Origin of the sequence: Enterobacter sp. RHBSTW-00901 (genome assembly GCF_014103115.1) — a bacterium.
Taxonomy (GTDB): Bacteria; Pseudomonadota; Gammaproteobacteria; order Enterobacterales; family Enterobacteriaceae; genus Enterobacter; species Enterobacter cloacae_P.
The window spans coordinates 1,087,792-1,145,462 of the sequence record NZ_JABXPB010000001.1 but is presented as its reverse complement, the minus strand read 5'-3'; the positions used below and the strand labels follow the sequence as shown (position 1 = coordinate 1,145,462).

At 51.8% G+C, this 57,671-nt stretch carries 54 protein-coding genes, 2 tRNA genes and 1 pseudogene (2 of these 57 only partly in view); 29 read left to right on the top strand and 28 right to left on the bottom strand.

Annotated features, from left to right (window positions below):
* From HV318_RS05640 to shiA, 3 genes are all read right to left on the bottom strand, one after another.
* Positions 1-241, bottom strand: partial view of an aminopeptidase P family protein gene (locus tag HV318_RS05640; RefSeq protein WP_182271935.1) — the 5' portion only. The gene continues 1,532 nt to the left of window position 1, outside the view; 241 of the gene's 1,773 nt are visible here — the first part of the coding sequence; the start codon lies at positions 239-241; its stop codon lies beyond the left edge, outside the window.
* A gap of 17 nt (positions 242-258) precedes the next feature.
* Positions 259-1,713, bottom strand: coding sequence for an AMP nucleosidase (locus tag HV318_RS05635; protein ID WP_182271934.1), 1,455 nt, complete (start codon positions 1,711-1,713; stop codon positions 259-261).
* Between the two features lie 76 nt (positions 1,714-1,789).
* Positions 1,790-3,103, bottom strand: a complete 1,314-nt coding sequence (gene shiA, locus HV318_RS05630; RefSeq protein WP_182271933.1) for a shikimate transporter — start codon at positions 3,101-3,103, stop codon at positions 1,790-1,792.
* Between the two features lie 714 nt (positions 3,104-3,817).
* On the opposite strand from shiA, the gene HV318_RS05625 reads away from it, so the two are divergent.
* The 6 genes from HV318_RS05625 to HV318_RS05600 are packed head-to-tail and all read left to right on the top strand — an operon-like array spanning position 3,818 to position 10,410.
* Positions 3,818-5,038: a multidrug effflux MFS transporter gene (locus HV318_RS05625; protein ID WP_230857805.1), complete on the top strand. Its 1,221-nt coding sequence runs from the start codon at positions 3,818-3,820 to the stop codon at positions 5,036-5,038.
* Positions 5,031-5,972 carry a hydroxymethylglutaryl-CoA lyase-like TIM-barrel protein gene (locus HV318_RS05620; RefSeq protein ID WP_182271932.1) on the top strand — a complete coding sequence of 314 codons (942 nt, stop codon included), beginning with the start codon at positions 5,031-5,033 and terminating at the stop codon, positions 5,970-5,972. Before HV318_RS05625 ends, HV318_RS05620 begins: the two co-directional genes overlap by 8 nt.
* Positions 5,969-6,685, top strand: a complete 717-nt coding sequence (locus tag HV318_RS05615) for an alpha/beta fold hydrolase (RefSeq protein WP_182271931.1) — start codon at positions 5,969-5,971, stop codon at positions 6,683-6,685. Before HV318_RS05620 ends, HV318_RS05615 begins: the two co-directional genes overlap by 4 nt.
* Entirely contained in the window at positions 6,682-8,844 is a 2,163-nt protein-coding gene (locus HV318_RS05610; protein ID WP_182271930.1) for an isocitrate/isopropylmalate dehydrogenase family protein, read from the top strand. Before HV318_RS05615 ends, HV318_RS05610 begins: the two co-directional genes overlap by 4 nt.
* A gap of 7 nt (positions 8,845-8,851) precedes the next feature.
* Entirely contained in the window at positions 8,852-9,520 is a 669-nt protein-coding gene (locus HV318_RS05605) for an RraA family protein (protein ID WP_182271929.1), read from the top strand.
* Positions 9,517-10,410, top strand: a complete 894-nt coding sequence (locus HV318_RS05600) for a DUF6282 family protein (RefSeq protein WP_182271928.1) — start codon at positions 9,517-9,519, stop codon at positions 10,408-10,410. Before HV318_RS05605 ends, HV318_RS05600 begins: the two co-directional genes overlap by 4 nt.
* On the opposite strand, the gene HV318_RS05595 is transcribed toward HV318_RS05600, so the two are convergent.
* On the bottom strand, positions 10,376-11,269 hold the full coding sequence (locus HV318_RS05595) for a LysR family transcriptional regulator (RefSeq protein WP_182271927.1): 894 nt from the start codon (positions 11,267-11,269) through the stop codon (positions 10,376-10,378). The genes HV318_RS05600 and HV318_RS05595 overlap by 35 nt on opposite strands.
* Positions 11,270-11,480: 211 nt before the next feature.
* Between HV318_RS05595 and ldtA the strand changes: the two genes are divergently transcribed.
* The 6 genes from ldtA (at position 11,481) to HV318_RS05565 (ending at position 16,749) form a co-directional block, all read left to right on the top strand.
* Positions 11,481-12,377 carry a L,D-transpeptidase LdtA gene (gene ldtA, locus HV318_RS05590; RefSeq protein ID WP_182271926.1) on the top strand — a complete coding sequence of 299 codons (897 nt, stop codon included), beginning with the start codon at positions 11,481-11,483 and terminating at the stop codon, positions 12,375-12,377.
* A gap of 327 nt (positions 12,378-12,704) precedes the next feature.
* Complete coding sequence (locus tag HV318_RS05585; protein ID WP_182271925.1) at positions 12,705-13,487, top strand: alpha/beta fold hydrolase; 783 nt, start codon at positions 12,705-12,707, stop codon at positions 13,485-13,487.
* 94 nt (positions 13,488-13,581) lie between these two features.
* Positions 13,582-14,130, top strand: coding sequence for a peptidylprolyl isomerase (locus HV318_RS05580; protein WP_182271924.1), 549 nt, complete (start codon positions 13,582-13,584; stop codon positions 14,128-14,130).
* Between the two features lie 53 nt (positions 14,131-14,183).
* A complete protein-coding gene (locus tag HV318_RS05575; protein WP_182271923.1) occupies positions 14,184-14,510 on the top strand; it encodes a hypothetical protein in 327 nt (108 codons plus the stop codon).
* A 10-nt stretch (positions 14,511-14,520) separates the two neighbouring features.
* Positions 14,521-15,354 (top strand): MBL fold metallo-hydrolase, encoded by an 834-nt coding sequence (locus tag HV318_RS05570; protein ID WP_182271922.1) that lies wholly within the window; start codon positions 14,521-14,523, stop codon positions 15,352-15,354.
* A gap of 180 nt (positions 15,355-15,534) precedes the next feature.
* Positions 15,535-16,749 (top strand): acyltransferase family protein, encoded by a 1,215-nt coding sequence (locus tag HV318_RS05565; RefSeq protein ID WP_182271921.1) that lies wholly within the window; start codon positions 15,535-15,537, stop codon positions 16,747-16,749.
* 235 nt (positions 16,750-16,984) lie between these two features.
* On the opposite strand, the gene HV318_RS05560 is transcribed toward HV318_RS05565, so the two are convergent.
* Positions 16,985-17,872 (bottom strand): LysR family transcriptional regulator, encoded by an 888-nt coding sequence (locus tag HV318_RS05560; RefSeq protein ID WP_182271920.1) that lies wholly within the window; start codon positions 17,870-17,872, stop codon positions 16,985-16,987.
* Between the two features lie 568 nt (positions 17,873-18,440).
* On the opposite strand from HV318_RS05560, the gene HV318_RS05555 reads away from it, so the two are divergent.
* The 4 genes from HV318_RS05555 to HV318_RS05540 are packed head-to-tail and all read left to right on the top strand — an operon-like array spanning position 18,441 to position 23,450.
* The gene (locus HV318_RS05555; RefSeq protein ID WP_182271919.1) at positions 18,441-19,868 is read left to right on the top strand and encodes a bifunctional 2-methylcitrate dehydratase/aconitate hydratase; all 1,428 of its coding nucleotides are present in this window, start codon (positions 18,441-18,443) and stop codon (positions 19,866-19,868) included.
* Positions 19,869-19,917: 49 nt separating this feature from the next.
* A complete protein-coding gene (locus tag HV318_RS05550; protein WP_182271918.1) occupies positions 19,918-21,060 on the top strand; it encodes a hypothetical protein in 1,143 nt (380 codons plus the stop codon).
* A complete protein-coding gene (locus HV318_RS05545; RefSeq protein ID WP_182271917.1) occupies positions 21,057-22,037 on the top strand; it encodes an aminoglycoside phosphotransferase family protein in 981 nt (326 codons plus the stop codon). The genes HV318_RS05550 and HV318_RS05545 overlap by 4 nt, the downstream gene beginning before the upstream one ends.
* A gap of 27 nt (positions 22,038-22,064) precedes the next feature.
* Entirely contained in the window at positions 22,065-23,450 is a 1,386-nt protein-coding gene (locus HV318_RS05540) for a DHA2 family efflux MFS transporter permease subunit (RefSeq protein ID WP_182271916.1), read from the top strand.
* 162 nt (positions 23,451-23,612) lie between these two features.
* On the opposite strand, the gene HV318_RS05535 is transcribed toward HV318_RS05540, so the two are convergent.
* Positions 23,613-23,688: transfer RNA gene (locus tag HV318_RS05535), tRNA-Asn, on the bottom strand.
* 319 nt (positions 23,689-24,007) lie between these two features.
* Between HV318_RS05535 and nac the strand changes: the two genes are divergently transcribed.
* Positions 24,008-24,925 (top strand): nitrogen assimilation transcriptional regulator NAC, encoded by a 918-nt coding sequence (gene nac / locus HV318_RS05530; RefSeq protein ID WP_182271915.1) that lies wholly within the window; start codon positions 24,008-24,010, stop codon positions 24,923-24,925.
* A 96-nt stretch (positions 24,926-25,021) separates the two neighbouring features.
* Positions 25,022-25,972, top strand: coding sequence for an HTH-type transcriptional regulator Cbl (cbl, locus tag HV318_RS05525; RefSeq protein WP_182271914.1), 951 nt, complete (start codon positions 25,022-25,024; stop codon positions 25,970-25,972).
* 106 nt (positions 25,973-26,078) lie between these two features.
* Here cbl and HV318_RS05520 read toward each other — a convergent pair.
* The 4 genes and pseudogenes from HV318_RS05520 to HV318_RS05505 all read right to left on the bottom strand — a co-directional run bounded on the left by HV318_RS05520 (position 26,079) and on the right by HV318_RS05505 (position 30,624).
* Positions 26,079-26,154 (bottom strand) — tRNA-Asn (locus HV318_RS05520).
* Positions 26,155-26,254: 100 nt separating this feature from the next.
* On the bottom strand, positions 26,255-27,052 hold the full coding sequence (gene mtfA / locus HV318_RS05515) for a DgsA anti-repressor MtfA (RefSeq protein WP_182271913.1): 798 nt from the start codon (positions 27,050-27,052) through the stop codon (positions 26,255-26,257).
* A 359-nt stretch (positions 27,053-27,411) separates the two neighbouring features.
* Positions 27,412-29,060 (bottom strand): annotated as a pseudogene (gene fumA / locus HV318_RS05510) (class I fumarate hydratase FumA).
* A 55-nt stretch (positions 29,061-29,115) separates the two neighbouring features.
* A complete protein-coding gene (locus HV318_RS05505) occupies positions 29,116-30,624 on the bottom strand; it encodes an anion permease (protein WP_196390179.1) in 1,509 nt (502 codons plus the stop codon).
* 628 nt (positions 30,625-31,252) lie between these two features.
* Here HV318_RS05505 and HV318_RS05500 point away from each other — a divergent pair.
* Both HV318_RS05500 and HV318_RS05495 read left to right on the top strand, forming a co-directional pair.
* Positions 31,253-34,033 (top strand): NADH-dependent fumarate reductase, encoded by a 2,781-nt coding sequence (locus tag HV318_RS05500; RefSeq protein ID WP_182271912.1) that lies wholly within the window; start codon positions 31,253-31,255, stop codon positions 34,031-34,033.
* 93 nt (positions 34,034-34,126) lie between these two features.
* Positions 34,127-35,089 (top strand): FAD:protein FMN transferase, encoded by a 963-nt coding sequence (locus HV318_RS05495; protein ID WP_182271911.1) that lies wholly within the window; start codon positions 34,127-34,129, stop codon positions 35,087-35,089.
* On the opposite strand, the gene dcuR is transcribed toward HV318_RS05495, so the two are convergent.
* Together dcuR and HV318_RS05485 are read right to left on the bottom strand one after the other, a co-directional pair.
* Positions 35,070-35,789 (bottom strand): two-component system response regulator DcuR, encoded by a 720-nt coding sequence (gene dcuR / locus HV318_RS05490; protein WP_182271910.1) that lies wholly within the window; start codon positions 35,787-35,789, stop codon positions 35,070-35,072. The two genes, HV318_RS05495 and dcuR, sit on opposite strands and share 20 nt — an antisense overlap.
* Positions 35,786-37,402, bottom strand: a complete 1,617-nt coding sequence (locus HV318_RS05485; RefSeq protein ID WP_182271909.1) for a sensor histidine kinase — start codon at positions 37,400-37,402, stop codon at positions 35,786-35,788. The genes dcuR and HV318_RS05485 overlap by 4 nt, the downstream gene beginning before the upstream one ends.
* Positions 37,403-37,565: 163 nt before the next feature.
* On the opposite strand from HV318_RS05485, the gene HV318_RS05480 reads away from it, so the two are divergent.
* Positions 37,566-38,429: an N-acetylmuramic acid 6-phosphate etherase gene (locus tag HV318_RS05480; protein ID WP_182271908.1), complete on the top strand. Its 864-nt coding sequence runs from the start codon at positions 37,566-37,568 to the stop codon at positions 38,427-38,429.
* Positions 38,430-38,487: 58 nt separating this feature from the next.
* Here HV318_RS05480 and HV318_RS05475 read toward each other — a convergent pair whose 3' ends face one another.
* A complete protein-coding gene (locus HV318_RS05475; protein ID WP_182271907.1) occupies positions 38,488-39,594 on the bottom strand; it encodes a porin OmpC in 1,107 nt (368 codons plus the stop codon).
* A 469-nt stretch (positions 39,595-40,063) separates the two neighbouring features.
* On the opposite strand from HV318_RS05475, the gene drpB reads away from it, so the two are divergent.
* The 4 genes from drpB to HV318_RS05455 all read left to right on the top strand — a co-directional run bounded on the left by drpB (position 40,064) and on the right by HV318_RS05455 (position 43,047).
* Positions 40,064-40,333 (top strand): cell division protein DrpB, encoded by a 270-nt coding sequence (gene drpB / locus HV318_RS05470; protein WP_182271906.1) that lies wholly within the window; start codon positions 40,064-40,066, stop codon positions 40,331-40,333.
* A 51-nt stretch (positions 40,334-40,384) separates the two neighbouring features.
* Entirely contained in the window at positions 40,385-41,086 is a 702-nt protein-coding gene (locus HV318_RS05465; protein ID WP_182274537.1) for a phosphohydrolase, read from the top strand.
* A gap of 61 nt (positions 41,087-41,147) precedes the next feature.
* Entirely contained in the window at positions 41,148-42,563 is a 1,416-nt protein-coding gene (gene dcm, locus HV318_RS05460) for a DNA cytosine methyltransferase (protein ID WP_182271905.1), read from the top strand.
* Positions 42,544-43,047: a very short patch repair endonuclease gene (locus tag HV318_RS05455; RefSeq protein WP_182271904.1), complete on the top strand. Its 504-nt coding sequence runs from the start codon at positions 42,544-42,546 to the stop codon at positions 43,045-43,047. The genes dcm and HV318_RS05455 overlap by 20 nt, the downstream gene beginning before the upstream one ends.
* Here HV318_RS05455 and yedA read toward each other — a convergent pair.
* The gene (gene yedA / locus HV318_RS05450) at positions 43,007-43,921 is read right to left on the bottom strand and encodes a drug/metabolite exporter YedA (RefSeq protein ID WP_182271903.1); all 915 of its coding nucleotides are present in this window, start codon (positions 43,919-43,921) and stop codon (positions 43,007-43,009) included. The two genes, HV318_RS05455 and yedA, sit on opposite strands and share 41 nt — an antisense overlap.
* A gap of 178 nt (positions 43,922-44,099) precedes the next feature.
* Between yedA and HV318_RS05445 the strand changes: the two genes are divergently transcribed.
* The 3 genes from HV318_RS05445 (at position 44,100) to dgcQ (ending at position 47,057) form a co-directional block, all read left to right on the top strand.
* A complete protein-coding gene (locus HV318_RS05445) occupies positions 44,100-45,011 on the top strand; it encodes a DUF808 domain-containing protein (RefSeq protein WP_182271902.1) in 912 nt (303 codons plus the stop codon).
* A 79-nt stretch (positions 45,012-45,090) separates the two neighbouring features.
* On the top strand, positions 45,091-45,273 hold the full coding sequence (locus tag HV318_RS05440; RefSeq protein WP_182271901.1) for a YodC family protein: 183 nt from the start codon (positions 45,091-45,093) through the stop codon (positions 45,271-45,273).
* An 80-nt stretch (positions 45,274-45,353) separates the two neighbouring features.
* The gene (dgcQ, locus tag HV318_RS05435; RefSeq protein WP_182271900.1) at positions 45,354-47,057 is read left to right on the top strand and encodes a cellulose biosynthesis regulator diguanylate cyclase DgcQ; all 1,704 of its coding nucleotides are present in this window, start codon (positions 45,354-45,356) and stop codon (positions 47,055-47,057) included.
* Positions 47,058-47,264: 207 nt separating this feature from the next.
* Here the strand turns inward: dgcQ and yodD are convergent, their stop codons facing one another.
* A complete protein-coding gene (gene yodD, locus HV318_RS05430; RefSeq protein ID WP_182271899.1) occupies positions 47,265-47,486 on the bottom strand; it encodes a YodD family peroxide/acid resistance protein in 222 nt (73 codons plus the stop codon).
* A gap of 128 nt (positions 47,487-47,614) precedes the next feature.
* On the opposite strand from yodD, the gene dsrB reads away from it, so the two are divergent.
* The gene (gene dsrB, locus HV318_RS05425) at positions 47,615-47,803 is read left to right on the top strand and encodes a protein DsrB (RefSeq protein ID WP_182271898.1); all 189 of its coding nucleotides are present in this window, start codon (positions 47,615-47,617) and stop codon (positions 47,801-47,803) included.
* Positions 47,804-47,905: 102 nt separating this feature from the next.
* Here the strand turns inward: dsrB and rcsA are convergent, their stop codons facing one another.
* The 13 genes from rcsA to fliG form a co-directional block, all read right to left on the bottom strand.
* Positions 47,906-48,529: a transcriptional regulator RcsA gene (gene rcsA, locus HV318_RS05420; RefSeq protein ID WP_182271897.1), complete on the bottom strand. Its 624-nt coding sequence runs from the start codon at positions 48,527-48,529 to the stop codon at positions 47,906-47,908.
* A 296-nt stretch (positions 48,530-48,825) separates the two neighbouring features.
* Positions 48,826-49,611, bottom strand: coding sequence for a flagellar biosynthetic protein FliR (fliR, locus tag HV318_RS05415; protein WP_182271896.1), 786 nt, complete (start codon positions 49,609-49,611; stop codon positions 48,826-48,828).
* Positions 49,612-49,618: 7 nt separating this feature from the next.
* A complete protein-coding gene (fliQ, locus tag HV318_RS05410) occupies positions 49,619-49,888 on the bottom strand; it encodes a flagellar biosynthesis protein FliQ (protein ID WP_003859587.1) in 270 nt (89 codons plus the stop codon).
* Positions 49,889-49,898: 10 nt separating this feature from the next.
* Positions 49,899-50,636 (bottom strand): flagellar type III secretion system pore protein FliP, encoded by a 738-nt coding sequence (gene fliP, locus HV318_RS05405; protein WP_182271895.1) that lies wholly within the window; start codon positions 50,634-50,636, stop codon positions 49,899-49,901.
* Positions 50,636-51,010, bottom strand: a complete 375-nt coding sequence (gene fliO / locus HV318_RS05400; protein WP_182271894.1) for a flagellar biosynthetic protein FliO — start codon at positions 51,008-51,010, stop codon at positions 50,636-50,638. Before fliO ends, fliP begins: the two co-directional genes overlap by 1 nt.
* A 2-nt stretch (positions 51,011-51,012) precedes the next feature.
* On the bottom strand, positions 51,013-51,426 hold the full coding sequence (fliN, locus tag HV318_RS05395; RefSeq protein WP_014170738.1) for a flagellar motor switch protein FliN: 414 nt from the start codon (positions 51,424-51,426) through the stop codon (positions 51,013-51,015).
* Complete coding sequence (fliM, locus tag HV318_RS05390; RefSeq protein WP_182271893.1) at positions 51,423-52,427, bottom strand: flagellar motor switch protein FliM; 1,005 nt, start codon at positions 52,425-52,427, stop codon at positions 51,423-51,425. The genes fliN and fliM overlap by 4 nt, the downstream gene beginning before the upstream one ends.
* Positions 52,428-52,431: 4 nt before the next feature.
* Positions 52,432-52,902: a flagellar basal body-associated protein FliL gene (gene fliL, locus HV318_RS05385; protein ID WP_182271892.1), complete on the bottom strand. Its 471-nt coding sequence runs from the start codon at positions 52,900-52,902 to the stop codon at positions 52,432-52,434.
* A 106-nt stretch (positions 52,903-53,008) separates the two neighbouring features.
* Positions 53,009-54,250 carry a flagellar hook length control protein FliK gene (fliK, locus tag HV318_RS05380; protein ID WP_182271891.1) on the bottom strand — a complete coding sequence of 414 codons (1,242 nt, stop codon included), beginning with the start codon at positions 54,248-54,250 and terminating at the stop codon, positions 53,009-53,011.
* Complete coding sequence (fliJ, locus tag HV318_RS05375; protein WP_182271890.1) at positions 54,247-54,690, bottom strand: flagellar export protein FliJ; 444 nt, start codon at positions 54,688-54,690, stop codon at positions 54,247-54,249. Before fliJ ends, fliK begins: the two co-directional genes overlap by 4 nt.
* 21 nt (positions 54,691-54,711) lie before the next feature.
* Positions 54,712-56,082 carry a flagellar protein export ATPase FliI gene (gene fliI / locus HV318_RS05370; RefSeq protein WP_182271889.1) on the bottom strand — a complete coding sequence of 457 codons (1,371 nt, stop codon included), beginning with the start codon at positions 56,080-56,082 and terminating at the stop codon, positions 54,712-54,714.
* A complete protein-coding gene (gene fliH, locus HV318_RS05365) occupies positions 56,082-56,789 on the bottom strand; it encodes a flagellar assembly protein FliH (RefSeq protein ID WP_182271888.1) in 708 nt (235 codons plus the stop codon). The genes fliI and fliH overlap by 1 nt, the downstream gene beginning before the upstream one ends.
* Positions 56,782-57,671, bottom strand: the 3' portion of a protein-coding gene (fliG, locus tag HV318_RS05360; RefSeq protein ID WP_182271887.1) for a flagellar motor switch protein FliG. Its footprint extends 109 nt past the window's final position; 890 of the gene's 999 nt are visible here — the last part of the coding sequence; its start codon lies beyond the right edge, outside the window — the gene reads right to left on this strand; it ends in the stop codon at positions 56,782-56,784. The genes fliH and fliG overlap by 8 nt, the downstream gene beginning before the upstream one ends.

The window sequence follows — 57,671 nt, the reverse complement described above, 5'->3', positions numbered from 1 at the left end:
CCAGATTGACCTGAGCGCGCGCCTGAACCTGGTAGCGGCCATCGACAAAAAGCAGGGTTTTGTCTTTCAACACCAGCGCCAGGCCGGCGGAACCGTCAAAGCCCGTCAGCCAGGCCAGTTTTTCGTCGTACGGTGCACAGTACTCGCTCTGCCAGGCATCTGCGCGCGGGACGATCATCCCGTCAAGATGGTTTGATTCCAGCCACTGACGCAGGGCGGACAACGGTGATGTGGTGTGCATTATTTTTCCTTTTATTATTAGCGGAATGGCGGCTCGTTGAAGGTACGCAACTTACGGGAGTGCAGCTTATCTCCCTCCGCCCGGAGTAAATCAATGGCACGAATACCAATTTGCAGATGCTCGGAGATAGCGCCTTCGTAGAAACGATTGGCCTGACCCGGTAGCTTAATTTCGCCATGCAGCGGTTTATCCGAAACGCACAGCAACGTACCGTAAGGCACGCGGAAGCGATAACCCTGCGCGGCGATAGTGGCGCTTTCCATATCGATGGCGACCGCGCGGCTCAGGTTGAAACGCAGCGCAGAGGCGGAGTAGCGCAGTTCCCAGTTACGGTCATCGGTGGTGACGACGGTTCCGGTACGCAGACGCTGTTTGACCTCTACACCCTGCATGCCGCTTACCTCTTTAGTGGCGTCGTACAGCGCACGCTGCACTTCCGCAATGCTTGGGATTGGGATATCTGGCGGAAGTACCGCATCCAGTACGTGGTCGTCGCGCAGATAGGCGTGGGCCAGCACGTAATCGCCAATCAGCTGGCTTTCACGCAGGCCGCCACAGTGACCAATCATCAGCCAGACGTCCGGGCGCAGTACCGCCAGATGGTCGCAGATGGTTTTGGCGTTTGACGGGCCAACGCCGATGTTAATCAGCGTGATCCCCTGGCCATCGGCAGTGAGCAGATGCCAGGCGGGCATCTGGTGTTTCTTCCACGCGAGGTCGGAAATGGCCTGCTCGGGGGCTTCCGTTTCCGCAGTGATCCAGATCCCGCCTGCGCAGGAGAGGGCAATATAAGGACTGTCCGGATCAAGGATTTGGCTACAGCCCCAGCTGACAAATTCGTCAACATAGCGGGTGTAGTTGGTGAACAGCACGAATGGCTGGAAATGTTCGGCTGGCGTGCCTGTGTAGTGACGTAAACGTGCCAGGGAGAAATCCACACGGCGGGCATCGAAATGCGACAACGGGGAGAATTCTGCCGGGTGATAAACCCCGTCAGCCGTCTCATCACCAATCTGCGAAAGCTCGGTGGTCGGGAAGTGGCGCGTCAGTCCCGCGCTCATGGAGCGGTCGAGCGTCAGTGCTGAACCGTCAATCACGTACGGATACGGGATCTCATGCTGTGACGGTTCAACGGAAATGTGCGCGCCGTAATCCTGGTACAGCAGCGTGAGCTGTTCTTCGAGATAAGGACGAAACAGTGCAGGGCGGGTCACCGTAGTGCTGTAGCAGCCGGAGTGGGTAAAGCGCGCATAGGCACGGGTTTTCGGCGTGTTGCTGGCGCTGCCGTCCCAGGTCACAGAGAGTGAAGGGTAAACAAAAAGGCCACGGTTTCTGGCCTTATCGTCGGGGAGTTTTCCGGTTTCGATATACTCGCTGATAGCACAGCGTAATGCGTTGACGGACTGTTCATACAGCGCATTAAGTTTTTCCAGTGCCTGAGCAGGGGTCAGGCTGGAGCCCTTATTATTCATGTCTGTCTCCTTGTTCCACAGGTGTGCGGCTATACCCGATAGTATGTCACACGCCTGTGAAACAAAAGTGAGGAGATCAGGAGTGAGTTGTCTCTTTCATCCAGAGCGCGGTGGTGGCAGACAGCAGGCAGCCTGCGAGCAGATACAGCGCCACGCTGTGCCAGTTTCCGCCCGAGAACGTGACCAGCGCGGCGGCAATAAACGGCGTAAACCCACCGCCGACCACGCTTGCCACCTGATATCCCACGCCCGCCCCACTGTAGCGATAACGTGCGCCGAACAGTTCGGTAAACATCGGTTGCTGCACACACACCACCATATCGTGCGCGATGTTTGCCAGCATGATCGCAAAGAAGACAATCCAGAAGACCGATTGCGCCTCCAGCGCCATAAAGAACGGCCAGGCGCTGAGCGTGCCAATCAGGGCCCCGGTGATGTAAATACGGCGACGGCCATATCTGTCCGCAAGCCAGGCGAAGCAGGGGATGGTCAGGCAGCTAATCCCGCCAACCAGGAGCCCAATATTCAGAAATAACTCACGCGGCAGACCGAGATTTTGCGTTGAATAGTTCAGGGCAAAGGCGGTCACGATATACATCGTCAGCAGTTCACACAGGCGCAGGGCAATGATTTTCAGGAATGCACCAGGGTGTTGAACCAGCGCGTCCATCACCGGAAGCCGTTTTTTGGCGACCGGCTTTTCCCGCTGCTGTTCAAATTCTGTGGACTCTTCCATTCCGTTGCGGATCCACAGCGCGGCGATGACCAGCACAACGCTGAAGATAAACGGAATACGCCAGCCCCAGCTCAGGAACTGTTCGTCGGTGGTGAGTTGACTGATGAGTGACACCAGGCCGGTGGAGAGCAGCAGGCCAACACCGTAACCCACCTGCACGCCGCTGCTATAAAATGCTTTCTTGTTTTTCGGCGCGCTTTCGACAGATAACAGTGCCGCGCCACCCCATTCCCCGCCCACGGCGAAGCCCTGAATAGCGCGCAGCGTTACCAGTAGTACCGGTGCCCACCAGCCAATGGAGGCAAACGAGGGCAAAACGCCGATGAGTGCGGTAGCAATACCCATCATCCAGACGGTCAGCATCAGCATGCGTTTGCGGCCAAGGCGGTCACCAAAGTGGCCGAATATCACGCCACCCAGCGGACGAAAAAGGAAACCTACACCAAACGTTGCGAACGCGGCAAGGGTACCCATTGCGGGGCCGATCTGGGGGAAGAATTCACGGTTAAACACCAGTGCGGCGGTGATGCCGTAGAGCAGAAAATCATACCAGTCGACGACGGCTCCCGCGAAACTGCCGAGTGCTGCGCGGCGGGCGCGATTGAGCGAAGGTGTCTCCTCGTTGGATCGTGCGGAGATGAGAGTGGATTCCATAGTTGTCCTGTCTGTACTGATTTTTAATTATTGGTATTGGGAAAGGTTGCTCACCTTACTCCCGTCAAATTTGACGGGAACAATGAGACTACCGCGGCAGACGGTGAGAGGAAAATGATTTTATTTCCCAATGGTGTTAGAAAACACCTGAATAAGAAGAGATAGTGTTGATGGCAGATAAAAAAAAGCCTCTGCGTCGGGCAGAGGCAAACATGTCAGAGCTTACACACTCCTGTGGTTTGCCTGATTACCCTGAAAACTGGCGGTCAATGACAACCCACATAGAGTTCTTGACGCTCACCGGGCAAACCGTTCACGGTAAATCCGGTTAATACAGAACATCGGTCATTTTACTGGAGCATTCAGGAAAATGACGTAGATCCCCCTCCTGATTCATCAAAAAATAAAACCAGCCATGCCGGAGTTAATAAATTGATTATTCAATATGAGTAATCAAATAATAATGAAAATAGCACTTGTCGACACATTACCTCTCATGTCGACGCAGAAACATTACTCTCTTAAAACGAAGAGGTAAATATCCCGTATTCAATAATCAGTCTGCTTTATGACCGGGTGTTCGCAAATTTGTCAGGTGTGGCAAGGCTTTGCGTTGTGCGTTTACTAATATGCAACAGTCTGTTTAGCTATTCATTGTTCTCATCGTGATGTTATTTCGCTAGATTTGTGAAACCCCGATTTATGGTTAAAACGATGATGAATAAAACTTTGCCCATGCCCCTGGTGGTATTAATCGCGTGCCTTTCTGTTGGCGGGTTAATTTCTACTGATATATTTTTGCCCGCTCTTGGCGAAATGCAATTATTCTATAAAGTTACGGAGGCACAAATACAGGATGCCATCGCCCTGTTTTTATTTGGTGTGGCATTTTCGCAACTGGTTTATGGCCCGCTAAGCGACTGTCTTGGCAGAAAGAAAACGCTCATCGCAGGGCTATTGATCTGGCTGGTTTCTACGGTTGGCGTTATTTACTCAACGCATATCAACGAATTGCTTATTTTGCGTCTTTTCCAGGGGATTGGCTCCTGTGCCGGTATTACCATCAGCCGCGCCATCATCAATGACATGATGGATAAAAAATCGTCGGCACAGCTGTATCTGGTGATCTTCCCGTTCGTGGGGATGTCACCGGCGATTGCCCCGATGATAGGTGGTATTTTGACCCAACACTTCGGCTGGCGGGCCTGTTTTATCTTTTTAACCTTATTTATCATCATGACTCTGGTGCTGTGTTTCTCTGCACTGCGCGAGACATTACCCGTCGAAAAAAGGCAAAAGCTGAGCGTACTGGCGGCAGCCGTAAGTACCGTTAACGTGCTACGAAATAAACAATTTCTTTTTTACGCAGCCATTCCTTGTTTTGCCTATGCGGCCTACTTTGCTTATATCGTCGAGTCACCGTTTATGCTTGGCAGACTGGGGCTTTCGCCGGTTTATGTGGGTTACACCTATATTTTACTTTCCGTGAGCTATGTGGCCGGAAATCTTACTGCCAAAAAACGCTCCCGCAGCGTGGGTATTGAAGAAACGATTCGCCAGGGATATCGCATTTTTGTTGTGGGCGGCATCATTTTTGCCCTGCAGATGTACCTGAGCCCTGTACCGCTGCTGACCAGTATTATCACCATCTCAATTCTGACCTTCGGTAACGGTTTTCTGCTTCCATTGGGCACGGCTTCGGCCATTGCTGCACACCCACAGGCATCCGGTACCGCCTCTGGCGTAATGGGCGCATTACAGCTCGGTAGTGCAGCCATCGCAACCTTCCTGATTGGGAAACTTTCAGCTCATGCGCCTGGCATGACGGCATTCATTATTGCCTGCGTCTGCGTGCTCGGTTTCCTCGTTTATGTTTTTGGTCAATCTGGATTTATGGAATTTGTCTCCAACAAAGAGAGTAATATCAATGATTAATAATATAGATGTCACATTGCGGGATGGCGGTTATCAGAACAACTTTCATTTCCCGACAGATTACGCCATTAAGCATGTCCGGGCTCTGGTAGACAGCGGTGTGGAATGGATTGAAATTGGTTACCGGAACGGTTCATTTAAACCTATTCCCGATATTGGGATGACAGGAATGTCTTGCGATAGTTATATCCAGCAGATCCACAATGCGGTACCTGAAGCCAAATTAGTGGTTATTGCGCACCCACACAATATTGACCAGGAAGATATCATCAGCATGAAAATGCTGGGTGTGGCGATGCTTCGTATTTGTATTAAAACCGATAATCCCCAACCCGCGCTGGCGTTATGTGAGTTCGCGAAAAAAAATGGCCTGAGCGTCAGCATGAACTTTACCCGTGCCAGTCAAATTAACGCGAAAACGCTTGTCGAGGTTGCGGCGCAATGCGAGAAGGCCGGGGCCGATATTATCTATATTGCGGATTCTAACGGTAGCCTGCGGCCTGAACAGACGGCTCGTCTGGTGAACATCCTTAAATGTACCACCCGTCTGGAGGTGGGTTTCCACGCGCACGATAACCTGGGTCTGGCAATGGCAAATTCCATTGAAGCTGTTAAAGCCGGGGCGACCTTTATCGACAGTTCACTCACCGGTATGGGAAAAGGGGCGGGGAATCTGGCCCTGGAAACCTGGCTGTCGCTGTGCAATTTCGATGAAGGTCAAGAGCGTTATCAAACGGAATGGATCTTCAACCAGGTTCATCAGCTTGAGTCTGAGGCCTGCTATAACGCCTCGCACCGTAGCGTGGTCGACATGATCCTAGGGGTGAAAAACCTGAGCGTGGATCACCGGAAAATGATTGAAGAGAAACTGTCGGAAGCCAGAGAGAACACATTCAGCGCCATCGATAGCGTCATCACGGAGACGGCGGCATGAAAACGCAGGACGCAGTCATTCTGGCACCGGTGATGCCCGTCTGGGACGGTGGTGCGTTTTGTGCCCCGCTGGTGACGTTGCTGGAACAAAAGGGATATTCGGTTACGGTCATCGACACATTGAGCCTGATTGAACGTGATGATCCACAGAGCGCAATAGAGAGTCTTTGTCAGACGCTGAACTCCCGCTCTCAACGCCCCTGGCTGCTGGTGGGGTTTGCAATGGCGGGCACATTAGCGCAGATGCTGGCACCCCATTTGCGTGGGGTGAGCGGGGTCGTCACCGTCAGTGCGCCAGGCTTTGCGGACGAAAAATTAACCACACGCCTGGTGCGCCTGGTTTCAATGCTCGAAAAAGGTGAGCTTGGGCCCGCGGTGGATGTCCTGCATCACTATGTTTTACCGGAAGGCCAGCCAGCCCCGGAGGCCACATTTACGCTGCCGGATGCCGGGAAAATGTCCGCGATCCAGCGAATGTTAACGGGATTCTCACTGTTGCTGAAGATGGATGCCCGTGCCGACATCGCCCGTTATGACGGGAAATACCTTGCGATTGTGGGTGAAAAATCCCAGCTGGCTTCATGGGAAAACCAAACCCATAGCCACCGTCCTCTGCACACTTACAAACGTATTCCGGGAGCCGGTATGCGTCCGTGGAATGATAACCCCATCGCGATGAACAGCCTGCTAAACGAATGGATTGCAACCTTATGAAAAAAAATGTGCTGGTTTTACCGGGGGATGGCATTGGTCAGGAAGTCTGCGAAGCGGCGTTACCCGTCATTAGCGCGATGGGGCTTCCCATTACTCTGACGTTTGGCGAGATAGGCTGGACGTGCTGGGAGCGGGAAGGCAACCCTGTGCCTGCCCGAACCTGGGAACAGATTGCCCATGCGGACGCGGTGCTTCTGGGGGCAATCACCAGTAAGGGAAAAGTACAGGCTCAACAGGCATTGCCTTTGTCGCTGCAACAGCAAGCGATTGAGTATGTTTCCCCGGTGATTCAACTGCGTCAGAAGCTGGGGCTGTATGCCAATATCCGCCCGGTGAAATATGTGTCCGGCGATCGCCGTCCCTTCCGCTGCTGCGTGATCCGCGAAAACACCGAAGGGTTGTACGCGGGGATGGATTTTAAAGGCGTGGGGCCAGAGGTTGCTGGCTGGCTTAAACACCCGAATCTTGAAAAGTATGGCCCGGAAGAGGCGGCCTGGTCCGTGCGGTTGCAAACCCGCTATGGGCTGGAGCGCCTGTTTCAGACAGCCTTTGACTATGCGCGCAAACACCATTTTACTCGCGTCACTTTTGCGGATAAACCGAATGTGATGCGTGAGAGTGGCCATTTTGCGGCAACGATTTTCCATCAGGTAGCCGCCCGTTTTCCGGATATCACGGCGGACATCCACAATGTGGATGCGATTGCCCTCTGGCTGGTACGTAAGCCCCATGAGTTTGGTGTGATTGTCGCTGAAAATATGTTCGGTGATATTTTGTCCGATCTGGCGGCAGGCGTGATGGGAGGGCTTGGCCTGGCACCCAGCGCCAATATCGGTAGTCAGGTGGCTTACTTTGAACCCGTACACGGTAGTGCGCCGGGGATGGCCGGGAAGGGGAAAGCCAACCCGTGCGCCATGTTTTACACCATCGCCCTGATGCTGGAATACCTGGGCTTTGGGCCGCAGGCGGAAAAACTGCAGCAGGTTGTCGATCGCGTTATTCGGGACGGGAAGGTTGCCACCTACGATTTAGGCGGTACGGCGACGACCGACGAGATGGCGCAGGCGATCCTCCGTGAACTGACCCAGCCAGTCATTAGTAAAACCGCCAGCGTTATCACCATTGGCGATGAACTCCTGTCAGGGCAATACGTTAACAGCAATCAGCAGCATATTAGCCAGCGTCTTGAAAAATCACGGTATCAGGTGAGATTTCAGGCGGCCTGTGCAGATAATCTTTCGCAGATTAGCTCACTCGTTACCTCACGCATCGGTCAGGACGATCTGATTGTTATTTGTGGTGGGCTTGGTCCCACTTCCGACGATAAAACCCGCGAAGCGGTGGCACACGCCATCGGCAAACCGCTTGTTCACGACGAGGGGGTGTGGGAGACCATTCAGACACAGCTCAGGGCGTTTGGGGTGAAAAACGATCCTTCAAACCGCCTTCAGGCGCGTTTCCCTGAAGGGACGACCGTACTGGATAACGCCTCCGGGACAGCACCTGGATTTTGCGCCCACGTCGCGGGAAGCCGGCTGGTTGTTCTGCCGGGGCCGCCTTCTCAGGCCTTGCCGATGCTGGATGATGCGTTATCAGACAAAGGGACACGTGAGCCTGAAAGGAAAAAACACAGCTGGACGCTTATTGGGATCAGTGAAAGCGAAGTGGGTTCCATCGTCAATGCCTTAGTCACGTCTCCCGCCTGGGATGTGCATTTTTTATGGAAAAGCCCTTATGTGATTGTGCAGATTGAGACGCCTGAGCATAGCCCTTTACCGTTGCCGGTAAGGCAAAGCCTGGATCTCGCCTTGCGCCCTTATCTGGTCAGCAAACGTAATAAAACGGCAGGCGAAATTTTGCAGGACGCGTGCAGCGTACGCTGGCAAACGTCAGATGCCGAACTCTCTACATACTTGCCTGCAGAGTGCCGCTCCCGGCGGGGTGAATCTCCGGTGCAAATTGACGTTACGGTCGCCCCCTCGCTGACCGATCTTCTGAGTAGCGGTGAACGCCTGGGGCAGATGACGATGTCGGTTCGCCATCAGGATGGCAAAACGCATCAGATGACTTTCCCGATGAACAGAGCACTTCTGGCGCAGAACCTCCCGGAATACGCCGCCTGGTGCGTATTGAAAACGCTGACAACGCAAAATGGATAAAACAACCATGACAACTCAACATACCCTTCAGACGCGCCTGCTGGCGCTGGATACGGCTGCCATCTCGGATGCGCTGGACAGTTTGTATATTGCGGGTGGGCTGGCCGGTATTAAGCCGCAGGCGGGTGGTAAAAAAATTGCGGGGCCAGCTTTTACCGTCAAGTATGAAGCCTGTACGCCTGAGAAAAATCAGTTTATGAATGCAGGAAATTACATTGATGAGGTACCGGCTGGGGCGGTCATTGTCGTGGACAATGGCGGACGTACAGACTGCACGAGCTGGGGCAACATTCTGACCACCAAAGCGCTGCAAAAAGGTATCGCCGGGTCGGTTATTTATGGCTCAGCCAGGGATATCGCGGATATCCGCCAGATGGGGTACTCCTTGTTTTCCAGCAATATCTATATGGTTTCCGGGAAAAACCGGGCACGGGTCAGTGCGGTACAGTGTGCGCTGGATATCGGTGGCGTGACGGTTTGCCCGGGTGACTGGGTGTTCGGGGATGACAACGGTGTTCTGGTGATCCCTGGCGAACATCTGGAAGAGGTGATCCGCCGGGCTGAAAATGTTGAGAACACGGAGCGGAAAATCATCGGTGCCATTAATGGCGGCACGTCGCTTGACGTTGCCCGCCAACAGCTTGGCTACCATGTTCCCTGGGAAGCGAAAGCATGACCCGTCAGTTTTTTGACTACTGGGCCCCCCGGTTGCGTTTCCTTGACGTCCACTATCATGCTCGTCCGGACAGCTATCACCGGCGTTATTCCGCAGCGGAGGCCGGAGAACGGTACGCCCGGCACCAGGGGGGCGTGGTGTTAAAGAATCATCTGGGGAGTGTCAGCGCTCTGGCCGCCGCGATGCAGGAGATGGCACTGCCGGTGTTTGGATCGGTGGTGCTGAACGCAGCCGCCGGGGGGATCAACCTCAACGTTGTCCGCCAGGCGTTGAGTCAGTATCAGTTCGACGGTGCTCCCCGGTTGCTGGTGCATCTGCCAACGGTGATTCCCACAGCGCACAAGAGTACGTTGTCCCGAACCTTCAGCAACGAATATGCCCGACATTTTGCCGGGCTACCGCTCACGATCGCGGATGAGGACGGTAAATTGCGCCCTGAGGTAGAGGCATTAATCTATTTCGCCAGGCATCATGACATTGTGATCTCGTCCGGGCACGCCACGAAAGATCAAACCTTGCGTCTTATTGAGGCCGTCGAGCGGGTAGGGGGTTGTCGTCTTATGCTGAATCAGCCTGCGAACCCCATGACGGGGTTCTCTGCCAGCGAGCTACGGGCGCTGGGAGAACACGACTGGCTTTATGTTGAGCAATGTGCGTTGACTGTCTACCTCGGCTATCAGCCACTTGACGATCTGTATGAGGTGCTGACAGGAGTGAATAACGTGGTCTATAGCTCCGATTTGGGTCAGCCAGGACAGCCTGACATCGGTGACTGGCTGGAAGACAGTCACCGCTGGTTTCAGGCCGCCGGGATTGACGCAGAGCGAAGAGATGCTGTCACCCGCCTGAACCCGCTCAGGATGCTGGAGCCGGGGTGGTCGCAAGGTTGAGGGTTCGGATAAAATCAATAAACGCCTGTTCTTTGGGGGACGGGTGAGGATTGATGTGCACCACATACATCGGCAGCGGTGCAGGCATAAAGGCATCAAGCGCGGTGATGATGTCGCCTGACTCAATCCCCGCTTTCAGCGTGAAGTCCGGGAGGTAACATATTCCCAACCCGTGATGCACCATACTGCAGAGATCGAGGCTGTTACTGACTCTGGAGACGTAATGAGGACGGATCTCAACGGGTTCGTCCTCAATAACAAACTTCCAGCTGCGGCGGTGATTATCAAAGTGCAGAAGACAGGTGTGCTTGTGCAGTTCGTCAGGATGCTGCGGAATGCCATGCTGCAGCGCATAGCCTCGCGAAAGACAAGTGTGTTTTCGCCAGTAGCCAATCAACGTGTAGTAAAGGTTGCTGTCGGGTAACGGTCCACACTGAAGCGCCAGATCAAAGCCGTGGCTGAACAACTCCATGCAGTGATTTCCGGTCACAATATCCAGCTTTATATTCGGATAACGCTCAAAAAATGATTTCAGATGCGGGATGACGTGCTGGTTATTAATCGAGTGGGGAATACCCACCTTGAGGCTACCGCTGATCTCGTTACTGAGACTTTTCACATCCCTGAGGCAGGATTCATATTCATCGATAATCAGCTGACAGCGCTGATAAAACTGTTCTCCTGCCGACGTCAGGGAAATGCGCCGAGAATTGCGTTTGATAAGCTGCGCATTAACTTCACATTCCAGCTTTTCAATTCTGCGGCTTATCATGGCGGGTGAGAGTTTCATGGCGATCGCCGCAGCGCGGAACCCCTGGCACTCCACCACCATTCTGAATGCTTTCATATTTTCCAGCATCGTGTCCTCCTGACCTGTTCAAGCCTCTCTATTCTGGCACGATTTCTTTAGCATATTGTGCTGGTTTTTAACATGAATAGATTACTGGATGCGGGTTTTTCTGCATGATGTGCCAGCGAAGAGATGGTCTGTTCGTATGGCTTTCCTCACAAAATCTTCAACCAGAGGTTATAGTTAGCCTATCACTACCATGTTTTATAACAGGGAAATTATGATCCGTTTATCCACGCTTGCTCTGGTGCTTGCCGCCGTCGCCCCTTGTGCTCTGGCCGTTACGTATCCGCTTCCACCTGAGGGTAGCCGTCTTGTCGGTGCCCCGTTAACGGTGGTCGTTCCGAAAGGAAATACCCAACCGCTGGAGTATTATGCTGCGCAGTACGGGCAAGGGCTGAGCAACATGCTGGAAGCCAATCCTGGCGTGGATCCCTTTTTGCCGAAAGCCGGTACTTCGCTAACCATTCCCCAGCAGCTGATTTTGCCGGACACCGCACGTCAGGGCATCGTGATTAACGTGGCTGAAATGCGGCTCTACTACTACCCGGAGGGGAGCAATACCGTGGATGTTTTGCCAATTGGTGTTGGTCAGGCAGGACGCGAAACGCCACGTAACTGGGTGACGAGAGTAGAGCGCAAGCAGGAAGCGCCAGGCTGGACGCCAACGCCGAACACCCGACGTGAGTATGCGAAAGAGGGGAAAACATTACCGGCCTACGTGCCACCGGGTGAGGATAACCCTATGGGGTTGTATGCGATCTACATTGGTAAGCTGTACGCTATTCATGGCACTAATGCCAACTTTGGTATTGGCTTGCGCGTCAGCCAGGGCTGCATCCGCCTGCGCAACAATGATATTAAATACCTGTTCGATAACGTGCCGGTAGGCACGCGTGTGCAGTTTATCGATCGTCCCGTCAAAACGACCACTGAACCGGATGGTAGCCATTGGGTAGAAGTGCATGAGCCGCTGTCACGTAACCGCGCTGAATTTGAATCGACGAATAAAGTGCCACTGCCGATCTCGCCTGCATTACGGGCGCAACTCACCGCCGAAGGCGCTGGTGCCGTGCTGGAACGTCGGTCAGGTATGCCGGTGAAGATTGGGTTCTGAATATATTGCCGGTTTTTCCGCCAGAGTGTAGCTAACGTAAAAGACTGGCAAATTCCACGCGTTATTTATACCGAAAAATCCCCCTGTATAGGGCCGTGCGCGGGTGCGGCCTCTGCTCATTAGACCCTTTCACGTATCAACAATTTCGATAGAGATATCGAAATTATCCATTAGAGCAGGGATGACAATTGCTCTAATAATACTAACAAGAATGTGGAGGACGTTATATCCATCATTTTAGTGTTTCACTGGTGTATCTGAGGGGGGGCCTGGATCACATTATGTGGAGCCTATGATAAAAGTAAAAATAATAATACGGAGCATTAAATGTTTATCCGACCACTTAAATTAACTCAGCATGTCGACGTACAGGGAGCTGAAAATGCGACGACATTGATACTTCTTCACTCCCTGGGAACGGATTTGCACCTCTGGGATTTGCAGATGCCGCGATTAACCGAACGCTATCGTGTTGTCAGACTGGATATTCGGGGGCACGGGCTAAGTGCGGTCAATGCGTTACCGTTTTCAATGTCCGATCTGGCCGATGATGTTATCTCTGTGCTGGATCACCTGAAAATCAATACGTTTTATGTCGCCGGGGTCTCGATAGGTGGCACGATAGCGCAATGGATCGGATTCAAATTGCCTGAACGGGTACTGGGTATGGTTATTATCGATACCTCACTGGTGAATGCCGCTCCACCTTCGGTATGGCGTGCGCGGGCGGAAGATGTTTTCCAGCATGGTCTTGAGCATCTTGAAAGGGGCATTATCAGCAATTGGGTTACGCCGAAATTTATCGACTCTCCCGAGGCTGATGGCCTAAGACAGATGCTGCGTCGTACAACGGTTGAAGCTTTCTCTGGCTGTTCTTTAGCTATTGCCGATACTGATTTGACAAATATGCATATTCCCGGTGTCAGGGCCGTTGTGGTCAGAGGTGCAGAGGACAAACTGACGCCACAAGATTATGCGCAGCGTCTGGCGCAAAAGCGCAATGCAGAATTACATGTCATTCCTGGTGCTTCTCATTTACCAAATTTCGAACAACCTGATGCGCTCACCGACGAAATTATTTCGTTTATCGAGAAGGTTAATACACATTGACGGTCATCAGAATCGATAAGGAGTGCATGAGCGCTGTTAATGAATAAATATAGCAGCGGGTGGAAATCCCTGTTATGGGAATGGAGTCAATTATATGAATCGTCGGTTGTTTATCGGTGGATGCCTGGGTTTATGCACTGGTGCCGTAGTGCTTCCTGCTGCGTTGAGATGGTTAGATGTTCAAGGTGAAATCATTGAGATGGAACTGAATAGCGGAACCGTAACGCTGCAATTATTTTCAGACGTTGCACCTAATCATGTAGCAAGAATAAAAACATTGGTGCAGTCATCATTTTATGAGGGTATACCATTCTCCCGGGTTATTGAGGGGTTCATGGCGCAAACGGGTGACCCGGTAAGGAATACGGAGTTTGATCACAAATCATTACCTAAGCTGGCTGCGGAATTTAATAACCTACCGTTTGAACGCGGTACTCTCGGAATGGCGAGATCGAGAAATCCGCATAGTGCCTGCCATCAATTTTTTATCACCTCAACCAGAACCCATTTTTTGGATCAAAATTATACTGCATTCGGAAAAGTCATAAAAGGTATGGAATTGATTGACCAACTCCGTCGTGGTGATGCCGGGATCGGTACGGTTGTTAATCCTGATGTTATAAAAAGAATGCGCCTAATTTAAGGTTGGGGTGGTGTAATTACGTAATGATATTTATTCACAGGAGCTGACATCAAATGCCCAGCATTGCTATTTATACATCTGCAAGTCACCGGATAGCTTCCAGTGCTTTTGCTGAGTTCTCAACTTCTTTAGCTAATCTGGCCAGGGAAATTCTGAAAGCAAAAGAAAATAATATCCACATTAGCTATTTAACTACGGAGATAGGTTTTGGGACACCTGTTTATTTTGAGGCGAAACTCAGACAGGAAGTTTTTCGTAGCAAACCTGTAATGGATGAGTTTTTGCATCAGGTTGATATCTTAATTAAAGAAAAAATGGGCGTTGTGGCGAGAATTCGCTGTTTTCTTTACGACGCTGATAGTATTAGTGCTAAAAATTGAAGGATAAATCATGAGTGAAAAATTTCCATTGAAGAATCTTGGTGATGTCTCTGTCACCGCGGTAAGCGATGGCTATCTCCAGGTTGATTTTGGACTGCTTGCAAATGTAGACGAGTCTGAGTGTAGACAAATTCAGGACAATGCCTGCATACGTGAGCATAATGCGGTTCATATTAATACTTTTCTGGTCCGACGGAAAGGGAAGAACATCCTGATCGATAGTGGTGCCGGTGGTATTAAGGGCTGGGGAGGTAACCTGGTTAACAATCTTGCTGAACTTGGGATCAAACCTGATGATATTGATGCAGTGCTGCTCACACATACCCACCCTGACCATATTGGTGGGTTGATAAACTCACAAGGAGAGGCCGTTTTTCCTTTTGCGGAATTGCTGATCAGCGCTGATGAATTTAATTACATAGAAGATGATGAAAATTTTGAGTCTGTCAGCGATCGTGTTAAAGGTAATTTCCTTTTAGCGCGGAGTATATTCAAAAAGTATCAGAATAAAATTCGTTTAATTAATGAAGGTGAGATTTTACCTGGTGTCTTTTCGATTCCCTTAAAAGGCCATACACTTGGTCATACGGGATACAGAATCGAGGGTAGTAATGGAAATTTGTTAATTTGGGGCGATATTGTCCATTTTCCCCATATCCAATTATTAAAACCAGATGTATCGATAGCCTTCGATTCGGATCCACAATTGGCAGCAGAGACACGAGTCAGGATCCTTGATATCGTTAGCTCAGACAGGATCCTTGTTGGTGGAATGCATTTGGGGGAGCAAGGATTTAGCTATATAGAAAAACGCCAGTCAGGATACGGAATTGTCGATATTTAGCAATGAACAAAGTGGTGATTGCAGAATATAAATAAGTTCTCCGTGCGTTAGTTTTTTAACAGCCTGGTTTCTATTGATCCGGGAAGATATTGCTTTGCCGTTATTAATGTTTCATACCTGTAGTCTAATATTAGTTTGGAAATAAATTGTCGATAAAAATACTATCTATAGGGGTGTGTAATGAATTTTGTAATAACCAGAAAAGTCAATGATGATGCTATTCACGGCGAAGCTAATAAAATATCGGGGAGGAACCCAATGACTACAGGAGAGTTATCGTTGCGACCCAAACTGCCTTCGATCACCGGAAGTCGATTTTGGGCCGCTTTTTTAGTCTTTTTATTTCATTCATCACTGCCCAGCGATCTTGCTCCATTTGCAGACCCAACCATTCAGCATATTTATACGGTTATGGTTAGTAAGGCCGGATGGTTAGGGGTTTCATATTTCTTTATACTAAGCGGATTTATTATGGTGTGGTCAGCCAAAGATAGCGATACTGTCGGGGATTTTTACCTGCGGCGTTTTGCTAAAATCTACCCCACTCATTGTCTGACCTGGGCCATTGCATTTATAATTGGTGCAATTAGTATTTATCAGTATAAATTATGGTCATCAAATCTACTGTTGTTGAATACCTGGTTTGACGATGTGCGATACTTCTTTGTGGGCAACAGACCCAGTTGGTCTTTATGCATTGAAGCGATGTTTTATCTCTCTTTCCCATTCCTTTTTAGAATAATGAAAGCCATACCTGAAAAGTATGATTTTCTGGGATTAATTGCTGTCACTGCAGCCTCCTTCCTGGTCCAAATGTCCATTTATAGCTGGGTTGAACCGAATAAAATGATGGGGGCTTTTCCCATTTCCCAGCATCACTTCTGGATGTCATATATTTTCCCACCAGCACGAATTTTTGAGTTTCTGGCCGGTATGTTTGCTGCGCGATTGCTGATCAATGGACGGGAAATCATGCTGCCGAAAATTACCTCGCTTGCCTTACTTGTTGCAACATATATCGGATCTATGTATATCCCATTCCAGTTCAGTATGAGTGTTGTATTTATCATTCCAGTTTGTTTGTTAATTACTTCTCTTGCGGGTGATGATTTAAAAACCAGAAAGACGGTATTTAACCATAATACATCGGTTTGGTTAGGTGAGATCTCCTATGCATTCTATATGGTACATTTTTTAGTGCTCTTCTATTTTTTGAATTTGACGGCGGGAAGGAAGTTTGATCTGGTGGAAGGAGGAGGGCTTATTGCGGTTACGCTGATTCTGTCAATTGCCTGCGCGTCATTTGTGTACAAGTACTTTGAAGTACCGATGATGAAAATCATTCTGGTGAAGTTCAGAACGAAAAAGTTGATCAGCATTCGCGAATCTTCGTAACACCGGAAATGCACTGCTACCAGGGCATTGCCTCATCAAAGCACGAGGTGGCTTCCGTTCATCCGGTGGGAGGGCATGCGTTAAGTAGATGCTCTCCCACTCTTTACTGCTTAATCAGTAAGAAACCTGAAACCTTTTATCGGCTCCTCCATAAACGACACGGTATCTCCGTTTAGTGAATTTTATCAATAGTGCTCCTGATGAAAGGATATCGTGTAATGCCTGTACAAGTATGCTAGTAGCCGACATCGCGCAGCCGTGGGTCCTGAAAGACGGAAGCCACCATATCTGTAAATTTGGCGCTATCCAGATAGGCACAGTCTGTTCGGGATAAAAGCTCTATTTTGAAATCATTGAACTGGCCGGATAGCTGATGAGTTTTTATCTTGCTCTTTACTTCACCACTGATCGAGCAACGCAATACGAGCGACACTCCTTTACCAGCGGCAATGCTTGAAAACAGCACAGGATAGGATCCACATTCAACCACGCGTTTTGGTGTGATATTTCCTTCATCGAAGAGCACATTGAAATTGCGCGTTGAAGTTGCACATTTTTTGCTACTAAGCAAAAAAACCTCGCCATCCAGACTGGATATATCGGTTATACGAGGATGACTTTTCTCAGTAATAATCACCAATTCACTGGAGAGTAATAGGGTTCGCGCATGTTGTGCATTGGAAAAACCGGCACCGATGATTACCGCATCGAACTCATTTTTATCGAAGGCGCTGAGTAAACTTATTGTATTTCCTATAGAAATGTCGATATTCCAGCCTAGATCCTGGCCTAAATCGATCAATGAACTAATAATATAGGGAGGTAAGCATTCAATTATCCCAACCCTAATGGTCAACTGACTGTTTTTAGAGTAGGAGATGTTGTTTTTGCAATCATCCGCGAGGTTAAGAATTTTTAGCGCATACTCATAAAGTATCTGGCCTTGCGCAGTAGGTGAGCACCCGTCTGTTCTTCTGTCTAAAAGGATGACATCAAGGTTATCCTCCAGGCTCCGTATTCGGTGGGAGATGCTGGATTGCACTCGATTCAGGCGCTCTGCGGCTTGGGTTATATTCCCTGTCTCCACGACTGTCACGAAGGCAAGAAGTTCACTTATCTTCATTTGAGACCTCATGCTGAAAGTTAACTCATTGTTTCGATAATATTTATAATTTATGGCAATGAGTTTGTCACTATGTTTCTAATCCAAAGTGTTGAACGAACAAAAATTGGGAGGGGTGGTTGAAATTTAATCACTTATTCCTGTCGTCACCCAAAAATCCAGTATAAATAATGATATGTTTATCAATTACTTACTGATGAGATTGTGCAGAGTTCCACAGTGTCTCCCTCCTTGTTGGCTTGCAATGAATGTTGTCGGAACGTTTTTACAGAGACGGTTTGGCATTAATCCACATATTTCTTTTTAATATCCTGCGCGCTTTAAAATCCTATTGTATCGACTACTCACACCATAATACGGCGGGGTATCAATCTTTTCGATGTATACCTCGATTTTATTCGCTGGTTTTTTATTGCCATGCAAATTACGATTTTATGTGTGAGGCCTGGATTTTTACTTTGCACTTGTAGATCAACTGGTTATCTAATTATTTATATGCAAATTTATGCCTTCCCTGGCCTTCATTATTCGTATTAGTGAAAAATTCTTTTCGTATATGGGATAAAATATGGCGCACGCTGAGTTTGATAAAATAATGATCGAGCTGGTTGACTATGCTTATGAGCAAGCAACCTTTGATAATGAGACGCTCCGCCTGGCGCGTTTTTGTCTGCTGGATTCGATAGGGTGTGCGATTGCTGCCTCTACTGATTCTGATTGTTCCAGGCTGATGCGCAGTGTGCAATTCAGTAAAAACAGCCAGGGTGTACCTGTAGTGGGCACCGCACTACGCCTGGGGCCGATCGAAGCGGCGTTTCAGATCGGCTCAATGATCCGCTGGCTTGAGTTTAACGATACATGGCTTGCGCAAGAATGGGGGCATCCATCCGATAACCTGGGGGCTATTCTGGCTGCTGCGGCGTGGCGTAGTCTCTCCGATAGTCATCAGTCGGCTGTCAATATGGCTGCCGTACTGAACATGATGATTCGTGCTTATGAAATTCATGGTGTACTGTGCCTGTCTAACTGTTTTAATGCGCTGGGCATTGATCACGTCGTGTTGGTCAAGGTGGCCTCTGCAATCGCTGCTGCCCAGATTCTGGGGTTATCAAAGGATCAAGCGCTCAGCGCACTGTCCAATGTGATTATCGATGGCCATTCTCTTAGAACCTATCGACATGCGCCAAATGCGGGGACACGTAAATCATGGGCTGCTGGAGATGCAACGGCACGTGGCCTGCAGTTTGCGCTGTTTGCGCAAACTGGTGAGATGGGATATCCAACGGCACTCACAGCCAGTCGCTGGGGATTTGATGATGCGGTACTGAGAGGACAACCGTTCAATCTGACGCGTAATTTATCAGATTTTGTCATCCAGAATATCCTGTTCAAAGTTCCCAATCCTGCTGAATATCATGCCCAGACCGCAGTTGAGGCGGCTATTTGCCTTCGTAAGCGGATAATAGATGAAGGTTATTCCCCTGAGAGTATCGAATATGTTCGTGTGGAAACCACACGTCCAGCGATTCAAATTATTGATAAATCTGGTGCACTGAATAATTCTGCCGATCGCGATCACTGTCTCCAGTACATGATTGCTGTGGGGCTTCAAACCGGAAATCTGACCATTAAGGATTTTCATGAACCGCTTGCTTCAGATCCCCGACTGGAGGCGTTACGCCAGAAAATTACCTGCACTGAACGTCCCTCTTTTACCGAAAGCTACTACGACCCGGAGAAACGCGCGATCCCGAATGCGCTCTATATCAAGTGTCATGGGATGGCGGAAGAAATATCGGCACTTATCGAATATCCGCTCGGTCATGTCCGTCGCCGTGAAGAATGTTTCGACGCACTTCTGACGAAATTCCATCTAAATCTTTCTGACAGCCCGCTGCGTGATAGGGCGGATAGTCTGGCCGAGACCCTGACGTCAGGGGCGAAGCTGGATGATATGCCCGTCATTGACTTCCTGAAAATGTTTTCATGGGATTAAGTTCTTCTCAACATATTTGCGTAAATTCATAGGGTTAAAGGTGATTGAAGTGAAAAAGGCAATACTGGTTGGCTGTGGTGCTGAGATTGGTGCAAACCTGTTGATTCAGAACGATCCGCAGCAGGATGGTTTCGCGATTCAGACCGTTGTAACGAATCCACCTTCTGTCGATAAACATTATCCAGAGTTGCGTCCGATTGACGGCATTGTGGCTCGTCTGGCTATGGCACATCCCGGTATACAATCCCGGGTCAGCATTATCAACAGTGAAACCCTGCTAGTTGACGGTCGTGAAATTCATTTCTTCTTTGGCGATTTAGCTAAAGGGGGACCGCTGGTCGAAGGGCGTTTTGATATTGGGTTTATCGCGACCAGCAAACAGGATATGGATCTGAACAGCCCTGTGGCCCGAAATATGCTGGAGCTGGCCGACGTTGTGTTGGGTGTTGCTGAGGCAGATAGCCTGCCAAGTATCTACGGTTGTCTGGGAGATCTGACCCGCGACGATATTAGCACGATACAACGCCAGGTCGTTCAATCCGGCATGTACTGTTTGGGATCCTGCCAGACCAATGGTATGCATGCTTCATTGCGTGTTGTGAGCGGCGCACTCAGCGCCATTAATTGCAACACTTCTCATATTGTGGCGGTTGAAACCGATATTGTGCATCCTGACACGCCCAATGGCGTGCTTGGTACTCGATCGTTTGAGGGACGAATGCAGGATGCGCGTGACAATCTCCGTCCTAGTTTTTCCCAAATTGCGATGAGCCAGAAAAAAGTAATGCCGTGGGCACCGCTGGTAAATACCGTATCGCTACGTGCCCCAGTTCATGCGCCAGGATATCAGATAAACCGCTTTATCGTTAAAGATAATGGCGCGTTAAGCATCAGTCTCATTGAAGAGGCTATTGAGCGTGTAAGCAAAGCGCATCCTCATATTGTCATGGGCTCCAGGACACCTCTGGGGGGACGGGCTTATGCCTATGAACGCCGGTGCTCAACAATTCTCTCTGACCCGAATCATTTGCTAATTCTCCGCCCTGCGTATCTGGCAAACCAAAATCTGAGTGAAGTCATCATCCAGTCATTTGTTAACAATACGGTCGGTTATACGGCTGTTGTTCGGGACGTAGCACGCAATATTGCGCAGGGACTACCCGTTGCCACTTTTTTGGGGATTGAGAAATGACAAGTTCACATACCGTTGATTTTTTGAGCTCTGGTTTTGTCGTGAAGACCGCGAGGTCTGAAGCTTTTAATGGAAAACTAAAAGCTGAAGTCGAGCAGATACAAGCATTATACGAAATCTATCCTGAACTTATGGTTCCGGTTTTGCACGACGGGCTGGCCGCCGGTCGGCAATTCTATGTTCTTGAAAAGAAAAACTCACTCCCGTTATCCAACATCGTGTTTGATGAGCGGCGATCGCTGGCAGAGCGGCGGAGAATTGTTCAGTCTGCGCTGGAAAATATACAAAAGGCCATCAGCCTTGAAATCGATAGCCATTCTGCGTTGGCGAACGATATGCCAGCCCGATTGATGGAGGAGTGGGAAGGTACGCGTTTTGCGCACGATCTCTTTAATAAATCGGTTTTGCTCAATGGCACCCGCTTCAATATCTCTGCCAGAGAGGTCTTTGAAAAATCGCTGGAAATGGCCAGGAGCGAAGCATTTCGTTCGGTTGAAAAGGCGCATTTCAACTTTCATTTTGGTAACGTGCTCTACAACGAAGAACGTTCTCAGACCAGCTTTATTGACCCTGATTTTTCTGTCCGTGGTCTCGATCCGCTTTTCGGTTTTTCCCGGTTTGCATTTTCGTTTTGGCACGAACTGGCCGCCGAGGTTGAAGATGCAGTCAAAATAGTACCAATGTCAGATGAACTTATGTTCGTTCTGGCGAAACAAGACTACGGCAATATTCTTAGCGAAATCCCGGAAATCGGGGGGATTTCTGGCTTGATCCCACTGATGGGCGAGAACATGCGCAATCGGTTTTATGTTCTCACTACCTACTGTTTCCTCAGGAGTATCCGTATAAACGGGAGTAAACAGGACTGGAAAGCACCACGTTCTCCCGTGATCGCCCGACCTGAAGAGGTACTTATGTTGGGCATGCTGGCTTACCTCGAAGGAGCTGGCGTTGAGAGCGAAAGTCTTTGCGCGTAATTTCATTCCAGTACAGGATTTGAGTATATGTCGTTGGTAAGCGTTAGCAGTACCTTAGAACAAGGATTTGAGACACCAAGACGCTATTTGGCTGCTGCGGCTATTTTGATAGGCGTGCTGATGGCGTCGTTGGACAGTTCCATTGTGAATATCGCTTTGCCCTCCATTGCCAGTGCATTACAGGTTGATTCGGCCTCCAGTATCTGGATTACCAACGGCTATCAGGTTGCCAGCGCGGCAACAATGCTGATTTGCGCATCGCTGGGAACACGGATAGGGGAGCGACGTTTCTACACGGCCGGGATGGTGTTGTTCACTCTGTCTTCGCTGGGCTGTAGCCTTTCGCCGACCTTTGGCGTACTGGTTGCCATGCGCGTACTCCAGGGGGGGAGTTATGCGGTGATGATAAGCGTTGGATTAGGTCTGTATCGGGTGATCTTTCCACCCGGTTCGCTGGGAACGATATTTGGACTGAATGCGCTTGTATTTGCGGTAGGCACGGCCATTGGTCCTGCATTGGGTGGTTTGATCATCTCTTACCTGTCCTGGCCCTGGTTGTTCTACATTAATATCCCGTTGGGAGGACTTGCTGTTGTGTGCGCGTTTATCTCCCTGGGAGGGGATACTGAAAAAGAGAAGGGCTTCGACTGGCGTGGGGCGATTAGCTCAGCGGCAGCATTAGGTTTGATGGTTATTGCTGTTGATCAAATCGGGCGCTGGGATAATCGCACACTGATATTTTGCGCGGTTGCGTCTGTCGTGCTGTTTGCCATTTTTTTAAAAGCCCAGATAAGTTCCAGGAACCCTTTATTGCCGCTTGATATATTTCGTTCCAGACAATACAGCTTTGCGGTGCTCTCTTCTGTTTCCATGTTTGTCGCTCAGGGGATGGCACTGGTCGGCTTGCCCTTTGTGTTGCAGCATACTTATCACTACTCCGTGCTCGAATCTGCATACATCTTTACCCCGTGGCCGGTTGCCGTGGCGTTCTGCGCCCCGCTTGCGGGCAGGCTATCAAACCGTTTCAATCCGACCCAGATATCTACTGTCGGTGTAATGGTCTTTTGCCTTGGTTTAGGCTCACTGGCCTTGTTGCCGGAAGCCGCGACGGTGGGGGATTTTCTGTGGCGCGTGGCGGTTTGCGGCATTGGTTATGGTTTCTTCCTTCCGCCAAACAACAAGGAAATGTTTTCAAATGTCGCGGCAAACCGAACGGTAACGGCCTCGGGAGTACTGTCAACCGCCAGAACTGCAGGGCAATCTATTGGTGCAGCGTTGGTTGCGATGATAATTGCATTGTTGAATGGATTAACAGGGCACGCGGGCGCGCAGTTTGCCGTCTATGTGTTTGGCGTGGCCTGTGCTATATCGGCTATATCATCTCTTGCCAGTACGTTACGTCTGCACCGGTAAGTGATTGAGGGGATCTGTACTTTATGTCAGCAGCTGGTCAATGTCGTCCGGCTGCTGACACGTTAGTCTCAATATGCGTGCGGGCAGATTGCTATGTCAGATGCGATGGAGATGAAACGCAGAAAAGCAAAAAGCCTGCTTTAAAAGCAGGCTTTTTAAATTTGGCTCCTCTGACTGGACTCGAACCAGTGACATACGGATTAACAGTCCGCCGTTCTACCGACTGAACTACAGAGGAATCGTGTGAACGGGGCGCATATTATCGACGTCAGCGGTGCTTGTCAAAGGGTGGATCAATGCCTTTTGATCGTTTGCTGACAAAATCAGCAAAGTGACGTTTTTGACAACGAAATGCACCGTTATGGTGCGGGCATACCCCTTATGGGGCAGATCATAAACTGCTGTTTCAGTAATAAAACCAACATCAATGATTAGGTTTCCTTATTTTCAGGCGGTTAGCAACAAATCAGACCTCTTTGAAAAACTGGCATTCATATTGCAAAACCTGTTCAACAACGACAGCCAGTACCGGCACAGCATTTCGAACAGGGGGCAAAATGAACTTAAGACGACTGAAATACTTCGTAAAAATCGTCGATATTGGCAGCCTGACGCAAGCGGCGGAAGTGCTGCATATCGCGCAGCCTGCGCTGAGCCAGCAAGTGGCGACTCTGGAAGGTGAGATGGATCAGCAATTGCTTATCCGCACAAAACGCGGCGTGACCCCAACAGAAGCAGGCAAAATTCTCTATACCCATGCTCGTACCATTCTGCGCCAGTGCGAACAGGCTCAGCTGGCGGTGAACAGTGTGGGTCATACGCTGAGCGGACATGTTTCCATCGGGCTGGCTCCGGGAACGGCGGCCTCCTCTATTACCATGCCGTTGTTGCAGGCCGTGCGTGCCGAACTGCCGGATGTGCTGGTTTATCTGCACGAGAACAGCGGGTCTGTACTGAATGACAAGCTGCTTAATGGTCAGCTGGATATGGCCGTGCTTTACGACCGTTCTCCGGTTGCCGGGATCACCAGCCAGCCGCTGCTGAAAGAAGATCTTTACCTGGTAGGGACGCGTGACTGCCCGGGGCAGAGCGTTGATTTAACTGCCGTTGCAGAGATGAATCTCTTCCTGCCGCGTGATTACAGCGCCGTGCGTGTGCGCGTGGACGAAGCGTTCTCGCTGCGACGTCTGACGGCAAAAATCATTGGCGAAATTGACTCTATCTCAACGCTGACCGCGGCTATTGCCAGCGGGATGGGCGTCACGGTTCTGCCGGAATCTGCCGCGCGTGCACTGTGCAGTGCGGCAAATGGCTGGATGGCGCGGATCACGACACCATCCATGAGCTTACCGCTGTCGCTGAACATGTCAGCCCGCGGTTCGTTGTCACCGCAGGCGCAGGCGGTAAAAGAAATTTTGATGTCTCTGGTGAGCAAGCCATCGCTGGAAAATCGTGAACTGCAGCTCGTGAGCTGATATTCCATAAAAGCATAAGATGCTGGTTTTTATTATTTGTTCTGCAGCTCAACTGACTTTAACAATAGTGTTATGTCAGATGTGCCGGAGTGAATCGTGAATTTCCAGCAGCTTAAAATTATCCGTGAGGCGGCCAGACGGGATTACAACCTGACTGAAGTCGCCAATATGCTTTATACCTCCCAGTCGGGCGTCAGTCGCCATATCCGCGAGCTGGAAGAAGAGCTTGGTATTGAGATTTTTATCCGCCGTGGTAAGCGCCTGCTTGGCATGACGGAGCCTGGCAAGGCATTGCTGACCATCGCGGAGAGGATCCTCAACGAGGCCAGTAATGTGCGCCGCCTGGCGGATCTCTTTACCAATGATGCTTCAGGCGTACTGACCATCGCCACGACCCACACGCAGGCACGTTACAGCCTGCCGCCAGTGATTAAAGCGTTTCGTGAGCTCTTCCCGGATGTGCGTCTGGAATTGATTCAGGGCACCCCGCAGGAAATTGACGTGCTGTTGCAAAACGGTGGGGCAGATATCGGGATCGCCAGCGAGCGGCTGAGCAACGATCCGCTGCTGGTGGCATTCCCGTGGTTCCGCTGGCACCACAGTTTATTACTTCCCGTAGATCATCCACTTCATCAGGTTTCACCGCTGACGCTGGAAGAGATCGGCAAATGGCCGCTGATTACCTACCGGCAGGGTATTACCGGACGTTCGCGCATTGACGAGGCCTTCAACCGCAAAGGGATAACGCCGGATGTGGTGCTGAGCGCCCAGGATTCGGACGTCATCAAAACATATGTTGGGTTAGGGCTGGGTATTGGCCTGGTAGCGGAACAGTCCGGTGGCGAGCATGACGTGGGGGACCTGGTGCGTCTTGATACCCGCCACCTGTTTGATGCTAATACCGTATGGCTGGGCCTCAAGCGGGGCCAGTTGCAGCGCAACTACGTGTGGCGGTTTATTGAGTTGTGCAATGCCGGGTTGTCGGTGGATGAGATTAAACGCCAGGTCATGGAGCCAGAAGAAACCGCAATTGATTACCAGATTTAGGTGAGGGGTTCTGTCAGTCCGGTAAGCTCAGCGCTGCCGGACAATTTTTCAGAACGCAGAAAAGCAAAAAGCCTGCTTAAGTTTCCTTAAGCAGGCTTCTTAAATTTGGCTCCTCTGACTGGACTCGAACCAGTGACATACGGATTAACAGTCCGCCGTTCTACCGACTGAACTACAGAGGAATCGTGTGAACGAGGCGCATGTTAATGGCCTCGCTAATTTGTGTCAACACTAAAATTAACACGCTGATTCAATTGATTAATTAAACTGCAAACTGCTGTTTTAATGAACCTGGACGGATATGTTATCGCCGGGTTCGCCATTTTTACGTAAACGCTGCAGAGGATCTTGCTGATAGAAATGGCAAAAACGTTGCCACAGCGCCGGGAAGCGGGGGGCAAAAAGCTCGGGAGCGCTGAAGAAATATTCTGACAGTACGGCAAAACACTCTGCGGGATCGGTTGCAGCGTAAGCATCAATACTGGCCGCACTTTCACCCACCAGGTCTATCTCATCCTGGATGTTATCCATTGCAGCATGCAGATCGTGCTCCCATCCCGCGACTTCACGAAGTGGGATTAGCGGTACACCACTGGCACGATCGCCGTTGCGGGTATCCAGTTTATGCGCCACTTCATGCACAATCAGGTTGAATCCCGAAGCATCGAACGAATCCTGAATATCCAGCCAGTTCAGGATAATCGGCCCTTGCTGCCAGCTTTGCCCGGACTGCACCACCCGCTGGTTATGCACCAGGCCGATATCGTCCTGCCATTCATCATCCACCACGAACGGGGCAGGGTAGATAAGCACTTCGTGGAAACCATCCAGCCACTCAATACCCAGTTCCAGTACAGGTAAACAGAAAAGCAGGGCGATACGCGTATTTTTAAGGGGATCCAGTTCGAAACCCTGTAGTGGGACCAGGCGCTTTTGCTGCAAAAAACGATCTGCCAGCTGAATCAGCTTTGACTGCTCATCCGGCTGGAGATTAGCCAGTACAGGGATCGCCAGCGCTTCATCCCACGGCAGCGCCATGCTCGGACCAGCTTCATTCGATTTCCAGGGCCACTTAATCATCGCTTTGCTCGCAAACTCGTTACCAGAACAAAATTGAAAGGTCAGGGTCTGTTAAAATGCCAACGCCTCATCATGATGGCAACCATCAAAATGGCGCGATGCCTGGGCGAGCCAGGCATCTTTTCTTCAGGTAAGTTATCATTTAGGCCGCAGAGTGAATAGCGCTTTGCAACTCTGTCATTCATTTTGTGAACTCAGTCGTGACGCTGAAACACAACCTGCTACTGAATGTTCTTTCTGGCTGGTGAGTAAAAAGATTTATGTCATTCCTGCAGTCAACAGGAAACATTAATTTTCTGAAAATCAGGGGGTTTTTATGGTGAAGGAATAAAAGCCAGGCATGGCCTGGCTTCGGGTCTTTAGCGCTGTGAACAGCCTGCGCACTGTTTGTTCTGGATCTGCTGGAAGAAGTCGTTACCTTTATCATCCACCAGGATAAACGCCGGGAAGTTCTCCACCTCGATTTTCCAGATAGCCTCCATACCCAGCTCAGGGTAAGCCACACACTCAAGGCGCTTGATGCTGTTTTGCGCCAGTACCGCCGCCGGGCCGCCAATGCTACCGAGGTAGAAACCGCCGTGTTTATGGCAGGCATCGGTCACCTGCTGGCTGCGGTTACCTTTTGCCAGCATGATCATGCTCGCACCGTGGGATTGCAGTAAGTCCACATACGAGTCCATACGGCCTGCGGTGGTTGGGCCTAACGAGCCAGAGGCATAACCTTCCGGTGTTTTGGCCGGGCCAGCGTAGTAGATTGGATGATCTTTTACGTACTGCGGCAGTTCTTCGCCGTTATCGAGCAGCTCTTTCAGCTTCGCGTGGGCGATATCGCGCGCCACGATGATGGTACCGTTCAGCGACAGGCGCGTAGACACCGGGTGAGCAGAAAGCTGCGCAGGATCTCATTCATCGGTTTGTCGAGATGAATGCTCACCACATCGCCTTCGCCCTGTTGACGCAGGGATTCAGGAATGTACTGGCCTGGGTTGTGCTCTAGCTTCTCAATCCAGATGCCGTCGCGGTTGATCTTAGCCTTGATGTTGCGGTCTGCGGAGCAGGATACACCCATTCCGACCGGGCAAGATGCACCGTGACGCGGCAGACGAATAACGCGGATATCGTGGGCAAAGTATTTGCCGCCAAACTGCGCGCCAAGCCCCAGATTTTGCGCTTCCTGCAACAGTTCCTGTTCGAGCTGAACATCGCGGAACGCCTGGCCGTGCTCGTTCCCTTCCGTTGGCAGACCGTCGTAGTAACGGGTGGAGGCGAGCTTCACGGTTTTCAGGGTGCTTTCTGCTGACGTACCGCCAATCACGAAGGCGATATGGTACGGCGGGCACGCTGCAGTACCGAGGGTGCGCATTTTCTCAACCAGATAATTTTTCAGCTTCGCAGGGGTGATCAGCGCTTTGGTTTCCTGGTAGAGATAGGTTTTGTTGGCAGAGCCGCCGCCTTTTGCCATGCACAGGAATTTGTATTCGTCGCCATCAACGCTGTAGAGGTCAATTTGCGCAGGCAGGTTAGTGCCGGTGTTGACCTCTTTATACATATCCAGCGCCGCATTCTGGGAGTAGCGCAGGTTGTCTTCGGTGTAGGTGTTGTAAACGCCCTGGCTCAGGGCTGCCTCGTCACCGCCACCGGTCCAGACGCGCTGGCCTTTTTTACCCATGATGATGGCTGTGCCGGTGTCCTGACAGGTCGGCAATACGCCTTTGGCGGCAATTTCGGAGTTACGCAGGAACTGCAGAGCCACGTATTTATCGTTCTCACTGGCTTCAGGGTCATGAAGAATGGCTGCAACCTGCTTCTGGTGTGAAGGGCGCAGCATAAAAGCAGCATCGTGGAAGGCTTGTTGTGCCAGCAGGGTCAGTGCTTCTGGCTCCACTTTCAGCACTTCCTGACCGTCGAATCCGACAACTGAGACGTGCTCTTTGGTCAGCAGATAGTATTCGGTATCGTCGTGCGCGAGCGGGAAGGGGTTCTGGTAAACAAACGGTTTATTCGACATAGCGTATTGCTCCATAAAAATAAAACCGCCGGAGGTTTAATCCGGCGGTCAGGAATCAGAACATCATGGACATCCACGGGTAACCAATCAGCAGCAGGGCCGCCAGGAAGATGGCACCGAAGATGGTGCCCAGACGCCAGTAGTCTTTGGTTGGCAGGTAGCCACTACCGTAGTAAATCGGGCTTGGACCAGTACCGTACGGAGTGATGATCCCCATGATACCCAGAGACGTCACCATCAGCAGGACGAACACTTCCATATTCATGCCCGGAATGGTGGAGGCGATGGTCAGCATCGCTGGCAGCAGCGCCGTAGTGTGCGCGGTGGTGCTGGCAAACAGATAATGCAGCAGGTAAAACGCCAGCAGCAGTACGATAGTCGCAACGCCCGGAGAGATACCGCTCATCAGCAGGCCACCTTCTTTACCCAGCCAGCTAATAAAGCCGGTGGAAGAGAGACCATCTGCCAGAGCAACCAGAGTGGCGAACCAGACGAAGGTATTCCAGGCCGCTTTGTTACCGGTGATATCATTCCACTCCAGCACGCCAGTCCAGAGCATTAAACCTACGATTAACAGCGCAGCCATTGCCGGTTCAATCCACGCAGCGGCGAAGATCCACATCAGCAGCGCACAGCACACAAACACCAGCAGCAGGATTTCATTGCGGGACAGTTTGCCCAGTTTTTCCAGCTCACGGCTCGCCCACAGCGGCACTTCATCGTTCACTTTCACTTCTGGTGGGTAGAACCAGTAGGCCAGCAGCGGCATGACCAGAATCAACAGCACACCCAGCGGCAGGAAGGCGATAAACCAGGTACCCCAGGAGATGTTAATCCCCACGGTGCTTTTCACCAGCGCCAGTGCCAGCAGGTTTGGTGCGAGCGCGGAGAGGAACATTGAGCTGGTGATACAGGCTGCGGTGATCGCTACCCACATCAGATACGAACCAATTTTACGCGCGCTCGGGTCGTTAGGTTTTGAACCGTACAGCGGTGGCAGGTTAGCGATAATTGGGTAGATAGTACCGCCGCTACGTGCGGTGTTAGACGGCGTAAACGGTGCCAGCAGCAGATCCGCGAAGGTGATGGCATAACCGAGCGTCAGGCTGCGACGGCCCAGATACTTCACCAGAATCAGCGCCAGACGGCGACCAAAGCGGGTTTTGTCATAGCCTGCGGCGAACATAAAGGCACCAAAAATCAGCCACACGGTTGAGTTACCAAAACCGCTTACCGCCCATTTAAAGGAGGCTCCCGCCAGCTTGAATTTTGGGTCGGCCAGTTGATCCGGGCTGAACAACACCCACTGGCTACAGAGTGCAATTGCGACCACACCGGTCAGGCCAATCACTGCGCCTGGCAGCGGTTCGAAGATCAAGCCGACGATCACGCCGACGAAGATAGCGAAGTAGTGCCATGCATAAGGAGGCAGCCCTTCCGGAACGGGAACAAACAGCAGCAGTACGGCGACGATAATCGGCAGCGCCATCATCAGCAGACGTTTTGCCTTTCCGTCGGGTGCTTTACTCGCCACAGGAGGCGTTACAGCAGTTTTTGTATTCATAGTTTCGCGTCTTAAGTTGTCAGGAATTCGGTTATATCGTGAAAATACAAATTCGCTTTCTTTAGTTTCTTTAGTTTCTTTAGTTTCTTTGGTTTTTTTAGTTATTTAAAGTGCGTTTTTGTGATTTCGCTAATAGTGATTTATCGCATTAAGGTCTGCGGTAAATTAAAAAATGATGATATTTATATATTGCGCTTTTGGATGCCTTGATTTTTGATCGCGATCAAAAAAATAGAATCGCAGAAGTATTTTTCATCGTTTATTAATAACCACTCAGGTGTATGTGGGTATTGTGTGTTTTTATTTTTTAATTGTTGATTTTTGATAACATTTGATAAGAGTGAGCTTGGTTATCTTATTGTTTTATTTATATTTATTAGAATTCACACAGAGCGGTAACGTAAGCAAAAAGTTAACAATGTTTAAATTATTGTGAACGGAGTAATTTATATCTCTAACACCAATGTGTTATTAATGTTATCGAAGGGATTAAATAGTTTATTAACTAACGTAATAGCTTTAGAAACTAAAAAAATCATTATATTAATATTATGAAATCGGCATAAAAAACGAAATAAAACTGGTCCGACAACGAATTCTTAATTTTTTAAAGTTTGGAGTTTCTATTATGAGCACTAACGAACGTATTTTAAGCCCCTTCACATTACCGAATGGCACGGAACTGAAAAACCGTTTGTTAATGGCACCGATGACAACCTGTACGGGTTACTATGATGGTACGGTCACCAGCGAGCTGGTGGAGTACTATCGGGCACGTTCAGGCAGCATTGGTACCATTATTGTTGAGTGCTGTTTTGTCGACGACCTGGGTCTCGCTTTCCCGGGGGCGATTGGTATTGATAACGACGAAAAAATCGCCGGGCTGGCGAAAATCGCCGATGCCATCAAGTCCAAAGGTTCTAAAGCCCTTCTGCAGATCTACCACGGTGGTCGCATGGTCGACCCGAAACTGATCGGTGGCCGTACACCTGTTGGCCCAAGCGCAGTTGCTGCGCCGCGTGACGGTGCCGCGACGCCGGTTGCGCTGACCACCGAAGAAGTGGAAGGGATGGTTGGCAAGTTTGGTGAAGCCGTACGTCGTGCCATCCAGGCTGGTTTTGACGGTGTTGAAATCCACGGGGCAAACACATACCTGATTCAGCAGTTCTACTCTCCGAACTCTAACCAGCGCGACGACGAGTGGGGCGGCAGCCGTGACAACCGCGCCAGATTCCCGCTGGCGGTGCTGGATATCACTCACAAAATGGTGCGTCAGTACGCGGATGATGCTTTTATTATTGGCTACCGCTTCTCCCCTGAAGAGCTGGAAGTTCCTGGCATTCGTTTTGACGACACCATGTACCTGCTGGAAAAACTGGCCGCGCGTGGCGTGGATTATCTGCACTTCTCTGTAGGTGCGACCCTGCGCCCATCTATCGTCGACACGCAAGATCCCACCTCGCTTATCGAAAAATACTGCGCGATGCGCTCTGAAACGCTGACACAGATCCCCGTGATGGGCGTGGGCGGTGTGGTGAATGCCGCCGATGTTAATGACGCGCTGGAACATGGCTACGACCTGATTGCCGTTGGCCGCGCAACCATCGCGTACCCGGACTGGACTGACCGCATTGCTGCCGGTGAAACGCTTGAGCTGTTCATGGACAGTACCCAGCGCGAAGCGTTAAGCATTCCAGAACCGCTGTGGCGTTTCTCGCTGGTGGAAGCGATGATCCGCGACATGAGCATGGGTGAATCCAGATTCAAACCGGGTATGTTCGTTGAGAAAGTGCAGGACGACGCCAATGAGCTTGTCATTAACGTCAGCCTGGAAACCGACCGCATCGCCGATATTGAACTGGCCTCCGGTCCGGGTGAAGACGTGGAGTTTGTCACCAGCTTTGAAGAGATCCGCACCCGCATTCTGGATGCCAATACCCCGCATGTGGATGCCATCACGGGTGCAACCAGCCAGAGCGAAGCGGTGAAAAAAGCGGTGTCGAAAGCGATGCTGAAATCCAGCAAAGCGCTGGCGGCGGAAGAAGGGGCTGACCCGAACGAAACCAAAAGCGTTGACGTTGTAGTGGTGGGTAGCGGCGGTGCTGGTCTGGCGGCGGCAATCCAGGCGCACGACGAAGGCGCGAGCGTGCTGATTGTTGAGAAAATGCCCTCCATTGGCGGCAACACCATTAAAGCGTCTGCGGGCATGAACGCCGCAGAAACCCGCTTCCAGCGGGTGAAAGGCATTCAGGACAGCAAAGAGTTGTTCTACCAGGAGAGCCTGAAAGGCGGTGGAAACAAGAACAACCCGGCGCTGCTGCACCGCTTCGTAGAAAACGCGCCAGAGGCTATCGAGTGGCTGGCGACACGCGGTATCATGCTGAATGATATTACCACCACCGGGGGAATGAGCATTGACCGTACCCACCGTCCAAAAGATGGTTCTGCCGTCGGCGGTTATCTGATTAGCGGCCTGGTACGTAACGTCAACAAGCGTAACATCGACGTGATGCTCGATACCTCCGTTAACGACATCATCTTCGAAAACGGCGAAGTAACCGGTGTACGTCTGACCACCGAAGAGAACGAAACGATCGTCGTGGCGACCAAAAGCGTGGTGGTGGCAACGGGGGGCTTCAGTGCCAATAGTCAGATGGTTGTGAAATACCGTCCGGACCTGGAAGGGTTTGTGACCACCAACCACAAAGGGGCGACCGGTGGCGGTATCGCATTGCTGGAACGTATCGGGGCCGGTACGGTCGACATGGGCGAGATCCAGATCCACCCAACTGTCGAACAGAAAACCTCGTATCTGATTTCCGAATCCATTCGCGGCGGCGGGGCGATTCTGGTTAACCAGAAGGGGAACCGTTTCTTTAACGAGATGGAAACCCGCGATAAAGTCTCAGCGCAGATCATCGCACTGCCTGAAAAATACGCCTATATCGTCTTTGATGAGCATGTTCGTGCGAAAAACAAAGCGGCGGATGAGTACATCGCGAAAGGGTTTGTCACCAGCGCCAGCTCACCTAAAGCGTTGGCTGAAGAACTGGGAATGGATTACCACGCTTTCCTGGCCACGCTGGAACGTTACAACGGTTTTGTTGAAAAGCAGCACGATGATGACTTTGGCCGTACTACTGCACTGCGTGCACCAATCAACGAAGGGCCGTTCTACGCCATTCAGATTGCACCGGGTGTACACCACACAATGGGCGGCGTGACCATCAACACCGAAACCTGCGTGCTGGATAACAGCCATAACGTGCTGCCGGGGGCGTTTGCTGCGGGTGAGGTTGTCGGCGGGATCCACGGCGGTAACCGTATCGGTGGTAATGCGGTGGCAGATATCATTATTTTTGGTACGCTTGCCGGACATCAGGCGGCGATGCGCGCAAAAATGGCATAAGGCACCTGTTTTTCAGGCCGGATAAACGCGCGTTATCCGGCAATTTCCCCGGCGGCTCGCTGCTTGCCGGGGCTACATCTGAGGAAGCATGCCATGCCCGATGACAACCGCGTTTACAGTTATTCCGCTGTCCTGATGGGCTCGCCCATTCTTCTGAAACTCTTTTCCCATGATGAAGCGCTCGCTTCTCGCGTATTTCGCCTGATCAAACAGTACGAAGATGTGCTCACCGTCAACCGTGCGCATTCGCAGGTGATGGATATCAACCATGCAGCCGGGCAGCATCCGGTCGCGGTCAGTCGCCCGGTATTTGAACTTATACGCTGCGCAAAAGCCGCCAGCCTGCTCCAGGACAGCGCCTTTAACCTTGCCATTGGTCCGCTGGTGAAACGCTGGAAAATCGGCTTTCGGGGAGATAGCGTACCGCCAGCCGATGAAATTGCCTCGCTGCTTGCAGTTACCCATCCGGGTGATGTTGTGCTCGATGATGCAAACAGCAGCGTTTTTCTGACCAGGCCAGGGATGGAGATTGATCTGGGGGCGATTGCCAAAGGTTATATTGCCGACCGGGTGCGGGATTATCTGCGCAAAGCGGGGGCTGAACTGGGGTTGATTAACCTGGGTGGTAATATCCAGACGTTAGGTTCGCCGGACGGGGGCTGGAGCGTGGGGCTTAAAAAACCGTTCGCCGGTGATGAACTGATTGGCACGATGACGGTTGAGAACATGTCCGTTGTGACATCAGGAACGTATGAGCGCTACTTTGAGCAAAACGGCAAACGCTATCACCACATTCTCAACCCACGTACTGGCTACCCGCTGGACAATGAACTGGACAGCGTAACCGTCGTTTCAAAAGATTCCATTGATGGCGATATCTGGACCACGCTGATGTACGGAATGGGCGTGGAGAAAGGGTGTGCTGCCCTGCGTGCGCGCCCTGATATTGAGGCTATCTTTGTGACCAAAACGAAAGAAGTGGTGTTCTCTTCAGCGCACCACTTCCGTTTTACCTTACTGGACAGCAGCTACCGGGTTACTGGCAGTACTGTTTAAGCAGCCCTGTCTGCTCGGGCTGGAGCCGGTAACGATATACCGGACGCCCGGTGGCACCATAGTGAATGCTGGTGAACAGGATGTTGATTTGAGCCAGCCAGATCAAATACTTGCGACAGGAAACACGCGAGATATTCACCGCGCTCGCCAGGTCATCCGTGGAAAACTCCATCTCCGGGTGCGCGTCAATCCACTGACAGATGGTGCGCAGCGTCTGCGGGGTTAACCCTTTCGGCAGTTTTTTACTGTCCGCCAGCTCCGGCGCACCGCCGTGCAGCAGTCTGTCCACATCTGCCTGCTCATAATACTGGTGTGAACCCATCAGGTTACGTTTTGCCTTCCAGCCGCTCAATGCCTCTTCGAAACGCGGGAACTGGAACGGTTTAATCAGATAATCCACCACGCCGTAATGCATGGAGGTCTGGATCGTTGCGGCATCGGATGCCGATGAGATCATAATCACATCGATCGGGCGGCCTGACGCACGGATGATGGGCAACAGATCCAGCCCGTTATCCTGTTGCATATAAACATCCAGCAGCACCAGATCGACAGGCTGGCTCGGGTTATTAATGACTGCCTCGGCCTGGTTGAGCGTAGAGGCGACACCGCAGCAGCTAAAGCCTTCAACACGGTTGACGTACAGACGGTTGAGGTCAGCTACCATTGCGTCATCATCGACAATTAAAACATTTATCACGCGATATTCCTCTCGCTATCCCAGGGGATGTGAACAAAAAATTGAGTAAATACACCCGGTTCAGACTCGACGCTGATGTCCCCACCGAGATTCTGGATCTGCTGGCGGGCAAGGAACAACCCAACGCCCCGGTTTTCACCTTTTGTTGAGAAGCCCTTCGTAAAAATATCCTCCAGTGCTACCGGATCGATGCCTGGGCCATCATCGCTGACTTCACAGCTGAGCCAGCCGCTTTGATAGTGCAGCAGCAGGCTGATTTCACCTTCCGTTTGATCCTGCATAGCGTCCAGTGCATTTTCGATCAGATTCCCCAGCACGGTAATGAGTACCGCGACCTGCTCTTCGTTGGCCGTGTCGGGGAGCAGACATTCGTCGGACAGCGTGAGGGTAATTCCGGCCTCTTTTGCCCGGTTGATTTTACCCAGCAAAAAGCCAGCAATCACCGGAGATTTAATCTTATGCTGAATGGCTCCAATGTCAGTCTGGTAATTATGCGCCGTCTGGATAATGTACTCTTCCAGCTTGTCATAGCGCTTCATATGCAGCAGCCCCAGGATCACATGCAGCTTATTCATAAACTCATGGGTGTGGGAGCGCAGGGCATCGACGTAGTTGACCATGCCATCAATACGCTGCATCAGCTGGCTGATTTCCGTTTTATCGCGGAAGGTGCAGATGGCCCCAATCACCCGATTCCGGCTTTTTACCGGGACCATATTACAAAGTAATAACCGCCCGTTGCAGCTGATCTCCTGGTCCTGGCGGGCAATACCGGTTTTCGACACTTCCCGCAGGCTTGTCAGCAGCGGTTCGCTGGTATTTTCGGTTTGTTGGCCCGGTAACAGGAGTAACATTTCTCTGCCAGCGTGGTTGACCATCGTGACGCGACCATGAATATCTACCGCCAGGACACCTTCCCGGAGCGACTGTAGCATCGCCTGACGTTGCTCAAATAGCGCGGAGATTTCGTACGGCTCCAGACCAAACAGGATCCGTTTCAGTACGCGGACAAGACCCCAGATCGCCAGCGAACTCATCAGGATACTGAACAGAATGGTCCAGACGGCGTTCAACCGCCCGCGCGTAATTTGATCTTCAACTTTATTGAGGGAGATCCCCACCACGACAACGCCAATTTGCTCGTGCTGGGCGTCGTAGACCGGTGTGAACACGCGCAAGGCCTCGGCTAGTGCGCCCCGGTTAACGGAGACATTCTCTTTTCCTTCCAGAGCGGGTGTCAGATCGTCGCCAATAAAATGCAGGCCTAACAGCGCTTCGTTCGGGTGAGCGTAACGAATACCGCGCATGTCGGTGACCACGGTGAACAGCAGGTCGTTACGTTGCGTCACGGCCTGAGCGAGGGGCTGGATAATATCGGCCTGTGGGGCCTGCATCAGACCACGCTTCACGTCAGGGCTGTCGGCAAAGGTGCGGGCAATCCCCAGCGCGGTATCTTTAACATCATCTCGCGTGGCCCGCGTGATTTGCACTGAATAAAGGGCAAAAACCACCAGCAGGACAGAGCCGATAATGGCGCATACCATGAGTGTGACCAGGGTGTTTAGTTTCATGGGACGTCTGCGCGTCTCAGGAAACGGCTGCAAATCGCTCATTACCACTCCGTGATAAAGGAGAAAGGGTAATTATCACCGATGCCGCGCATTTCTTAAAGCTATGTAAAAGCATGCGGTTGCTCTACTTTTCGTGACCCTCCTCGCAGGTCATCCATATAAAACACTTTATAGTGTGTGGGTACTCATAATAAGGAGGCTGTTTATGAGCATTATGCTTACCGGTTCGGTCAAGGAAAGACGGCACGCCAGCACGATGAATATCGATAGATTGTCCACGCTGGACATGCTGAAAGTCATTCACCAGGATGATGCACAAATCTCTACGGCCATGACTCCCTGCTTAACGACGATTGCCCGCGTGGTCGATAACGCAGCGGCAACCCTGAGTCATGGCGGGCGTTTGGTGATCGTTGGCGCTGGCCCGTCCGGCCGCGCGGCAAAACAGGCGGCAGATGAATATGCGCCGGGAAAATCCCCGGTGATTGCCATTACGGCAGGTGATGATGCCGGAAGCTACGAGCGTGGTGTCGCTGACCTGCAGGCTATCGGGTTTGGCGAGCACGACATGATGCTGGCGGTCACCGTCAGTGGAAAAACCCCCTGGGTCTGGGGAGCCATGCGGCATGCGTGGTCGCTGGGGTCGACTGTCGCTGTTATTACCGATGATGCACAAAGCGAGGCGGCGCAGCTGGCAAGCATGGTCATTGCGCCTGAACTGGGGGCTGATGCCGTTGCCGGGTATATCAATACCAAAGCGGGGATTGCGCAAAAAATGATCCTCAGCATGGTCGCTACCGGGCTGGCAATTCGCACCGGGCGTGTTTACAGCAACCTGCGTGTGGATCTGGAAGCAAGCAATACCAAATGGGTTGAACGGCAAATTGCGATTGTAATGGAAGCCGGGGGATGCACCCGCGCCGTTGCGAAAGCGGCGCTGGAAAGCTGTAACAACAACTGTAAAACAGCGGTGCTGATGGTACTGACCGGGCTGGATGCGTGGAAAGCGCATGAGTTGCTGGCGCAGAATAATGGATTTATTCGGGTGGCATTGCAGGAAGCACCGTAAGGGTGTGTGCCAGAGACAAAAAAAGCCCGCTGTATGCGGGCTTTAGTCTTTATGGGGATTAGAACTGATAAACCAGACCTACCGCCACGATATCATCAGTGCTGATACCGTTTGCGCTGTAGAAGTTATCGTCTTCATCCAGCAGGTTGATTTTGTAATCAACATAGGTGGACATATTCTTATTGAAGTAATACGTTGCGCCAACGTCTGCATATTTCACTAAATCTTTGTCGTTACCGTAGCTGGAATTCAGGTCTTTACCTTTAGACATCAGGAAAGAGATGGCAGGACGCAGACCGAAGTCGAACTGGTACTGTGCAGTGACTTCAAAGTTCTGGGTTTTGTTTGCTACACCGAAGTCACCGTATGGCGTCATGTTGCGGGTTTCTGCATACATTGCGGCCAGATAGACGCTGTTGGCATCATATTTCATGCCCAGGGTCCAGGCATCCGCTTTGTCACCGCCAGCCGTCGTTTTAGTGACCTGATCGTTGGTACGGTCGGAAGAGGAATATGCTGCACCAGCGGTGAAGCCCATTCCGAAGTCGTAGGAGGTTGAAATACCCCAGCCGTCACCGTTTTCTTTACGAATATCGCGGCCGTTGTTGGTGCCTTCCTGATCGTTTGATGCACTTTCATTATTACCCTGGTACTGAAGGGCAAAATTCAGGCCATCGGCCATACCGAAGAAACCATTGTTACGGTAAGTTGCAACACCGTTTGCACGGCCAGTCATAAAGTTATCGGTATGGGTATAGGAGTCGCCGCCGAACTCAGGCAACATATCGGTCCAGCCTTCTACGTCGTATACAACACCGTAATTACGACCGTAGTCAAATGAACCGTATTCACCAAATTTCAGACCCGCAAAACCAAGACGTGTCCACGATTGTTTGTCACTGCCTTCAGTATTATTTGCCTGAATATTATATTCCCACTGACCATAACCGGTCAGCTGAGCGTTAATCTGGGTTTCGCCTTTGAAGCCCAAACGTACATAGCTCATGTCGCCGTCAGAACCGGTGTCATCAGAGAAATAGTGCAGACCATCCACTTTACCGTACAGGTCTAATTTATTGCCGTTGTTGTTGTACACTTCAGCCGCATTTGCAGCGCCAGCCATTAATAAAGCAGGTACAATAATTGCCAAAACTTTTCTTTTCATTATATATTCCCTTTAAAGATAATTTATATGAATATATGTAGTGACTCTCCGTAACTACAGGCCAGATACTATTCTATGGGGTATTATTTAGGTTCAAAAATAAATGTAATTAAAATAGTAAAAGAATTACAAAATGTTTCTATTTGTCTATTTATTTTTCTTGTGAATTTCTTTCCCGAATATATAGGGGTTAATTATTATTAAGTATTTATTTTGAATATTATTCCGTAGTTTTAATTTGCAGGAATTATATTTCATGTGACGTGTAGTCAGAAGAGAACATCATTTTCAACAGCATTACGCCGGGAATGTGCCAGTCTGCAAATTTGCCAGAGATCAACTTAACGCAAACTTGCGAGCAGAAAGCGTCGCGGAGCCCGACGTTTAATGCCAAAATGTGACTATAATCACAAAATTTGAGTGGATATGTGAAAACGGTAACGTGGTTGCCGTGGAGTAAGGATTGAAGATGGAACGAAAAAACGATCGTAGCCTGGGAGGCAAACTGGCTCTGTGGGTGTTTTACGCTTTTTGCGGATACTTTGTCTGGGCGATGGTTCGCTATATATGGGTAGTGAGTAAAATTCCTTCACTGTCCGATACCATTGTTGACGGGTCTCTGGGATCGACCAGCGGTAAGTGGCTTGGGGCACTGTTTGGCTTTTTAGTACTGAGCACCGTAGGCCTGATTCTGGGCGGGATTGCCTGGTACACGCGCCCACGCCAGGACAACCCGTGATAGCCGCAGGGAAAATTGCTATTGTAGTGGTTTAAGCGACAGGACGTGATGATGGAAATTGCACAGTGGCAACACCGCTTTGAGCGCTGGCTTGATGAAAACCACACTACCGACGACGCCGCGCATGATATTTCGCACTTTCGCCGTGTCTGGATGACGGCGCAGAACATCATGGCTAACCAGATGGCTGAGCCGCTGGTCGTGCTGACGGCATGTTATTTCCATGACATTGTCAGCCTGCCGAAAAACCATCCCGATCGTAGCCAGTCATCACAGCTGGCGGCGCGCGAGACGCGTAATATTTTAAGACGCGATTTCCCTGATTTTCCCTCAGAGCACTGTGCTGCCGTGGAGCATGCCATTGAGGCGCACAGCTTTAGCGCAGGCATTACGCCGCAAAGCCCTGAGGCCAAAATTGTGCAGGATGCTGACCGGCTGGAGGCATTAGGCGCTATCGGTCTTGCACGTGTTTTTGCCGTATCGGGGGCGCTGGGTGTGGCGCTTTTTGATGCAGAAGATCCGTTCGCTGATGCTCGTCCGCTGGACGACAGAACCTTCGCTCTCGACCATTTTCAGACCAAGCTACTGCGCTTGCCAGAGACAATGAAAACGGAAGTGGGGCGCGAACTCGCGCGGCATAACGCCGATTTTCTGATCCAGTTTATGGCAAAACTGAGTGCCGAATTACAGGGTGACTGCCTGGGGTTAGATAGCCAGGTTCAGCACCGCTTTCGCCGCAGTTTGAGTGACTGAACTGTGGTAATCTGTTCCCCGTCTTTATTGCCTGGTTAAAAGAATGCAGGAAAATCGATCAGTGACTAAGCCCGCGTCTGAGCAGGCTGAGAAATCAACGGCAACGGTACAGGCGCTACTGCACCAGTTGCTGGATATCTATGATGCTAAATCTTTGGCAAACCAGCTGGCAGCACACGGTGAGAGCCACTGGAGCCCGGCAATTCTCAAGAGACTGCTTACCAGCGAGCGGGCAGGGCATCGCCTGAGCGAGAGCGAGTTCCGTTACCTGCAAAACCTGCTTCCGCGCCCGTCAGCGGCACATCCGAACTATGCCTTCCGTTTTATCGATCTCTTTGCCGGTATCGGCGGGATCCGGCACGGGTTTGAAGCCATTGGTGGGCAGTGCGTATTTACCAGCGAGTGGAATAAACATGCGGTTCGTACCTATAAAGCCAACTGGTATTGTGACCCTGACGCGCATCATTTCAATGCCGATATCCGCGATGTGACCCTGAGCCACAAAAGCGGTGTGACCGATGCAGAGGCTGCCGCCCATATTCGCGATACTATTCCTGCACACGATGTCCTTCTGGCTGGTTTTCCGTGCCAGCCTTTCTCGCTTGCCGGGGTATCGAAAAAAAATGCCCTCGGACGCGCCCACGGTTTTGCCTGCGATACGCAGGGAACGCTGTTTTTTGATGTTGCCCGTATTATTGATGCCCGTCGTCCGGCTATTTTTGTGCTGGAAAACGTCAAGAATTTAAAGAGCCATGACGGTGGGAAAACCTTCCGTATTATCATGCAAACGCTCGATGAGCTGGGCTACGACGTGGCCGACTCGCAGGATATGGGCGCAGATGACCCGAAAATCATCGATGGCAAATTTTTCCTGCCTCAACACCGCGAACGTATTGTGCTGGTGGGCTTCCGTCGCGATCTCAATCTGAAGGGGGATTTTACCCTGCGGGATATCCCGTCGTTGTATCCGGCGCGTCGTCCGACCGTGGCTGATCTGCTGGAGCCCGCCATCGATGCCAAATTTATCCTGACCCCGGTGCTGTGGAAATACCTCTATCGCTATGCCAAAAAACACCAGGCAAAGGGCAATGGTTTTGGTTTTGGTATGGTTAACCCGAACGATCCGCACAGCGTGACCCGCACACTGTCCGCCCGCTACTATAAAGACGGCGCGGAAATTCTTATCGACAGAGGGTGGGATAAAGCCCTGGGCGAGAAAGACTTCGACGACCCGCAGAACCAGCGTCATCGTCCGCGTCGCTTAACGCCACGTGAATGCGCGCGCCTGATGGGGTTTGAAACGCCGCAGGGTTACAGCTTCCGTATACCGGTGTCGGACACTCAGGCGTACCGTCAGTTTGGTAATTCCGTGGTGGTTCCCGCATTTGCCGCAGTGGCAAAACTACTGGCCCCACGCATCAAACAGGCTGTTGCGCTGCGCCAGAGTGAGGCCGTCAATGACGGATGTACACAATAAGGCGACTCGCAGTAAAAATATGCGTGCCATCGGCACGCGTGATACCGCAATAGAAAAACGGCTAGCCGGGTTACTGGAGCAGGCTGGTTTTGATTTTCGCGTGCAGGATGCCGCGCTTGCCGGGCGTCCCGACTTCGTGGTCGACGCGTATCAGTGCATCATCTTTACCCACGGCTGCTTCTGGCATCATCATGACTGTTACCTGTTTAAAGTCCCTGCGACCCGCACCGATTTCTGGCTGGACAAAATAGGTAAGAATGTGGCGCGAGACAAACGTGATATTGCAACGCTTGTTGCACAAGGCTGGCGGGTGCTGATTGTCTGGGAGTGTGCGCTGCGCGGCAAGCTGAAGCTGAATGATGTGGAACTGACTGAGCGGCTGGAAGAGTGGATCTGCGGCGGCGGGCAGGCCGCGCAGATCGACACCCAGGGGATCCATCCGCTTAGGGTTTCTCCACCTCACACGGAACCACCACCGGTTTAGCCGGCAGCAAATATTTCCCCAGCGTGACCAACACCACGGCAAAAACAATCACGCCTAATGCCAGCCATTCAATGGGAGAGAGCGTTTCGCCACCGAATCCGCTTCCCAGCAGTACGGCCACTACCGGGTTGACATACGCGTAGCTGGTGGCGACGGCAGGGGAGACGTTACGGATCAGGAACATATAGGCACTAATGGCAATGATGGAGCCAAACAGCGCCAGGTAACCTACGGCCAGGAAGCCCGACAGATCCGGCACTGCCGTCAGCTTTTCGCCCGTCAGCATGGAGGCAATCGACAACACAATTCCTGCGGCGAGCATCTCAATTGCGCCAGCCATCATGCCGGACGGTAACTCAATGCGCGAACCGTACACGGAACCAAACGCCCAGCTCATGGAGCCAATCATGATCAACAGTGCGCCCCACGGATTTCCGCTCAGGTTGCCGCCGCTGTTGAGCAGGATAATCCCGGCAAGACCAATCCCAATGCCCAGCCACTCCAGCTTACGGGTGCGGATGCCGAAAAGACGGCTGAAGCAAAGCGTAAACAGCGGCACGGTTGCGACCACCACTGCGGCGATCCCTGAAGGAACATTCTGGTGCTCCGCGACGGTAACCGCCCCATTCCCCACGGCCAGCAGCAGCAGGCCAATCAGGGCTGCGTTAAGCAGTGGGCGCAGTGCAGGCAGTTTATGTCCCCGCAGCAGTAAGAAGGACATCAGCAGTATTCCTGCCGAAAGAAAACGAATGCCCGCCATCATCAGCGGTGGCCAGCTTTCCACGCCGATACGAATGACAAAATAGGTGGAACCCCAGATGATATACAACGAAAAAAGAGCACCAATGAGCGGTAATAGTTGCCGGAAACGCATAGTCCCTCACGACGAAATGAAAAGGTCGCTAACAGTAAACGTCAAAACGGTCAGGCTGGCGAGTTCTTTAATTGTGAGGTAAGTGTGAATTTTTTGTTGACGTAAGGTGCCTGTTTCAGGCTTTACGCTTTTGCTCCATACTATTCACTTCATTACTAAAAAAAGAAGGATAGAGATTTTGGCAGGAAGTAGCTTGTTAACATTGCTGGATGATATCGCCACCTTACTGGACGACATTTCGGTGATGGGCAAACTGGCGGCAAAAAAGACCGCCGGTGTACTGGGAGATGATTTATCGCTGAACGCCCAGCAGGTGAGTGGGGTTCGGGCCAACCGTGAACTGCCGGTGGTCTGGGGCGTGGCAAAAGGGTCATTCATTAATAAGGTGATCCTGGTACCGCTGGCGCTGCTGATAAGCGCCTTTATCCCCTGGGCTATCACCCCTTTGCTGATGGTGGGGGGGGCGTTTCTGTGCTTTGAAGGGGCTGAGAAGATCCTTCATTCGCTCGCGTCACGTAAAGAGCATGATACCCCTGAGATGCGCCAGCAACGCCTTGAAGCACTGGCTACACAGGATCTCAAAACGTTTGAGCGCGACAAGATCAAAGGTGCCATCCGCACCGATTTCATCCTTTCGGCGGAGATTGTGGCGATAACGCTCGGGATTGTTGCGGATTCTCCGCTGTTGAACCAGGTGCTTATCCTTTCGGGGATAGCCCTTCTGGTCACGGTGGGCGTCTACGGCCTGGTGGGGTTGATCGTCAAACTGGATGATATCGGCTACTGGCTGGAAGAAAAATCAAGCACCGTGGCAAAAGGTATTGGCAAAAGCCTGCTGGTGCTGGCTCCCTGGCTAATGAAGAGTTTGTCGGTGGTCGGCACGCTGGCGATGTTTCTGGTTGGGGGCGGCATTGTGGTGCACGGTATCGCACCGCTACACCATGCCATTGAACATGTCGCTGCGTCTCAGGGGACGCTGGTGGCGGCTATCCTGCCAACGCTGTTGAATCTGGTGCTGGGCTTTATCATTGGTGGTATCGTGGTTGCAGTCGTGACGCTGGTTGAAAAAATGCGTGGGACGTCGCACTAATTTGTTACTTGTTACAGGATGCAAAAAGGCCATTTCTCGTCTAAATTGAAACAGTTTCACCCTGATACAGGAGGCAGGTATGGTCTTTTTGGTCAGTGATGAAGTTGAGCCTAAGAAAGGTGGCCCTCGCATGATTGTCACCGGGTATTCCAGCGGAATGGTGGAATGTCGGTGGCATGATGGTTACAGCATCAAGCGTGAAGCTTTTCGTGAAGATGAGCTTCAGCCGGGTAACGGGCGACAAAAGCGCGACAAGGCTTAATCACGTAACGCCCGGCTTTGTCGGGCGTTTTTACAGAACAATACCGTACCGGGTATGAGAGTGGTAATCAGGGAGTGTGTGTGCAGCGCGACACCTATTTTGTAAAACGATCTTTTCTGCAATGGCTGCATAATCGTAGCAATCCCGGCCTGATTGTTAACATCTGCTTTCTTGTTGTGCTCATTTTTTCTACTCTTCTGACCTGGCGCGAAGTCGTGGTGCTGGAAGGGGCGTATGTTTCAAGCCAGCGTAATCATCTGGAAACGGTTGCCAGTGCGCTGGACAGACAGCTGCAATTTAGCGTCGATAAACTCCTTTTTTTCCGTAAAAGTATGGGCGAAGCGCTTCAGACGCCCCTGGGGTTTGATGTCCTGCAAATGGCCGTCGCGCGCTTTAAAACGGTGCGCAACACCCCCTCCTGGCAACTGATTGTCGATAAAGATCGCACGCTGCCTGTTAATGGCGTCTCGGATGAATTTGTCAGTAAAACCACGTTGCTAAACCGCGATGATGAGCATATTAGCCATGAAATCTCCGCGGCGCTGGAAGTCGGGTATTTACTGCGTCTGGCCTCGTCATCCACTCAGAAAGAAGAGCGCGCGATGTATATTTCGCGTGCCGGGCTCTGGGTCGCTACCAATACGCCCGTGAATGATGACGAGATCATTTCCCGCTATTATCATTTTGTCACGCGTCCCTGGTTTACCCAGCAATCCGGTCGCGCCAACCGTGCACGGGCGGTACGCTGGTTTTTCTCCTCAACGACGTCAACAGCACCAGCAGATGCTCCGACGATCACCGCCAGTGTCCCGGTCTATTTCAATAATTACTGGTATGGCGTTGTCGCGCTGGATTTCTCTGTCGCAACCATGAAGCGCTTACTAAAGGATGCGGTGGCAGACCATACGGAAGGTGAGTACCAGCTTTACGACACCCGGTTGAACCTGATTGCGTCCTCTGAAGTCTCTGCCAGCAAGATAAACCTTTTTGACGACGTTGAAAGGGCGCAAATTGCCTCGGCTATTGCAAGTGATACCGAAGGCGGTCTCCGTCTGGGGAGCCGTTTTGTCAGTTGGGAGCGACTGGATCATTTTAATGGCGTGGTGTTGCGCGTTCATACCCTGGATGAAGGCGTGCGCGGTGATTTCGGCAGTATCAGCATTGTGCTGGCGCTCCTGTGGGCACTCTTTACCGCCATGCTGTTGATCTCCTGGCTGGTTATCCGCCGGATGGTGAGAAATATGTACACGCTGCAGAACTCACTGCAGTGGCAGGCCTGGCATGATCCGCTCACCCGTCTGAATAACCGTGGGGCACTGTTTGAGCGGGCAAAACAACTGGCGGAAACATGTCAACAGCAGTCACTGCCGTTCTCCGTGATTCAGATCGATCTCGATCACTTCAAAAACATCAATGACCTGTTTGGGCATCAGGCGGGGGATAAGGTACTGTCTCATGCTGCAGGGCTCATCGCCACCGGGTTACGTACCAGCGATGTTGCCGGGCGTGTTGGTGGGGAGGTGTTTTGTGTGGTACTGCCAGGGATTGCACTGCCGGAAGCGTCAGCAGTCGCGGAGCGCATTCGCTCAAGGATCGACAGTAAAGAAATTCTGGTGAAAAAAAATACCACCATACGCATTAGCGCATCCTTTGGCGTGAGCTGTGCGCATGAAAAGGGGAATTACAACTTCGAACAGCTGCAGTCCATTGCTGACACCCGGTTGTATCAGGCAAAACAGTATGGACGAAACCGGGTTGTCTGGCGCGATCGTGACAAGGAGTGATCCAACTCCTGTTTCCTGTGGTGAAGGTATAACAAAAGATGCCGTACATCAGAAAATGTATTCATAACGCAAATATTTTCTTGTCATGCAAAATCGTTGAGGATACTGTTTACAGCACATCAGGATTCCTGGTGTAACGAATTTCAAGTGCTTCTTGCATAAGCAAGTTTCATCCCGGCCATCCCCATGACCGGGATTTTTTTCGCCCTAACGATTTGCTTCAGACACGCTAAAGTCATGAATATCAAGCTCGAAGGCCTCGGCCAGTTCACGGTAAGTGTGATAATCCCTCCCGTTCACAATGACCCGGTCGGAATGATCGTCCGAGCGGCGAACTTCGGACTCACTGATTTCATTGATGGCGGCCAGTAGGGCATCGACATCCACCTCGTTTCTGATGGTGTCGCTGTACGCTTTATCGGTCTTCATTACGGGTACCTCATTCAACCGTGTCCACCTTTAAGTATAGACTGCACACAAAAACATCATTCGCGCCCTGTGGCGATGTCAGTTAATGAGATTTGTTCTACACTGGCTCAAAACCGCAGGAGAAACGTATGAAGGTCAACGATCGGGTAACCGTCAAAACGGACGGTGGCGCTCGCCGTCCGGGGATAGTGCTGGCAATTGAAGAGTTTAGTGAAGGCACAATGTATCTGGTATCACTGGAAGACTACCCGCTCGGCATCTGGTTCTTTAATGAACTGGGGCATGCGGATGGTATCTTTGTGGAAAAAGCAGAGTAGCGTGGCGTCGGGTGGCAATCTGCGCGCCCGACATCTGCTGCATAGCAAAAATCTCTGGCCAGGCCAGAGATCAGGAGGAGCAGACTAAAGGTTTTAAGCAGGCTAACGCATGTTGACGAAAATTCCATTCGTCACATTATCCGTCAGGCGAACAACGTGGTAGATCACTTGCTTATTATGCGTTTTTATTTTCCTTTTAATATTACCTTTATGTGATGAAACGGTTTTTGCTTTAATATTCATCTGATCCGAAATTTGAATAGTCCCTTGCCCGGCCATCCACATTCGCAGCATACTTGATTCAGTCCTGCTTAATGATAAAGTGGGTAAGTTAACTGCGCCTACATTCTTTACTTCTTTATTCAAATAATCGCCCAGGATGTCATCCAAAGACTCTGGTTTAATCGATTTAGAACTGATCAATAAATTTTTACGAACCAACAAATATTCATCAAAGTGAATGTTGGCTATCGCCATAAAAACAATAAACAGAGTTTTGGGATGTTGATTAATGATTTGCTTAATTTTCTGACTGTTGGCTGGATCGTGAATGAAACAGTCCTCATTAATAAACACCACGCCTGGCTTGAGGTCATCACAAGCGGCTGCAAGTTCGTCAACGGTGTGTGCATCGTTGATGTCTCTCTTTCTTACCCCTCTGCTTGCCAGGTACCCGGTTAACCCTAGCCGGGTGTAGCTGCATAAATCCATAATGATCGTTGACATGGCATACCCTCACTCAATGCGTAACGATAATTCACCATCTGCCTGAGAGCTCATAAACAGCCATACGGGATGGAAAAAAATTAATAAACCTGTGAGCATGACAAAGACTTTCAGGCGGACTCACTATCCCGTAAAGTTACGTATAATTTGCCAGGAATCATCTCAAAGTAAAGTAAATATTAAGTATTGTGAGGTGGTTAGAAACAATTAAACCGCGTCAGATATATCCTGGAAGATGTTTTTCGCGATTTATTTTAGGAATATCCTCAGAAAGACACTGAGAACAATGCGGGTTATTATTTGCGAGGGAGTTCGCTGACAATATCCGCTAACAGGTTGAATATCTCGCTGAATAAATGTTCACAGAAGGGGGCGATAAGTGGCATCAGCAATGACATTAATAAAAGTCCGACCGTCAGAGTCACCGGGAAACCAATGACAAATACCGAGAGCTGCGGAGCCATTCTGTTTAGTAAACCCAGTGCAAGGTTAACGGTCAGCAGCAGGGTAATGATAGGCAGTGCCAGCATCAGTCCGTTGAGGAAAATAAGCCCGGCGGCACGGACGAGGGCCAGAAATGCATTGCTGTTCACCGGATTTTCACCAATCGGCAGCGTATGGAATGTATCCACCAGCATGGAGATCAGCCACAGATGACCGTTGAACGAGAGAAACAGCAGCATGGCCAGCAGATCGATAATTCGTGCCAGCACGGGCATGTTGAGGTGGCTACCAGGATCGACGAAGGTCGCAAAGGATAGCCCCATCTGCAGACCGATAAGCTCACCAGCAGTACGAATGGCGGCAAACGCGAGCTGCATGGTAAACCCGACGGCCACGCCAATCATCACCTGCTGCAACGCTACCCACACCGCATTCGCCGAGAAGATGGGGATATCCACCGGTGGCAGAGAAGGGGCAACGATAATGGTGATAATGATGCCCAGCCCCACTTTGATCCGCTTGGGTATCGATTTCTCGCTGAGAATGGGGGCGGTTGAAATGAGTGCCAGGATGCGCAGCATCGGCCAGAAATAGACGCCAAGCCACTGAACCCACTGGTCGCTGGTGATGTGCAGCATCGTCGTATTAGCCGATGATATACGGCAGGTTGGTAAACAGGTTGCGCATATAGTCCAGCAACAGGTTTAGCATCCACGGCCCGGCAACGATAATCGCCACGAACACGGCGATGATTTTCGGGATGAATGACAGCGTCATTTCGTTAATCTGCGTGGCGGCCTGCAAAATACTGATGATAAGGCCGGTCACGAGCGCAACAAGCAGCAGGGGCGCGGCAACAGCAATGGCGACTTTCATCGCCTCCGTTCCCATCATCATGACCGATTCTGGCGTCATTGCGCGCTCCTCAACTGTAGAAACTTTGCGCCAGCGAACTGACAAGCAGTTGCCAGCCATCGACCAGCACAAAGAGCATGATCTTAAAGGGCAGAGCAATGGTGGCGGGGGGAACCATCATCATACCGAGTGCCATCAGGACGCTGGCGATCACCAGGTCGATAATCAGGAACGGAATAAAGATGGTAAAGCCAATCTGGAACGCGGTTTTCAGTTCACTGGTGACATACGCGGGCAGCAGAATGCGCATCGGCACGGCTTCCGGGCCTTGCATCTCACCGGTGTGAGACAGACGGGCAAAAAGGGCTAAATCCGCTTCTCGCGTCTGGCGCAGCATAAACTCGCGCAGAGGCTGGGCCCCTTTTTCCAGCGCGACCTGCATGGAAATCTTATCTTCGCTGAACGGCTGATAAGCGTCGGTGTAAATCTTATCGATGACCGGCGACATAATGAAAAAGGTCAGAAACAGCGCGAGCCCCAGCAACACCTGGTTCGGCGGAGCAGATGGCGTGCCCAGCGCGTTACGCAGCAGGCCAAACACGATGATGATACGGGTGAAGCTGGTCATCATCAGCAGGATCGCCGGAATAAACGTCAGCGAGGTGATAAAGACCAGCGTCTGAACCGGGAGCGACCAGCTCTGTCCGCCACCGGCAATGGGGGTAGAGACCAGACCCGGCAATTGCGCATACACGGCGGGAGCGAACAGGCAAAGACCCGCAAGCGTAAGGGATAACAAACGGCGCATCAGGATCTCCCGGAACGCTTAAGCAAACTCTTCATGACGGACTGAAAATCCGCAGGGGATTCTGCGCTCTCGTCACCCGGGGTGGGCGCAGGCGGCAGTTTATGTAAGACGTTGATGGTTGACGCGGTCACGCCCAACACCAGGCGCGCATCGTCAACATCCACAATGACCACGCGCTCGCGTGGCCCCAGTGACGTGCTGGCGCTGACCTTCATACCGCGTGCTCCGGCGGTTTTACCCGCCAGGCCAAAACGTTTTGCCAGCCATGCGGCGATAAGAATAAAGGCAATAATACCGAACAGCGCGCCGCTCACCTGGAGCAGCGGTGAGCCGGGGACAGCGGAAGGTTGCGATAGTGTTGCCTGGGTTTTCATGCTTAACGGCTCAGACGACGCATACGTTCAGATGGCGTAATGATGTCGGTGATACGCACGCCGTATTTATCGGCGACAACCACGACTTCACCCTGAGCAATCAGATAACCGTTGATCAGAATATCCAGTGGCTCACCGGCCAGTCCGTCAAGAGCCACCACGGAACCCTGCGTCAGACGCAGCAGCTCTTTAATGGTCATACGGGTACGACCCAGTTCAACGGTCAGTTTAACCGGGATATCCATGATCAGGTCGATGTCTTGCAGCGTGCCGCTGACGTCGCCACCGCCTAATTGCTGGAATACCGCGTCCGCCGCGCTTTTGGCCGGGGTGGTTTTTTGCTCGTTTAACGCGTCAGCCCACAGATCGTCCAGTGCTCCGCTGTTTTCATCGGACGGATTGTTCATGTCACTCATTTGGGCTGTTCCTCATTCAGCGAATTCAAAATCGGGTTGATCAAGTGCTCAACGCGTAACGCATACTGGCCGTTAATCGTGCCGTACTGACTGGTCAGCACGGGGACACCATCCACATGGGCAATAATGCGGTCGGGTTTTTCTATCGGCAGAACATCGCCGGGTTGTAATTTCAGGATCTGGGATAACCGCAGCGGGATATCGGCGAAGCTCGCCACCAGCTCAAGCTGTGAATGCTGAACCTGACGCACCAGATTTTCACGCCAGTTCTGATCTTCGTTGCGAGAGTTTTCCAGCGGTGGGTTTACCAGCAGCTCGCGCAGCGGCTCGATCATGCTGAACGGCAGGCAGATGTTGAACTCGCCGGTCAGGTTACCGATCTCCACATGGAACGGAGTGTTCACGACGATATCGTTCGGGGAGGTGGTGATATTGGTAAATTTCACCTGCATTTCCGAACGCACGTACTCCACTTCCAGCGGGTTAATGGCTTTCCACGCGTCGCTGTAAGATTCCAGCGCCAGCTTCAGCATGCGGTTAATGACGCGCTGCTCGGTATGGGTAAATTCGCGTCCTTCCACTTTGGTCGGGAAACGGCCATCGCCACCAAACAGGTTATCTACCGCAATGAACACCAGACTTGGCGAAAACACCACCAGCCCGGTACCGCGCAGCGGTTTCAGATGGATCAGGTTAAGGTTGGTCGGCACCGGCAGGTTGCGGGCAAACTCATGATAAGGCTGAATGCGGATCGCACCGACGGTGATATCCGGGCTACGACGCAGCAGGTTAAACAGCCCCATACGGAACTGACGAGCAAAACGTTCGTTGATGATCTCCAGCGCCTGCAGACGTTCACGTACCACGCGGCGCTGGGTATTCGGGTCATAGGGACGAATATTATCGTCACCGCTTAAACCCGGTTGCGGATCATCACTCTTATCGTTGTCGCCGTTAAGCAGCGCATCGATTTCTGCCTGAGAAAGAATACTGTCGCCCATGTCGTTACCGCAGAATGAAGGCTGTGTACAGAACGTCAGTGACTTCCTGCTTAGGTTGACCGTTTACCAGCGGCGTGGCCAGCGTCTGCTTAATCTCATCGACCAGTTTTTGCTTACCATCAGCTGTGGCCAGTGTCGACGCATCCTGACGCGAGAACAGCAGCAGCAAACGGCTACGGACTTCAGGCAGGTAATCGTTCAGACGAGAACGCGTGGCTTCGTCTTTCAGACGCAGCGTAATGCCAACATAAAGCACACGATCCGCATCACCCAGGTTGACGGTGAAGGTATCCAGCGGGAAGAACACCGGAGCCGGCGGAGGGGGTGCTTCAGCTTTGGCTGCAGCGGTGGTAGGTTCCTGCTGCATACGCCAGTAACTATAGCCCGCGGTGGCGCAGGCGGCGAGCGTGATCAACACCAGCAGCGGGATCCAGATGGAACGCTTACTTTTTTTGGTGATAGCGGAGTCAGTCATCTGATACGAGCTTCCTGTTTCGGTACAGCTTAATAAGGTGATTATCCCGTGTCCGGCGGACGTCAAAGCGTGGAAAAGACGGGGATAATCACGCTACCTCTGGCGTTTAGGCGAAGATGTCTACGGCACTGTTTCCACGCGCGGCGGATTGCAGTGACACCGGAGTGGGTAATAACTCATCACTCTCTTCGTTAAAACCGCCATTCTGACCAGAACGCGAAGCCTGTTGCTGCTGGGATGACGACTGTTGCTGCCCGCTGAAGCTCTCACTGCTGACGCTGCTCTGCGAAAGCTGAATGCCGTTTTCAGCAAGCGATGTACGCAGCGTTGGCAGTGCAGCTTCCAGTGCCGCGCGCACATGACTATGTGGAGACACCATCTGCAGTTGCGCCTGGTTATCATCCAGTTTAAGCGAAATTTGCACCTGGCCCAGATCTTCCGGGTGCAGACGCAGTTCTGCTGTTTGTTGCCCCTGTTTCGTGAACAGCGTGATGTGCTGGCTCAGCGTTTGTTGCCATTCGCTGGTGCCCAGCGGCTGGCTTAACACTGGCGCGGTGGCCACGGTAGCGGCAGGCTGAGAGGTTGCCTGGCTGGTGACAATCGGTGCCAGAGTGGCGGTCGGCGTTGTTGTTGATGATGAGGAACTGGCTATGTCCTGTTTCTCGGCTGAAGCGGCCACGGCTGGCGTTGCAGACGCGCTAGCTGGCAGGGCAGAATCAGCGTTTTGTGCCTGATATTGCGCGGCAGGTTGTGCTTTATCATGGTCATGTCCCGCCAGCGAGTTGTTCAGGGGCTGTTGACCTGCACTGTTTTGCGTGAGCGCGGCAGAGGTCAACGCCGACTGTGCGGCAATGCCGCCAGCGCTTGTTGGCTGGCTCACCACCGGCGCGGTGGTCTGCTGGTGCGGCAGCATTGCCATCAGCGCGCTTAATCCCGCCAGCTCGTCTTCACTCAACTCGCTTTTGCTGTCATCTTTTGTATTGGCTGCGGCCAGCGTCTTCAGGGCATCCGCGTTTGATGCCGGCATCAACCCGGAAACGAGAGATTGCAGCGAGGTTGTCCCGGCCGTCTCATCGCTGGTCGCCGTTGCCTGACGTGAAAGGAGATCGGCAATTTTTGCCTGCAGGGTCGTTTCGCCTTTGGCATCCTGCGTGGCTTTTGACAGTTTGCTGCCGGCAGCTTTCAGATCAGCCAGGGTCAGCGGCGCATCTTTGCCCTTACCGGTAGCATCGGTCAAGGCTCCCGCCAGCAGAGACAGAAAATCTTGCGCACCGTCGGTGCCTTTCCCCGTCTGCGTGTCGCCTGACAGGCCGCTGTCGGTCATCAGCAGTTGTTGCAGTGTGATCATTCCGGTTTCCTCATTGATGCGCGCTGGGCAAACTCATCCATTTTTTTCTGATCCTGACGGTTTTCCGCCAGAGTCGCTGCCGCAACCTGCCTGTCCTGTAAGGTCTGCCAGGCCTGCAGTCGCTGTTTTTTCTCGCGCCAGAAAGTTAGCGCGGTATCCACTTTTTGGGTCCATTGATGAAGCTGCTGGCGATGCTGTTCAATCGCCTTTTCCAGCGTCTGAATAAACTGCTGATAGTTAATCCAGCGCTGGCTTCCAATGCCCTGAGTCATATCGGTATTAAGGTTGGTGCGATATTCATGCTGATAGTCGATTAACATTTTCAACTGTTCTTCAGCCTGCTGGCACCCGCGTCGCATTGCGCCAAGCTGCAATGCGGCATCATCAACTTCTTTTTCAGCCAGATCTTTTAGCGTTGATAACGCGCTATTTTGCGCCATGACCTTCGCCCTCCACCTGTATTACACCTGCGGGAAAATCAGCTCCAGAGCCTGTATCGAATCTTCCCAGTCGGCGCGTTCAAAAATACCTTGTTGCAAAAACGCCTCCAGCTGTGGCCACAGGGTAATCGCTTTGTCGAGCATCGGGTCGCTGCCTTTGGCATACGCCCCCACGCTCACCAGATCGCGGTTGCGCTGGAAGCTGGAGAGCAGTTGTTTGAAGTTACGCACGCGGGCGTAGTGCTTCTCGGTTATCAATGCCGTCATTGCACGGCTGATTGATGCTTCAATATCGATGGCCGGATAGTGCCCGGCTTCGGCCAGACGGCGGGATAACACAATGTGACCGTCAAGGATCGCACGCGCAGAGTCGGCAATCGGGTCTTGCTGGTCATCGCCTTCGGTCAGAACCGTATAAAAAGCAGTGATTGAGCCACCGCCGCTGATGCCGTTCCCTGCACGTTCTACCAGAGCCGGGAGCTTAGCAAATACCGAAGGCGGGTAGCCTTTGGTGGCCGGTGGCTCACCTATCGCCAGCGCGATTTCACGCTGCGCCATGGCGTAACGGGTCAGGGAGTCCATGATCAGCAGCACGTGCTGCCCACGGTCACGAAAATCTTCTGCAATACGGGTGGCATATGCGGCACCCTGCATACGCAGTAACGGTGAAACATCCGCTGGTGCGGCGATGACCACCGAGCGGGCACGGCCTTCCGCACCCAGAATGTTTTCAATGAAGTCTTTCACTTCACGGCCACGTTCACCGATCAGGCCCACGACGATAACGTCAGCCTGGGTATAACGCGCCATCATGCCGAGCAGAACCGATTTACCCACGCCGGAACCGGCGAACAGGCCCATACGCTGCCCACGGCCCACCGTCAGCAGGGCGTTAATCGGGCGCACGCCAGTATCCAGAACATGCTCGATAGGGGTTCGCTGCAGGGGGTTAAACGGCTGGGTGATTAGCGCGCCGGTTTCAGTCGTATCGGGTGAGGGCAGGCCATCGAGCGGCTTGCCGCTTCCGTCCAGTACGCGGCCGAGCAGCGCAGGGCCAAGCGGCAGCTGTTTACCACTTTGCAGGCCATCGCCGCTGATGTTTTTGGCGTACACGCGCGCGCCGGGCAGAATGCCTTCCACTTCTTCAAGCGGCATCAGGAACAGACGCTGACCGTTAAAACCGACGACTTCGCTTTCCACTTCACGCGTTTCTTGCCCATCCTGGCGCTCAATCACGCAGGTCGCACCCAGCGGAAGTTGCAGACCGGTTGCTTCCAGCACCAGACCGGTGGCGCGCGTCAAGCGCCCGTAACGACGAACAGACGGCAGTTGTGCCATCTTTGCTTCAAAGTTATCGAGCGTGTTGAGCCAGCGCGTGAGGCGTGCAGTCATCAGACGACTCCCGGTGCGGCCAGGCGGCACAGTTCCTGCCAGCGGGTGGCGACGCTGGCATCCAGATCGCCTTCATCGGCAGACACTTTACATCCACCGTGATGTAATGACGGATCGCCGCGCAGACGCCAGCCGTGCAGGCTCAGCGTTGCACCCAGGCTATCTTCCACACGCTGCAGATCGTCCGGATGAACGCGCAGTTGTGGTTTTCCGCTAAATAGCGGCTCCTGCTGGAGCAGCCCCTGAATTTGTTTGATGAGTGCCGCGTTATCTACCGTCGGCGTCTGACCAATCACCTGGCGAGCGGCTTCAAGCGCCATCTGCATCAGGCGCGACGCAATCACGCTGTCCAGCGCATCCAGCGTATGCTGGAATTCGCTGACCAGCTGTTGCATACGGGCATGAAGCGGGGCCTGTTGCTGACGTGCTTGCTCAATGCCTTGTTCCAGACCTTTTGCCAGACCTTCCTGGTAACCCTGCTCCTGGCCTTTCTGTCGCCCTTCGTTCAGACCGGCGTTGAAGCCCTGTTCATGCGCCTGCATTTGCATTTGCGCCAGCATCTGGGCACGTTGCTCTTCTTCGCTAAGTTCAGGTACCTCGGCTTCCGTGTCGCCTTCCTCAGGCAACATCACGGCGGGCGTGAACCCGGCGAGGGGAGGTGCCAGATCGTCAGGCGTCCAGCGTGTCCACGGCAGCTCATTAGACATAGGTGTCGTCTCCGCTGCCAATCACCATCTCGCCGGTTTCCGCCAGACGACGAACAATAAGCAGGATGGCTTTCTGTTCGTTTTCCACCTGAGACAAACGCACCGGGCCACGGTTGGCCAGGTCGTCGCGCAGGATATCTGCCGCACGCTGGGACATGTTGCGCAGGAACTTCTCGCGCAGCGGCTGTTCGGCACCTTTGAGGGCGATAAGCAGCGATTCGGAGTCCACTTCCTGGAGCAGGCGCTGGATGCTGCGATCGTCCACTTCGACCAGGTTTTCGAACAGGAACATCTCGTCGATAATTTTCTGTGCCAGTTCGCCGTCGAACTCGCGAACTGCAGTAATAACCGCTTCTTCCTGCTGTGTTTTCATCAGGTTGATGATTTCTGCTGCCGTTCTCACGCCGCCCATTTTGCTGCGTTTGAGGTTCTGGCCATCGAGCAGGTTGTTCAGCACTTCGGTCAGCTCCGCCAGCGCGGCAGGCTGAACACCACCGAAGGTGGCGATACGCAGCATGACGTCGTGACGCAGACGCTCGTCGAACAGTGCCAGAATATCGGCTGCCTGGCCACGTTTGAGGTGAACCAGAATGGTGGCAATAATCTGCGGGTGCTCGTCGCGAATAAGGTCGGCGGCACTCTGCGGCTCCATAAAGTTGAGCGTTTCGATACCGCTGGCGGTATCGCGCGTCTCCAGAATATCTTCCAGCAGGCTGGCGGCACGCTCTTCGCCCAGCGCTTTCACCAGCACCGAACGCAGGTAGTCGTTGGCGTTGACGTTCAGCGCCGCGAACTGTTCCGCTTCCTGCTCAAACTCCGCCAGCACTTCGGTGAGCTGCTTGTTGGAGATCTGGCGGACGTTTGCCATTGCCGCACTGAGAA

What these genes read in the sequence shown, in the direction of transcription:
- HV318_RS05635 (WP_182271934.1), bottom strand. Translation starts at nt 1,713, where the DNA reads ATGAATAATAAGGGCTCCAGCCTGACCCCTGCTCAGGCACTGGAAAAA.
- shiA (WP_182271933.1), bottom strand. Translation starts at nt 3,103, where the DNA reads ATGGAATCCACTCTCATCTCCGCACGATCCAACGAGGAGACACCTTCG.
- HV318_RS05625 (WP_230857805.1), top strand. Translation starts at nt 3,818, where the DNA reads ATGATGAATAAAACTTTGCCCATGCCCCTGGTGGTATTAATCGCGTGC.
- HV318_RS05620 (WP_182271932.1), top strand. Translation starts at nt 5,031, where the DNA reads ATGATTAATAATATAGATGTCACATTGCGGGATGGCGGTTATCAGAAC.
- HV318_RS05615 (WP_182271931.1), top strand. Translation starts at nt 5,969, where the DNA reads ATGAAAACGCAGGACGCAGTCATTCTGGCACCGGTGATGCCCGTCTGG.
- HV318_RS05610 (WP_182271930.1), top strand. Translation starts at nt 6,682, where the DNA reads ATGAAAAAAAATGTGCTGGTTTTACCGGGGGATGGCATTGGTCAGGAA.
- HV318_RS05605 (WP_182271929.1), top strand. Translation starts at nt 8,852, where the DNA reads ATGACAACTCAACATACCCTTCAGACGCGCCTGCTGGCGCTGGATACG.
- HV318_RS05600 (WP_182271928.1), top strand. Translation starts at nt 9,517, where the DNA reads ATGACCCGTCAGTTTTTTGACTACTGGGCCCCCCGGTTGCGTTTCCTT.
- HV318_RS05595 (WP_182271927.1), bottom strand. Translation starts at nt 11,269, where the DNA reads ATGCTGGAAAATATGAAAGCATTCAGAATGGTGGTGGAGTGCCAGGGG.
- ldtA (WP_182271926.1), top strand. Translation starts at nt 11,481, where the DNA reads ATGATCCGTTTATCCACGCTTGCTCTGGTGCTTGCCGCCGTCGCCCCT.
- HV318_RS05585 (WP_182271925.1), top strand. Translation starts at nt 12,705, where the DNA reads ATGTTTATCCGACCACTTAAATTAACTCAGCATGTCGACGTACAGGGA.
- HV318_RS05580 (WP_182271924.1), top strand. Translation starts at nt 13,582, where the DNA reads ATGAATCGTCGGTTGTTTATCGGTGGATGCCTGGGTTTATGCACTGGT.
- HV318_RS05575 (WP_182271923.1), top strand. Translation starts at nt 14,184, where the DNA reads ATGCCCAGCATTGCTATTTATACATCTGCAAGTCACCGGATAGCTTCC.
- HV318_RS05570 (WP_182271922.1), top strand. Translation starts at nt 14,521, where the DNA reads ATGAGTGAAAAATTTCCATTGAAGAATCTTGGTGATGTCTCTGTCACC.
- HV318_RS05565 (WP_182271921.1), top strand. Translation starts at nt 15,535, where the DNA reads ATGAATTTTGTAATAACCAGAAAAGTCAATGATGATGCTATTCACGGC.
- HV318_RS05560 (WP_182271920.1), bottom strand. Translation starts at nt 17,872, where the DNA reads ATGAAGATAAGTGAACTTCTTGCCTTCGTGACAGTCGTGGAGACAGGG.
- HV318_RS05555 (WP_182271919.1), top strand. Translation starts at nt 18,441, where the DNA reads ATGGCGCACGCTGAGTTTGATAAAATAATGATCGAGCTGGTTGACTAT.
- HV318_RS05545 (WP_182271917.1), top strand. Translation starts at nt 21,057, where the DNA reads ATGACAAGTTCACATACCGTTGATTTTTTGAGCTCTGGTTTTGTCGTG.
- HV318_RS05540 (WP_182271916.1), top strand. Translation starts at nt 22,065, where the DNA reads ATGTCGTTGGTAAGCGTTAGCAGTACCTTAGAACAAGGATTTGAGACA.
- nac (WP_182271915.1), top strand. Translation starts at nt 24,008, where the DNA reads ATGAACTTAAGACGACTGAAATACTTCGTAAAAATCGTCGATATTGGC.
- mtfA (WP_182271913.1), bottom strand. Translation starts at nt 27,052, where the DNA reads ATGATTAAGTGGCCCTGGAAATCGAATGAAGCTGGTCCGAGCATGGCG.
- HV318_RS05505 (WP_196390179.1), bottom strand. Translation starts at nt 30,624, where the DNA reads ATGAATACAAAAACTGCTGTAACGCCTCCTGTGGCGAGTAAAGCACCC.
- HV318_RS05500 (WP_182271912.1), top strand. Translation starts at nt 31,253, where the DNA reads ATGAGCACTAACGAACGTATTTTAAGCCCCTTCACATTACCGAATGGC.
- HV318_RS05495 (WP_182271911.1), top strand. Translation starts at nt 34,127, where the DNA reads ATGCCCGATGACAACCGCGTTTACAGTTATTCCGCTGTCCTGATGGGC.
- HV318_RS05485 (WP_182271909.1), bottom strand. Translation starts at nt 37,402, where the DNA reads ATGAGCGATTTGCAGCCGTTTCCTGAGACGCGCAGACGTCCCATGAAA.
- HV318_RS05480 (WP_182271908.1), top strand. Translation starts at nt 37,566, where the DNA reads ATGAGCATTATGCTTACCGGTTCGGTCAAGGAAAGACGGCACGCCAGC.
- HV318_RS05475 (WP_182271907.1), bottom strand. Translation starts at nt 39,594, where the DNA reads ATGAAAAGAAAAGTTTTGGCAATTATTGTACCTGCTTTATTAATGGCT.
- drpB (WP_182271906.1), top strand. Translation starts at nt 40,064, where the DNA reads ATGGAACGAAAAAACGATCGTAGCCTGGGAGGCAAACTGGCTCTGTGG.
- HV318_RS05465 (WP_182274537.1), top strand. Translation starts at nt 40,385, where the DNA reads ATGGAAATTGCACAGTGGCAACACCGCTTTGAGCGCTGGCTTGATGAA.
- HV318_RS05455 (WP_182271904.1), top strand. Translation starts at nt 42,544, where the DNA reads ATGACGGATGTACACAATAAGGCGACTCGCAGTAAAAATATGCGTGCC.
- yedA (WP_182271903.1), bottom strand. Translation starts at nt 43,921, where the DNA reads ATGCGTTTCCGGCAACTATTACCGCTCATTGGTGCTCTTTTTTCGTTG.
- HV318_RS05440 (WP_182271901.1), top strand. Translation starts at nt 45,091, where the DNA reads ATGGTCTTTTTGGTCAGTGATGAAGTTGAGCCTAAGAAAGGTGGCCCT.
- yodD (WP_182271899.1), bottom strand. Translation starts at nt 47,486, where the DNA reads ATGAAGACCGATAAAGCGTACAGCGACACCATCAGAAACGAGGTGGAT.
- dsrB (WP_182271898.1), top strand. Translation starts at nt 47,615, where the DNA reads ATGAAGGTCAACGATCGGGTAACCGTCAAAACGGACGGTGGCGCTCGC.
- rcsA (WP_182271897.1), bottom strand. Translation starts at nt 48,529, where the DNA reads ATGTCAACGATCATTATGGATTTATGCAGCTACACCCGGCTAGGGTTA.
- fliR (WP_182271896.1), bottom strand. Translation starts at nt 49,611, where the DNA reads ATGCTGCACATCACCAGCGACCAGTGGGTTCAGTGGCTTGGCGTCTAT.
- fliQ (WP_003859587.1), bottom strand. Translation starts at nt 49,888, where the DNA reads ATGACGCCAGAATCGGTCATGATGATGGGAACGGAGGCGATGAAAGTC.
- fliP (WP_182271895.1), bottom strand. Translation starts at nt 50,636, where the DNA reads ATGCGCCGTTTGTTATCCCTTACGCTTGCGGGTCTTTGCCTGTTCGCT.
- fliO (WP_182271894.1), bottom strand. Translation starts at nt 51,010, where the DNA reads ATGAAAACCCAGGCAACACTATCGCAACCTTCCGCTGTCCCCGGCTCA.
- fliN (WP_014170738.1), bottom strand. Translation starts at nt 51,426, where the DNA reads ATGAGTGACATGAACAATCCGTCCGATGAAAACAGCGGAGCACTGGAC.
- fliM (WP_182271893.1), bottom strand. Translation starts at nt 52,427, where the DNA reads ATGGGCGACAGTATTCTTTCTCAGGCAGAAATCGATGCGCTGCTTAAC.
- fliL (WP_182271892.1), bottom strand. Translation starts at nt 52,902, where the DNA reads ATGACTGACTCCGCTATCACCAAAAAAAGTAAGCGTTCCATCTGGATC.
- fliK (WP_182271891.1), bottom strand. Translation starts at nt 54,250, where the DNA reads ATGATCACACTGCAACAACTGCTGATGACCGACAGCGGCCTGTCAGGC.
- fliJ (WP_182271890.1), bottom strand. Translation starts at nt 54,690, where the DNA reads ATGGCGCAAAATAGCGCGTTATCAACGCTAAAAGATCTGGCTGAAAAA.
- fliI (WP_182271889.1), bottom strand. Translation starts at nt 56,082, where the DNA reads ATGACTGCACGCCTCACGCGCTGGCTCAACACGCTCGATAACTTTGAA.
- fliH (WP_182271888.1), bottom strand. Translation starts at nt 56,789, where the DNA reads ATGTCTAATGAGCTGCCGTGGACACGCTGGACGCCTGACGATCTGGCA.